The organism is Alteromonas antoniana (assembly GCF_019249295.1).
GTDB classification, from domain to species: Bacteria; Pseudomonadota; Gammaproteobacteria; order Enterobacterales; family Alteromonadaceae; genus Alteromonas; species Alteromonas antoniana.
Map to the genome: position 1 here is coordinate 1 of NZ_JAESDH010000029.1, position 51,884 is coordinate 51,884.

A 51,884-nucleotide genomic window follows, 5' to 3' on the forward strand; every position below is an offset into this window, starting at 1 on the left:
GGTCGTTAGCTCAGTTGGTAGAGCAGTTGACTTTTAATCAATTGGTCGCTGGTTCGAATCCAGCACGACCCACCATCAAGCCTCTTTCCTAAGTATTAAAATAAACTTCCAAAAAAGAAATTAAGCCCGCGCAGGATTCCAACCAGCGAAGCGGTTCGACACCCGAGCATCGCGAAGAGCCTTTACGCTGCAAAGGTTCGGTACTTTCCTAATTATCCTGTGTAATGCCTTCAAACCCGACAATGCCTGATATTACCTCTCTGCAGTAATTTGCTGTGGCCGCTACGTTGCGTTTTCAGAAAGTACATTAAAAACTCAATGCAGGTAATCGCATTGCCAGCAGATACGTAGCAACGCCTATTACGGTAAAAGTAACGAACACCCTGTCTGAATGCATGAACAGGAAGGTTGAAAAGCGTGCAAACGTTATTACGTTTGTAGTATGTAATTTTTATGACAGTCGGGTATAATCCTCGGCCTTGTCGCAATACAGATGCAGGTTTCACGATGTCAGCAGTGTTTCGGGTGGATCAGGTAGAGTATCCATTTCCAAGCAAACCAGAACCACTCAGTGCCGATCGCAAAGCTACCCTTAAAGAAGAAATCAAATCACTTCTCAAGGCGCGCAATGCGGTAATGGTCGCTCATTATTATACCGATCCGGAAATTCAGGCGTTAGCTGAAGAAACCGGTGGTTGCGTAGCCGACTCCCTTGAAATGGCGCGTTTTGGGCGAGATGCAAAAGAGCAAACCCTGATCGTAGCCGGGGTTCGCTTCATGGGTGAAACTGCAAAAATCCTCAGTCCTGAAAAAACCGTTTTGATGCCAACATTAGAGGCTACCTGTTCGCTGGATATTGGCTGTCCGGTAAAAGAGTTCAGTGAGTTCTGCGACCAGCATCCCGATCATACCGTTGTGGTTTACGCAAACACTTCTGCAGCGGTAAAAGCGCGGGCTGACTGGGTAGTGACATCCAGTATCGCGCTGGAGATTGTTGAGCATCTGGACTCGCAGGGCAAAAAGATAATCTGGGGGCCGGACCGCCACCTGGGCTCTTACATTGCCAAGCAGACAGGTGCCGATATGTTGATGTGGCAGGGTGAGTGTATTGTGCATGACGAGTTCTCTGCACAGAAGCTTCAGGACATGAAAGTGCTTTACCCGGATGCGGCAGTGCTTGTGCACCCTGAGTCGCCTGCCAGTGTGGTAGAGATGGCCGATGCGGTAGGCTCTACCAGCCAACTGATTAAAGCCTCTCAAACCATGGATAACGATACGTTTATTGTGGCAACAGACAAAGGCATCTTTTACAAGATGCAGCAACTGACACCAGGAAAGACGTTTATCGAGGCCCCAACGGCCGGTAACGGCGCAACTTGCAAAAGCTGCGCTCACTGCCCGTGGATGGCAATGAATGGCCTGGAGGCGATTAAGCGCTCTCTGAGTGGTTCAAACGAAGGCCATGAGATCTTTGTTGATGACATGTTGCGAACCAAAGCATTGATCCCACTGGACCGGATGCTGGAGTTTTCAGCGCAACTTAAATTAAAAGTAGCAGGAAACGCTTAATATCTGCTCAGTTGGTTAGTTTTTCCTGACTTTATCTTGATTCAGCGCGCGAGTTTACCTACTATACGCGCGCTTAATCTGTTCACGGGCGTTTAGCCTGGAACAAAGCAACAATTTGGAGAGATGGCTGAGTGGCTGAAGGCGCACGCCTGGAAAGTGTGTATACGTTTGTAGCGTATCGAGGGTTCGAATCCCTCTCTCTCCGCCAGATACAAAAGAACCGCCCTTGTGGCGGTTTTTTTATATGTGATGGAAGGGTGAGTAAATCCCTCTGCGCAGGCTATCAACGCTTGCGTCCGTGTGATGACTTTATCTATTTTTTTGTCCTGAGTGATGTCTGACGCTGGAGTAATTCAGTACGCACACAAGTAGTAATCAAAAGCGATTTCATCTTAAATTATTTACGAATTCTCAGCATATCCTGAATTGCACAATGTGACTTTTGGCACATGGGAGCGACGAGCGAAGCCATTATCATCATGATCACTAATTAAAAAAGTGATGACATTGATGAACAAAATATTTTTGCTGCTGAGTATGTTCTTAACGGGCACCGCTATTGCCGCCAGTGATGTAGCCTATTCAGAGGTTGACTTTATCAACCCCGATACACAGCAACCGGTTAAACTATCTGTCTGGTATCCCGCAGGAGAACAATGTGCTGATGCAAAACTTTGTTTGTCCAAAACCGTTCGACCTGATGAGACTATTCTTTTATCGCACGGGGCGATGGGTTCTGCCAGAGAACTCAATTGGATTGGTTATGCCACAGCATCGCAGGGTTTTGTCACCGTCGGGATAAATCACTTCGGTGAGTCCTGGGCATATGGCCCGGAAAGCATTCAACCAGATGCTGCACTAAAGATATGGCGCCGGGCCACTGAAGTCTCGGCGGTGTTAGACTTGCTTCAGCTCAATCGGGCAGACAGCGATGGTCACATTGATTTACTGAATCGCCCTGTCAGTTGGCAAAACGTCACGGCAATTGGCTTTTCTTCCGGTGGTTCAACAGTCATTGCCCTAGCCGGTGGAAGATATGCACCTTCTCAAGCGCGAATATATTGCGCATCAGCACGGGCGCAGGGCGATTTGGGCTGCAACTATGTTAAGCGCTCCTCTAAACAAACTATCTCAATGGAAGAGGCAACTGGCAATTATCGCGATCAACGAGTGACTAAAGTGATAGCGCTCGATCCAGCAGCAGGGCCGATGACGACAGAAAAGAGTCTCAAGAACATTACGATCCCGGTTATGATCTTCGGAGCCAGACAAAACAATTTTTTACCTTTTGCTAATCACGCCGGTTTCTATGCATCTACAATTCCCAATGCCGCATTGTATTCGTTGAATAATGATGCGGGACATTTTGTGTTTATCGATAAATGCCAGCACACTCACCAAGCCATGGGGATTTCATTATGTGAAGATCGAAGAGGCGTTGATCGGGATAAAATTCATCAGCAACTGTACCCCAGACTGTTCCGGTTTATTTACTCAGGAACCCAGTCTCTGGCGGGAGCCGGGTGAACGGGGGGTGTTCGCGGACAATAAAAAGCCACGTCACAGCGTGGCTTTTTACTACGTAAACGTCGCTTGAAGGGGATACTCAACTCGCCAGAGTACCCCAGTAGCCGTTTGTAGAGGACTCGTTAACCGCGCGCCGCCCACAATGCATATTCAAAAGGTGTACGCACTGAGTATGCTACGTAACGCTGCCAGTTTTCAGCAGGTACACTTGAACAGCTGAATACGTCATCACAGTCGCGACCACGAATGCGGGTACCGGTTGATTTCTTATGAATATCTCTCGGTAGTGCCTTAAATAACGCCAGGCCATGGTCAAGGATTTCGCGCAGATTCGGGCCATTAACTTCAATCACCTCAAAGCGGGAATCTTCTGGCGGTAAACGCATCGCGGACAGTTCTTTACTCTCATTACCTGGGAATAAAGAATCCGGGGCACGTTCAACGGCAGCAACGGTTAATGGCATCTGTTCTGCGTTAAGTACGCCTTCTTCGTTCAGTCGCGACAGCACGTAAATAACGTTGCGGTTTTGTGATTTGATTGAAGCGGCAATCCAGTCATCTGCAACTTCAAGGTTTTTAAAACCATAGCGGTCATTTGAAAGCACTTCGCCCATAAAATAAATGGCGTTAGGGTGACCACGCTTAGCCGCATCAGACAAATAGGTGAGACCTTTATCACGATCGTCTTCATCTTCGCTGGTCAGCAATAAAAGACCGGCTTTGTATCTTCCGAGAACTGATCCCCATCTTGCCGCTTTCATGTAAGCATCCAGGGCTTCTTCTTTATCTATCTCGGTACCATAGCCATTCAGGTACATATCACCAAGCATCGCTGCTGCGTCAATATGTGATTTCGCATAACGCTTATAATCGTTGAAGTATTCTTTACACTGGCTGGTATCGCACTTTCCGATTTTTACTTCTTCGGCGAGCGCAGAGAACGTGCTGAGGGTCGCTGCAAGTAGCAAAATTCTTTTTATCATTTTCACATCCTTGATAGTAATGGCATTGTGACGAAATATAAGGAGGAGGCGAATAAGTCTATAACCACTCAGCTACTTGTGCAGAGCATAAATTTATTCGTCTCTACCTTAACCATAACCCAAACTTTTTAAGATGCACAAGGTTTGTGCATGGGAATATGCCGATATCCCATTACCACTGTGAGTAAACTTTTTTCTCCGATGCGCGTGGTCTGATTGCAACAAAATCGGTCAAAACGTCGTCAACCGCTTACGGTTACTGGTTTTCGTGAAGATCCTTAAATTCCTGAAGTTACGTATACTTACGACGACTTCGAATGAAAAATGTAAATGTAAAAAAATGTTATCAGCAACAGATAAGGGGCAACCGTTATGAAAGTGATGCGAATCGACAACCCAGATGCAGGGCTGGACGGAATGACGATGACCGAGGAAGCAGAGCCCGGTAAGCCAGGAGAAGGACAAATAAAGGTAAGGCTGTTAGCAAGCTCGCTTAACTTTCACGATTATGGTGTAGCCAGTGGTCGTATGCCGCCTGAAAAAGGACGGATCCCATTATCGGACGGGGCCGGTGTAGTTGAAGCAGTTGGCGACAATGTCACGGCGCTGAAACCCGGTGACCGCGTGGTTTCTGTTTTTTTCCCTGACTGGGAAACGGGTGGCCCAACCATAGATAACTTCAGTCGTACACCCGGAGACGGTATCGATGGCTACGCCCGTGACTGCGTAATTACGCCGGCGAATTGGTTTACCCGTTCTCCGGCTGGTTGGTCGCACCAGGAGTCAGCAACGATTACTACAGCAGGATTGACCGCCTGGCGGGCACTGGCGGTTGAAGCAAAGATAAAGCCGGGAGATACCGTGTTATTACTGGGTACCGGCGGCGTTTCTATTTACGCACTGCAAATTGCCAAAGCCTGTGGAGCACGCGTTGCCATTACTTCTTCCAGCGACGAGAAACTGGAGAAAGCCGTAGCCATGGGGGCGGATTACACCATAAATTACCGCGAGCATGACAACTGGGGAGAAAAGGTTCGTGAGTGGACCGGCGGGGAAGGCGTCGACCACGTAGTGGAAGTGGGAGGCCCGGTTACACTGGCCAATAGCATAGACGCCTGTCGGGTCGGCGGTAATATCGTATTAATCGGTGTGTTGACAGGACTTGGCGGGGAAGTCCCTACTGCTGATTTGATGCGCAAGCAGATTACCCTGACTGGTATTATCGTGGGCAGCCATCAGCATCAGCGCGACTTTGTTAAAGCGCTGGAAACCATGAAATTTAAACCGGTAATTGATAAGTCGTTTACCCTGGATAATCTGGCCGATGCCTTTCGGTACGAAGAATCCGGTGCGCATTTTGGAAAAATCTGCATCACAATATAGTTTTTATCCCTACCTGTAACGTCGCTCTGTCGGTTGTAGTTTCTCAATATGCAAGTCTCCGGCATGGCTCAACTCACACTGTCAGTGGTCCTTGCTGCTGGCAGTTGTCTCGACATGCTGCTATAGGGTAGTGTAATGAAAGCGCTATCATGAAAAGGAAAGGGATGTGTTCAAGCGAACAGTGTTAAGTCTGTCGGCTGTGGTCTGGTTGTTGGCAGGCTGTCAGAGCGGCGATGGCCGTTATGACAAGGCGACGAGCGAGACCGAAGATACTGCATCAACGGCCATACCGGTATCGCTGACTCAGCAGGAAGGTAAGTGGTTATTGCTGCGCGATGGTGAACCCTACTTTATTAAAGGGGCGGGGGGGAGTGCAGATTTTGCCTACCTTGCCGCTGTTGGCGGAAATTCGGTACGAACCTGGAGCACAGAAAACGCTAGCCGCGTTCTGGACAGCGCACAACAACAAGGGCTGACGGTGATGCTCGGGTTAAGCCTCGGGAAAGAGCGCCATGGTTTCGATTACGATGACGCCGATGCTGTTGCGCAACAAAAAGAACGCATTCGGAAAACCGTGCTGAAATACAAAGATCATCCCGCGCTGCTGGCGTGGGGAATTGGTAACGAGGTTGATCTTTTCTATACCAATACAAATGTCTGGTATGCAGTGCAGGATATCGCAGCCATGATCCAAAAGTTGGATCCGAATCATCTGGTCACTACGGTCGTGGCGGGTATCAATGAAGAAAAAGCCGGTTTAATTGCCGAGCGGGTGCCCGATATTGATTATCTGAGCATTAACATTTACGGCGGTCTGGAGGATTTGCCCCAGACCCTAAAAAGTATCGGTTACCAGGACGCGTATGTGGTGACGGAGTGGGGGCCTACCGGACACTGGGAAATTCAGAAAACCGACTGGGGGGCACCCATCGAGCAGACCAGCACGGAAAAAGCGGCGATTTATCAAAAGCGATATCAGCGCGGTATTGCTGCCGCTCCAAAGCAGGCGCTTGGCTCCTACGCGTTTCTCTGGGGACAGAAGCAGGAAACAACCCCCACGTGGTACGGTGTTTTTACCGATTCCGGCAAACCCAACGAAGTGGTCGATGCGCTTGAGTTTTTATGGACGGGAGAGTGGCCTTCAGTACGCGCTCCCTCCATTAATCAGTTCACCTTAAATGACGCTGTGGCATCTGACAGTATTCGTGTAGAGGCGAACAGCACGGTGAATGCCTACGTTGACCTCAATATTGATGATGGACAAACCGTAAGTTTCCGCTGGGAAATTCTGCCGGAAAGTACCGATATTAAATCCGGCGGGGATCCTGAGTCGAGACCGTCAGCGGTGACCGGACGTATTATATCCCATGATAATAATGGCAAAATGCAGTTTGCTGCCCCTGATGATCCCGGTGCTTACCGTTTATTCGTTTACGCGGAAAATCAGGCGGGAAAAGTGGCCACTGCTAATATCCCATTCTGGGTAAACGAAGGCGGATAAGCAAAGGTGGGTAAACAAAGCCCGCTAAAAAGTGGCGGAGATCTCAGTATTGCGCGGCATCAAGCTTTGGCGTGACCTTAGTCGCTCAGCTATGATTTAGCAGGTCAGATTATTGGCTATTTTCGCCGGCTGCTTTACTATGATTACACCGTATTTTCACGACCAAGCATCATGAGTCTGGCACAAATAATGACGACCCGGGTGGTTAGCGTTCATATGGACGACCCACTTTCTACATTACAGTCGTTGTTCAACGCGACCGGTTTTCACCACCTTATGGTTGTCCACAACGATGAACTGATGGGCATTATTTCTGATCGCGATATGCTTAAAGCGATTAGTCCGTTTATCGACACTATCAGCGAACGCGAGAAAGACAGGGCAACATTGGAGCGTAAGGCGCATCAGATAATGACCCGTGATGTGATCACCGCGCGCCCGAATGACACCATCGTTAAAGCTGTCGGTATATTTAACCGCCATAAAATCTCATGCCTGCCGGTAGTCGATAAATTCAACCGGCCGGTTGGGGTGGTCTCCTGGCGGGACATCTTGCGCTATATTGAGGACATGGTAAATGTGAAAAAGCAGCGCTAGGAAAGGTGCGAACACAGACGTATTCGCACCTTTCCTGGATTAGGCCAGCGCCAGCACTGCCGTAGATGTCACTTCAGGCTCTGGTAAGGCCGTCTGCTTCCCCTGTTTTGTTGGCGCCTCGGTAACTGACTCTGAACAATAAGCTGTACAACACCGGTACGGCAATTAATGTCAGTACCGTCGCGAATGCCAGCCCACCCATTATGGTTACTGCCATATCGGCAAAAAAGGCATCAAACAACAGGGGGGCCATTCCCAAGATCGTGGTAACGGCAGCCAGCGCCACCGGGCGCAAGCGGCTAAGGGTGGCATCGACAATGGCATTTCTGATTGCACTGCCTTCTTCTATCTGAAGGTCAATCTCTTCAATCAGCACGATGGCGTTCTTGATCAGCATACCAAACAGGCTCAGGAAGCCCAGTAGCGACATGAAGCCAAATGGCATGTCGGTGGCCAGTAGCCCGGTAACCACACCGACAATTGCCATCGGTACGACAAGCCAGATGATTAACGGCTGTCGTACATGACCAAACAGCAAGACCGAAATGATGAACATGACTAAAAAGCCTGCGGGTAGTCCGGCGCCCAAGGCTTTTTGCGCGTCTGAAGCGCTCTCGAACTCGCCTCCCCATTTCAGCGCATAACCAGGCGGAAGCGCAATGGCTTCAATTTGCGGGCGGATCCGGGACAGCGCATCAGCAGCAGTTTCATTCTCAGCAGGCTCTGCCATGACGGTTAGCGTTCGGATCCGTTCGCGGCGGTGGATACGTAATTCTTCAGATGTCGTATCAAGGCCGCCAGAAACCTGTGCAAAAGGTACATACTGGCGCTGCTGCGTGCTCCACACCTGACTGTTTCTGACTGCCTGCAACACGTCATCTTCAGGCTGCGCCATCTTGGCCAGAATGCCATAGGTGTAGTCGCCATCCTGAACTTCCCCCAATTCAAGACCTGAGCTGGCGTATTGGATTGTCTGGCTGAAGTCTGCATGCGTGACACCCGCAATCCCCGCATTGTAATTGTCGTACTGGGTATTGATGGCAATGCCTTTTTCCCGCCAGTTGTGACGGATGTCCTTTACCTTATTGTCTGCATGCATGACGGCAATGGCCTGGTTTGCCAGCGTTCTTAACGTAGTGGTATCAGGGCCTGAGAAGCGCGCCTCCAGCTTTGCTCCTGAACCCGGTCCAAACTGCATTCGCTCAATATAGAAGTTCGCATCAAGATCGATGCCTTCAAGTTCTGATGGCAGCACGTCGGTAAGTGCAGGAATATCTGATTTTTCGGCCACGCGCACCATCAGAAAGCCGTAATTTTCATTCGCACTTTTTGGTGCATAAGTCAGGGTAAAGCGATCGGCGCCCTGACCGATAAATGTGGTGACAGAGGTGACGCTCTTGTGATTAAGAATACGTTTTTCGGCCTCTTTGACAATGTTTTCCGTGGCCCTGATATCACGATCCTGTGGTCCCCAGTAGTGCACAAAAAACAGTGGCGCATTGGATGGCGGGAAGAAGCCTTGTTTCACCAAACCAAAGCTGCCGTAAGCAACAATAGTAATCAGCAACAACAGCCCGATGGTAAGCCAGCGAAAACGCAAAGCCTGATAAAGCAGTCCGACAAAGCGCTGCTGAAACCGCGACCTTTCAGCAGACGATGATGGCTTTATGCCGCGACGGTAGAAGTAAGCTCCAAGCACTGGCACCAGTGTAACGGCCAGGATCCAGCTTAGCAGCAACGATACCAGCACAACGGCAAACAGCGAGTAAAGAAACTCGCCGGTGGCATCATCCGACAGCCCAATTCCTGAAAATGCCGCAATGCCAATTACCGTAGCCCCTAACAACGGCCATTGTGTGCGTCTTACAATAAAGCTGGCAGATTCCTTCGCGGTAGCGCCGGTGGCCATTCGTAACATCATGCCCTCGGCGACCACAATGGCATTGTCTACCAGCATCCCCATTGCAATGACCATTGCGCCCAGCGAGATACGCTGAAGCTGGATCCCCATCAGCCACATAATTAACACGGTGCCCATTACGGTAATAAGCAACACACTGCCCACAACCACACCGGATCGCCATCCCATAAATACGCAAAGCGTCAGTGTTACCACTGCCACTGACATCACCAGGTTCAGAATAAACCCGTCTACAGACTCATCGACAATGCTGGCCTGATCGTAAATGGGGGTGAGGGTGATACCGACCGGTAGTTCCTGCAACAGTTGATCGACTTTGGCGTCAACCTTGTGGCCGACATCAACGATATTAACGTCTGACAGCGCAGAAACGGCCAGTGTGATAGCCTCGTGACCGTTATAGCGGATCCGCACAGGCTGAATATCGGCGGGCTCAAGTTTTAACGTTGCAATGTCTGCAATGCGCATTGAACGGTTGGTACCGGGCACCACCACTGAAATATTCGCGATTTCCTCAAGTTTATCCGGAGCTCGTTCCACGATCAGACGCACGCGCTTGTCATCAATACGTACGCGTCCACCGTTGAAGGGGCGCAGGTTGTCTTTAAACAGGTTAATGAGGTCGGGAAACGACAGTCCCAGGCCTGCAAGTTGATACGGATCGATATACGCGACTATCTGCTCTTCCTGCACACCGGTGACATTCACTTTCGCCACACCTTCGGTGGTCAGTAGCTCGCGGCGGATGATCCGGGCAAATTCACGCATTTCCCGTGGCGTAAAATCGGGGGCACTTAAGGCATAATACAGACCATAAACGTCACCGAAATCGTCGTAAACGCGCGGATTACCAGCGCCGGCCGGCAGCGACGGGGATACGTCACGCAAACGTTTGCGCAGCTCATCCCAGATTTGAGGAAGCTGTGAACCATCAAAATGACGTTTCACTTCTACCGTAATTTCAGAGCGACCGGGAGAGGAGACGGAAGAGAGCTTGTAAAGCTGGGGCATTTGCTGGATGGCAATTTCCAGTCTTTCGGTCACTTCGTGTTCCACTTTTTCAGCGCTGGCACCAGGAAATCCGGTATACACTTTTACCTGTTTAATGGTGAAGGCGGGATCTTCAAGGCGACCAATTTCTGTCAGCGCGATAACGCCACCGAAAAGCAAAATAAAAACCAGCAGCCAAACATTCACCGGCTTGGCAATAGCCTGACGAGCTATATCCATGATTACTCTCCCCGGTACGGCAGTACGACCATATCTTCCCGCATCTGCGAGGCGCCGGCGGCAACAACCTGCTGACCTGCAGCAAGATTGCTATGGATAACGGCCAGTTCATCCTGAACATGCACAACAGACACTGTCGCCGGGGTGACCTGATTGGTGGTGTCGTTGTAGACCCATACGGTAAAGCCGGCTTCTTTTGAGCCTATTAACGCTTTTACCGGCAGCACCAACGCATCGGAATAGGGCGTTCCGGCTAACTCCACTTTTACTACTGCCCGTGCTCCCGGCGTAACGTTCATACCCGGCTGGGGTTCCATGGCAAAAATAACTTCATAGGTTTGTGACACCGGATCCGGCTGGGTGCGATGCTCGACGTATTCAACGGTGTACCACTGGTCTCTGGTGCTAGCCAGACTCGCGCGGGCACGTTTGATACCGCGGCCAATATTGGCTGTGAGTAATCGCTCAGGCACATTAATATTAAAATATACTTTCGATACATCCTGTAGCCTGGCGATAGGCTGACCGGCATTGACCACACTGTTGTTCTCGACAAGCCGTTCAGAAATCTGGGCATCGAATGGGGCGGTTAACTCGGTATAGCTGAGATCCTGCTGCGCGTTTTGTAGCTCAATTTCCGCCAGTTCAAATGCGGTTTTGGCGCTGTCCAGAGCGCTTTGCGAGACTAAATCCTGATTAAACATACGTTGTATCCGGTCAAGTTCGCGGCGGGCCTGATCGCGACGCGTCTGCTGTTGTTCCACCGCACGCACGAAAGGCTGTCGATCGATGGTGGCCAGCAGATGGCCTTTGCTCACATCACTACCTGGCACAATGTCCATCTGTACAAGTCGGCCTGACACTTCAAAGCTGAGATCCACGGTTTTGACCGCGCTTACCATTGCCGGAAACGTAAATTCATCGAATGCAGGCACGGGGGCAACCGTGGCCAGTTTCACATAGCGGGGGGCAGGCTGACTGGCAGCGTTTTCTTCAGGCTTTTCGGAGCAACCGGTTATCAAAAGTGAAGTGAGCAGCATACCGATAATGGGCAATTTACAGACAGGGGACATGAATACTCTCTTTCCGGGTTAGTGCTGACAATGAGTATAGCGACATCTCATCAGACAAGATCAAAGTAAACTATGCAGTGCATTTTAGTGACGCGTCGTTGAAAAGTAAACTGCTGAGTGTAAAATAAGGGTTTTGACATCACACAGGATTTCATCCTCTATGAAAGCGGCAACGCGTACGCGCAGCGATGTAAAGCGGGCAGCCATCATTCAGGCAGCGAAAGACGCCTTTCAGGAATATGGGGTTAATGCCACCAGTATGGACAAGCTGGCTGAGCTGGCTAAGGTGTCAAAAAGAACGGTATATAATCACTTTAATGCCAAAGAAGAGCTGGTAATGCATCTGATCAAGGAACTGTGGCATAAAACCATGACCAGTATTGACGTGCGCTACGACGCTGACAGAGCGTTACATCCACAACTGGCAACGCTGCTTCGTACCGAGGTGGAACTGATTACCGGAAACGAATATCTCGAACTGGCGCGTGTGGCCTTTGGCTACTTCTTCTATAACCCAGATAAATTGAAAGACGAAATATCCCAACTCACTGCGCAGGAAACGGTGCTACACCGCTGGTTGGTTGCAGCTCAGAAAGACGGGCGTCTGCAGTTTGACGATCTCGATTTTGTAGTGAAAGAGATATCCAGCCTCCTGAAAGGGCATTGTTTTTGGCCACAATTACTAAAAATTGAGCCGCCACTGAGCAATAGCATGAAACAAAAGGTCGTGGAAAATACTGCGGCGATGTGTCTGAGTCGTTACGCCGTGTAGATAAGGCGGCCAGAGTCGGCAGGGGGCAAGTCGGTTTATAGACGTCTTAGGCGTTATGGTTGGTTAAACAGGGCACTGGCATCAGCGTTGACTGAAACCTGTATTGCCCTGTGGTTTTTATAGCGAAGGAAGTGGGCCGCCTCAGGAAGACGCAAACTGAGTGAGGGCCTCACCGTCCAGCCGGTAACCCACCCATTCGCTTTTCGGCTTAGCACCCAGCGACTCGTAAAATTCAATCGCTGGTGTATTCCAGTCCAGCACACTCCACTCAAAACGCCCGCAGTCGTTATCTACCGCGTGACGGGCCAGCGCTTTCAGAAGTGCTTTACCCAGACCTTTGCCACGGTAATCCGGAGAAACATACAAATCTTCAAGATAAAGACCGTTTTTACCCTGCCAGGTTGAGTAATTATAAAAGTACACCGCAAACCCGGCAGGAGCGCCGTCATGCTCACACATCAGGCAATGCGCCGTCGCGCCCTCGCCGAATAAGGTGCGGGCAATATCTGCTTCCGTAGACTCTACCTCGTGCTCGGCTTTTTCGTAAATTGCCAGTTCTGTGATAAAGGCGAGGATCTGAGCGCAGTCATCAATGGTTGCGGGACGAATAGTTGTAGATTGTGTCATTGGGTATGCTCCTGAAATTGGGGTGCGGTATGTTTTGGTACTTTTGTTGTATCCGCAGCGTGGGGTAGTCAGGGTATTTGCCTGTTAACTACCAGACTGATTGTTATATTACCTGCGAGTTTGTGTATAACCTTTTGTCAAATTGCCCAGGTCTTGCGCAGACACGCCGCGATGACGGCGCTTTTTGAGGCTGTCTTTCACGCCTTTTTTCTCTGCCATAGACGTCTGGCAGACTAAAAATATGCCGGGTATATAAGGGAAAGCATAACAAAAAAGACCGGCTGATGCCGGTCTGGTAAGAGGAAGTGATTGGGAAATCCGATAACCTGTTGTTGTAACGGCTGACACCGTGCTTGGTAAGGTTCATTTACCTGCCACGCTCAGCGTGGCAGGTAAATGGCTTATTTCTGTGGCGGCGATGATAACGGGTCGTTTTCCGGTAATGGCTGGTTGCGCTCACGACGCTGGCGAATTTTACCGCCCATCCAGCGAAACGGTGCCCCCATGTCTATCAGTATCAGATAGAGGCACGGTACCAGGATAAGCGTTACCAGCGTGGCATAAAGTACAGCGAAGCCCAGCGCTACAGCCATCGGGATAACAAACGCTGCCTGTAAGCTGGTCTCAAACATAATTGGCAGCACGCCTGCAAATGTCGTGATGGAGGTCAACGTAATTGCCCTGAAGCGCGCAGCTCCGGCCTCTGAAACCGCCTCACGAATAGAGTATCCCTGCGCGCGACGCTGATTGACATAATCCGTCATTACCAGCGAGTCGTTAATCACCACCCCTGCTGCTGCAATCAGACCGAATGTCGACATCATGCTTAAATCCAGATCCATCAGGAAATGGCCCCAGATAGCGCCGGTCAGACTGAAAGGGATAACCGACATAATAATCAGCGGTTGTCCGTAGCTTTTCAGCGGCACAGCCAGCAGGATATACACCATGATCATCGCTGCCAGGAAGAACAGCATTTGCTCATTTTGCTGCGCCTGTTGCTCTTCAATGTCACCGCCCAGCTCGGTCATTACCGACGGGAACTCTTCTTTTAACTGAGGAAGCAGCTTTTCGCGTATCTGAGATACCACTTCATTCGGCTCTACGACTTCTTCGTCAATGTTGCCCCATACGTAAACACTGCGGTAGCCACCCTCACGACGGATATAGCTGATACCCGGGCGCTCTTCCAGCTGCACCACGTCACCCAGCATGACCTCCCGGCCGGAAGGCGTAGTGATCACGGTATATTTAAGGTCAGCGAAGCGCTCGCGGGTCAGTTCCGGATAACGCACCATCACTTTGACCTCTTCGCCGTTACGGATCACACGCTGCGCTTCACCACCATAGAAGCTGGCGCCTACCTGACCGGCAATGTTTGACAGCGTGAGGTCAAGATCATATGCCACCGGTAACAGCGTCATCTGCACTTCTTTGCTGGCCGGATCAATGGTAGAGCTGATATCAAACAGGCCATCCTGCTGCTGAAGCATCTCGATGAACTTCAGGCCAGCAGCATTCAGGGTATCGATATCGGGACCAAATAAGAGGTAACCAAACTCACCGCCGTCACCACCACCGTTGACGTCATCCTGAACGGTGAAAGACTTCATTCCCGGAATTTCAGGAATGGCTTCACGCCAGCGACGGGCAAGTTCGAAGGTGTTAAACGGACGCTCGTCTTCGTGGATCAGAGGGGTCATGATACGACCTTCAGTGCGGCTTTCATTGAAGGCCAGCAGATCCCGCACCATGCCTGTACCGTGCTCGCGTTCAATTTCCTTATCTACCTGCATTATCGTTTGTTCGATGATCTGCAGCGCGCGGATTGTCGCCATATCTGAGACGTTTTCATTCATCTCAATATTGACACTGGGGAAGTCATGCGGAACTTTTGGGTTCGGCACCATGCGTACGTAATTGGCTGAGATAAGTCCCCAACTAATCATCAGCATCGCTACGAACATGATCAGCACTGCCCAGCGCCATTCCAGCGCCTTTTCTACGGTACGTTGATAAGGGCCTTTAATAAAACCCTGAAACTTATTATTAAACTTGGCGCGCCAGCTATTCGGTTTTACGGGTGAAAACCGGGTATGTGCGATGTGTGCCGGGAGGATCAGTTTTGACTCAATTAGTGAGAAAAACAGACACAAAATAACCACGACAGCGATGTTGTAGAAGAAAGCACCATCCGGACCGCTACTTAGCGTGAAAGGCGCGAAAACAGCAATCGTCGTAAGTACGCCGAACGTCGCCGGGGTGGCTACCCGTTTCGCGCCGCGGATGACATTGTCTACGCCACCGCCTTTACTCTCTATTTCGGTGTAGGCGCTTTCTCCTATGACGATGGCATCGTCCACCACAATACCCAGTACCATGATAAAGGCGAACAGCGAGAGAATATTAATACTGATCCCAAACAGGGGCATCATCATCACCGCACCAAGGAAACAAATTGGCAGGCCCAGCATTACCCAGAAAGCCAGCCTGAAGCGCAGGAACAGCGTTAGCATCAACGCCACCAGAATGGAGCCCTGAAACAGGTTGGATAACATCATGTTCAGTCTCGCATCGAGGTAGTAGGTCATATCGACCAGGATCTCAAGGCTGACCCCTTCAGGAAGTTCCTTGTTCTTCTGTTCGATATAGGCTTTTACCGTCTCGGCAACCGGCATGATATTCTGATGCTTGGTGCCTTTTACCGCGATAAACATGGCATTTTTGCCGCTGTACTTGAAGTATCGTTCGCCTTCAACAAAGCCGTCGCGGATATCAGCAACATCAGACAGCAACACACGCGAGCCATTTTCGCCTATCTTCACGGGTATACTGGCAAACTCGCGACCATCGTAATACTGGTTCTCAACACGCACTGAGATAATGCCGGATTCAGTACGTAACTGACCTGCAGACATATTTGCAGAGTAGGAACGGATAGCGCTGGCAACATCGTTGATGCTAAGACCATAACGTCGCAACATTTCCGGCTTTATTTCAATCGCAATTTCATCATCTGGCACGGCCAGCTGCACCAGCGAAATATTGCCCAGATGAAGCAGTTCATCTTCCACTTCTTTTGCCAGTACTTTTAGCTCACTCAGAGGCAGATCGCCCACAATCGGCATTTCGATAATCTGTTGCTGGAATTCCGCCTGTGAGATGTTTACCGGCTCCATACCGGCAGGGAAGGTGGCAATGCCGTCAACCCGCAGTTTTACTTTGTCGAGGACATCGGTCAGCTCTTCACCCTGTTCGATTTCCAGGCTGATGCGACCATAGTTGCGAAATGCCCGGGAAACACTCTGCTTAATTTCAGAAACGTCTTTAAGGGACTCTTCGATTTTTATCAGGATACTTTCTTCAATCTCCTGGGGGGATGCGCCAGGATATTGGGCTGAAATATTGATGTAGTTGAACTCGATGTTTGGGAACATCTGGCGCTGAATCGTGTTGTAACCAGCAATACCCATAATGATGACAAAAATCATCAGCAGGTTAGCAGCAACAGAATTCCGCGCAAACCAGGCAATTATGCCTTTGTGCGTGTCATAAGATTCCTTCATGGGAACTCCTGTTAGCTGTCAGTGTTGGGACGTTGGGCAGTCAGATCACGTTTATCTTCGATCACTTTAACCGCCATACCGTTTTGCGGATACTCAGGCAGCGTCATCACTACACGCTCGCTGTCGAACTGACCCTGAATCAGGAAGTAACCGCCATCTTCGCGCACAACGGATATTTGTTGCGACACCAGCTTCTCTTCGTTATTCAATGTCCACAGACGGTTATTAGTGATGAGTTCCTGAGGGACTTTGTAAACGTCATCCAGCGTTCTGCCATCAAAGGTTACGGTGGCGTAGCTGCCGAATTTCATCACCGGTTTATCAGATCGTAAGGCGTAAGGGTCGTCTATCCGGGCTACAAAATGCATCATTCGCGTATCCTGATCGACAATACCGGTGTCGCGATGAATCGTACCCTGGCGTTCAGAGTTGTTATAACCGTCAATGCTGATAACAGCGCGTTTACCGGCTAAATCACCCGGTAAGAACGAGCGGTCAAAACCCGCAATTGGGAAGGTGATTTCTGCGGTTTCGATATTGTTCAGTACCGCAGCGACTTTCCCTGTAGTGACAAAATCGCCTTTGCCGACATCCCGGGACACGATAAGTGCGTCATAGGGCGCTCTGACTTCGGTATTCTGCAAATCACGCTTGGCGATACGAAGCTGTGCCTCCGCTGATTTTACAGCCGCCTGCGCACTCATTACCTGCGGCTTACGCAGGTAAAGATCGGTTACACGGCTATCCGGGAGGGTTTTGGCTTCTCTGGCCGCCACTTCGGCTTGCGCTTTTTCCTGGATTAGCTGCGCCTGTGCACTGGATAAGTTTGCTTCTGCCTGCAACAGTGCGGCTTCGTAGCTGTCTTTTTCGATGGTAAACAGCAAGTCGCCACGTTTTACCACGCCACCGGCAATAAAATTCGGGTTCCAGGACTCGACTTCACCTGCAACCTGCGCTGCCAGGTTGGTTGATTCCAGCGGCGTTATCTCGCCGTAGGAGGTCAGTTGCACGGTAAAATTAATCGGCTCCACTTTTTCTACAGTGACTGTCGGACGTGTATCGACCTGGTCGGTGATAACATCGTCAGAGGCAGTGGCTTCAATGCCTTTCATCGCCATATAACCCACTGCGAAAATCGCAATCGGCAATACAATTTTGGTCCATTTCATGGTGAATACTTCTCTTATAAAAAAAGTCTGATTAATAGTAACGCGTATCGTGTTAACAAACAGCGGCCAATTGTAACGAACTATGAGTAAGTGGTGTGTAAATTTTTCGGTTTTATTTTTTATTTGTAATGTGAGCTGGTGCGTGGCCATCGTAGGGAAGGGCGGCGCTCAAAGTGCAATGGGAAGCACTAGGGAATCTGCCACACTGTTCGTAGTTGCTCCCGGGGCTTACAGCCCGGTATTTGCTCGTTGTTTGTCTCTTTCAACTTATCGTGTCAGGCCTGCGGAATTCTGACGCGGATAGTTACTTTTCAGTATATCTGAGCGACCTCGGACATAGCTGCGTCTTCCCGGAACTAATCGCTTAGCTGGGTGGCTGCCACTACACAGTTGCGGCCCATGGATTTTGCTTTGTAAAGGGCTTTGTCGGCGAGGGATAAGGCGCGGTCCAGTTCCACATCTGCGTTGACTTCGCATACGCCAAAACTGGCGGAGATGTCGATGCGTTTGCCATCGAGCAAAATCGGATTCTGCGCTAACGTTTGACGAATTTTGTCTGCCAGCATCACGGCATTATTTTCCGGTGTCTCAGGCAGGACAAATAAAAACTCCTCGCCACCCCAGCGTGCCACCTGGTCCTGCCTTCGCAATCTCTGTACAAACAGTTTTGAGATCCGGGTTAATACATTATCGCCATTGTCATGACCGTAGGTATCATTAATTGACTTGAAATGGTCGATATCTGCCAATACCACAGAAAAGGGGCGACCATTGCGATCTATCCGGGCGAGCTCAAAACTCAGGTGTTGCTGAATTCCCCGGCGATTCGGCAAACGCGTTAATGGGTCATGTAACGCCTGTTGTTCAAACTGCTCACTCAGCCTTTGCAAAGTTTCGAAAGTGCGTTGACGGCTGTATTCATAAAACGCTGACAGGAAGGTTACTGTCATAAACGAGTAGATAAGACGGGTTTTGAACTCAAAGGTGTAATTTGTCATCAGCAGGCGGCCATCAGGGAAAAACAACAATACACTGATTAACAGCGTAAACCCGAAGATTGACATGAGTCCGCGGCGGAATCCCCCAAAAAACATCGCCACAGGCGGAACGATATATATCCACAACGGGCCAGTACCGCTTTCTCCACCGGTTACAATCAAAATTGCCATCAGGCCCATCAGGCAGGTCAACAGCAAGTTCATTGATAGAATGCGGCCTACTGCACCGTCGATACGCAAATGTAATTGCTGTGAAACACCAAAAAGTGTGGTGGCGAAGAGTAATGTCAGTGAGAGCGGGTAGTCGTTTGCAGTAAGCGCACGCAAACCCAAAACCAGCGTGATAGAAACCCCGACAAACGCAAACAGGTTGATAACCACAATTTTGCGGTTGGTTTCCTCATTAAACTGGTCACTGCAGCCCTGTTTAACCAGTCTGCGCAGGATCTCAAAAATCATAGCGCTCCTGAATCAAGACGTCACTTGCCCGGCAATATCCGTGCTTAATCTGGTTATCGCTTCACGCATTGTTTCAACGGCATGGGGGAATCCATCCTGTTGTAAATTGATACGATAATCGAAATGCTGACTCAAGCCGTCTGACGACGCCCCGTCTACCCAAAACCGGCCTTTTAACACTACTTCACCCTGCCAGGTGGAAATCATATCTTCTATCTGGATACTCACCGTTGCCACACTGTCGTTAAGCGACCGCCTGCTGGCCGGGATCACGTTGATTCCCTGCGCTGAGAGCGCGGTCGACAGTGCCTGAACGAAACTATTGGAAATCGGCTCTGCCCATACGTGTTTCGGTGAGAAATGTAGCGTGGCTGGCCCGGTCTGAATCGCCAGGCTGCGTTGTTTCAGATATTCCGGTAGCAACAATTGATCAAGTGTGACCTTTACAGCAGCGTCATGCTGTGGATATGACGCGGCAGGCGAGTGCAGTAAATAATACTGCAAGTGAGTGGACTGACTGGCGCAGCCAGATAACATCATCATGGCCGCGCAGAGTATTGCTACTACTTTCATATTTTCTCTACTCCCGGTTTTTAACGGCCTTTGGCTGAATGTCACTGTTCTGATTGTCTGAGAATATCAGACTGTTAGGTGATTTGTTTAACTGTAACAACAACGGCTGAATATTGCGCAATGTTTCCTGCATGGTGTCTACCGTTTCTTTAATTTCGCTTTGACTCAGCCCGCCTTCTGAATAATTTTTCAGCAAGGCTTCCATGCTGACAAGCACATTATTCAGGTTGTCGTTAATTGCCTCTGCATCAATACTGGTAACCAGTTCATCAAAATCATCGCTGGTGGCTTCAACCGAGGCAGCAGCCTCTTTCATATCGAGCAGCGCAGTGCGCACATCATGCACCATACCTTCAAGAGGCAAGGCATTGATTTTGTCCAGAATGGCATCGGCTTTTTGCGTGATTTGGGTAAACTCGTTCGAGACGGTAGGAATGACATCATAACCATTGATGGTTCGTAATGATGCCGTTTCTGCATTCTTCACATGTTGTAAGTCGATATACAGGCCGCCGGTTAACAGGTTACCCATACGCAATGTCGCGCGTAAGTCCTGCTGTAGCCACCGGCGCATGGTTTCTTTCACAAATGCGAGCCCTTCCTGAGTATCCTGACGACGGACTTTGCCCGGATAAATGTTGATAAGTACGGGGATAGGGTAGTTCTCTTCCAGAATATTGCCTTCCACTGCTGAAACAACATTGATCGCCAGGACTTCGCCAATTTCGATGCCACGGTACTCGACCGGTGCGCCTACGGTGAGCCCCCGTACGCTTTCATCAATCAGCAACAGGTATTCAGCAGCCAGTTTATAACGTGCATTTGAGGCTGCTTCCCGATCCGGGTAAATGGTAAAAAAGGCATTTTCCACCACCAATTCGCCGGGTTGAACCCCTTCCGGGATCCCAAACGTAATACCGTTTGCAAGCAGGGTTTCCAGGCTGCCGGTTTCGACTTTAAGGCCACTGGACGCCAGTTGAAACCGTACCCCGCTGACATTCCAGAAGCGCGTGTTTTGTGTGATCAGCTTATGATAGGGGGCTTCGATAAAGGCATCGTAGTACACCACGCGCTCTTCAATGTTGAAATAAGCATCTTCAAACTCGCCCACTTTAAAGCCCTTATAAATGATAGGGTCGCCCGGCTTATAGGCGAATTCATCATCGCTGTTGAGCGTCAGATGCACGCCGGGGGTGCCGGGAGGCGTCACCGGCGGGCGATCAAGTGCAATAAAATTGTACTGTTCTTTACCGGTATCATCAGCGCTCATCGCGATGTAGCTGCCGGACAGTAACGTGTTTAGCCCGGATACTTCAGAGAAACTAATACGCGGGCTGACCATCCAGAATTCGGTATTTTCTGTTAACAGGTGTTCGGCGCTGGCATCAATCCGCGCGGTCACAAGCACACCGTCAAGATCCGGCTTAAGCTCGATTTTCTTTACAATTCCAACATCCAGGTCGCGGGCTTTAACCGGTGTTTTGTTCACCTCAATGCCTGTTGCTGACGGCATTTCTATGGTGATAAGTGGGCCCTGATTCTGCCATTGATAAAACACCATCCAGGCCCCCACAATAATGGCAACAATGGGGATGAGCCACACTTTGGAGATGCGGGAGGTCGGTTTTACTTGGGCTTCATTGTTCATTCGAAACGTCCTGCTGATGCTGGCTGCCTTGCCAAATCAGGCGTGAGTCAAAAGTCATCGCGGCTACCATGGTGATAAACACAACCGCACAAAATGCCAGTGCTGCCGGTCCCGGGAAAATGGAAAGGGTATTACCCAGTTGTATCAGTGCGACCAGCACCGCCACCACAAATACATCGATCATCGACCAGCGGCCAATACCCTCGGTAAACCGGTAGTAACGGATACGCCTTGATTTGCGCTTTATCTGCCCGGTCTGAACACTGTAATTCAGCCATCCGAGGATCGCGATTTTCACTACGGGAACCACCACACTGGCAATAAGAATAATTAATGCTACAGGATAAGAGCCTGATTCCCAAAGTGATATTACGCCACCTACTATCGTACTGGGCTCGGTCTTGCCAAACAATTCAGTTTGCATGATAGGCAGTATATTGGCAGGAATATATAGCAATGAAGCGGTAATAAGCAGCGCCCATGTGCGCTGAACGCTGTGGGAGGCTTCCAGTTCTGTGAGTGGTTTCGGTGCCGGTAGTGCGCCGTCATTCAGCCATAATGCGTACTGATTTTTGTCAAAATACACCATCGATAAGGTCATGCACAGGGTGAAACCGATAAAGGCATAAAAGGATAAGCCAATACTGACATCGGCAAGCTCAGTGATTTTTATCAGGCTCACCAGCGTTCCGACCAAAAAGATTTCGGCCATGCTCCATGGCATTAACCAGCAGACGGCCCGGTAAACCCGCTTCAGATAATTGGGGCGCTGATTGTTAATTCGGGCCAGACTCAACACCACAAAGCCAAGCAATACCATGCCGGGTAACAACAATGTTGCCAGTCCTGTGATGAGTGCAAGCGAGACATAATCATTTTCGATTAGCACGGCCAGACCGCCTGGTAAGTCGATGCTGTGCTTCTGGCCGCTCGCCCGGAACGACAGAAAATTGAAAGGCAGAGACAGGATAAGAAATACCAGAGCACTAAATGCAAAGGCCGCAAGGCTTTGTGCCTCATTTCGCCGATATGTCAGTAAGGTGTGACCACAGCGTGGACAAACTGCTCGTTGACGATGGGCCAACTCGGGCAGCGAAACCGTGTAGTCGCATTGTTCGCAGGTTATCTGCTTGGGAACCAATCCTGAAGTCATCTCAACCAGACATCACACCTTATCCAAAGTCAGTTCGAGAATACCGCATTCTCTGGCGTGCGCCAAACCCCACTGATGACAGAAAAGCGAAACTGAAAATGAAAAACAATGAATACAACCGATAGCGGCGTATTGATCATTTGGCTGGATAACCCATCAGTCTGTAGTTGCGGTGCGTGCCGGATAGCAATGATATTGTTTGAGGTATTTGTGCTGGAGTTAAGGAGCGGAGGATTTATCTCACACTCATTAATTTCACAACCGCTAATAACAAAAAAAGCGTGTACAACGACGTTGTACACGCTTCGAAACTTTCCTGACGGCAAGCGCCGGCGGGTAACGTCATCAGAAGCTGGCGTTACCCGGTGTTCTTGGGAACGGGATCACGTCTCGCACGTTCTGCATTCCGGTGACATACGCCACTAAACGCTCGAAACCCAGTCCAAAACCAGCATGCGGCACGGTGCCATAGCGGCGCAGGTCGCGATACCAGCCGTAATCTTCTTTTGATAGCCCCATGGCTTCCAGACGCTCATCAAACACATCAAGACGCTCTTCACGCTGTGAACCACCGATGATCTCGCCAATACCTGGTGCCAGTACGTCCATGGCCGCCACGGTTTTACCATCATCATTAAGGCGCATGTAAAACGCTTTAATATCCTTCGGATAGTTTTGCATGATGATAGGCGCACCCACGTGCTCTTCAGCCAGATAGCGCTCATGCTCAGAAGACAGGTCCACGCCCCACTCAACCGGGAATTCAAACTGCTTGCCACTGTTTTGCAGAATGTCGATGGCATCGGTGTAATCCATGCGTACGAAATCTGAGTCAATCAGCGCCTGCAGACGTTTAACCACATCTTTATTGATTCGTTGCTCAAAGAATGCCATGTCATCAGCCCGCTCTTCCAGAACGGCTTTACAGACATATTTGAGCATATCTTCAGAAAGCTGCGCGATATCGCTTAAATCAGCAAAAGCGACTTCCGGTTCGATCATCCAGAACTCAGCCAGGTGGCGACTGGTGTTCGAGTTTTCCGCACGGAATGTCGGACCAAAGGTATAGATCTTGGACATTGCGCAGGCGTAGGTTTCGCCATTTAGCTGACCGGAAACCGTAAGGTAGGTTTCTTTACCAAAGAAGTCTTCAGAAAAGTCGACCTGACCTTTGTCATCCATGGGTAAATTCATCATATCCAACGTCGAGACGCGGAACATCTCACCAGCACCTTCGGTATCTGATGCTGTCAGAATGGGCGTGCTTATCCATACGTAGCCATTCTCATGAAAGAAGCGGTGAATGGCCTGAGATAAACAGTTGCGAACGCGGGTAACTGCACCAATCACGTTAGTTCGCGGGCGCAGATGAGCATACTCACGCAGATATTCGATGCTGTGGCGTTTTGCCGCCATAGGGTAGGTGTCCGGATTCTCAACCAAACCGACAATCTCGATAGATTGTGCTTCCAGTTCCAGTGCTTGTCCCTGTCCCTGTGACGCTTTGACGGTGCCCGTCACAGCCAGTGAACAACCTGCAGTCAGACGCTGCACATCGGTATAATTCTCAAGGGTATTCAAGGCGACAACCTGAATTGGGTCAAAACAGCTGCCATCGTGCAGGGCAATAAAAGACAGCCCGGCTTTTGAATCCCGGCGGGTACGTACCCAGCCTTTCACCGTTACCGTTTCGCCTTCCGCGTACTGACCTTTCAGTACGTCGACAACGGGCGCATGCGTCATGTTGTGTTCTCCGTAAAATCGTTGTTGCTTTGCGACATCTTCGCATACAACGTGATGTCGTGCATCTGCACACCCGGCTTATCGCTATGCCGGATATGGGTAAATCGTGTTTGCACTGGACGTTGCTGACGGGCCATTGCGAGCAAAATATGAACGCAATACCTGATGTTGGTCGTATACAGGTCATCTGCGAAGCTGGCTTGTGCCGTGCTGCTTATCTGCTGTACCAGCCATACCAGCAAAGGGAGCAACCTGTGACAGGCAGGCATCCCGCTTTCCAGTAAGGCAGGTAGTATACTCAACCTGTCTTTTGTTACCAGACATAAGGATGACAAATGGGCAAGAAAAATACCGTAGGAGAGTCGCCTGAACGCCGTCAGATACCCAGAACGAAGGATGGATTTTATCGCGCTGTGCTGGTGGCGAACGCGCTGGCGTGGCTGATACTAATTATCGCACTGATATTATTTCATTTCGCAAGACCGGATTTTGTTTCTGGTGTGCAGCAATATTGGGGGGTGGAAGGTGATACTCAGTGGTCGCAGCGGTACGTGGATGCAATGACAGCAATGCTGCAGATATGTCTGGGCGTAAGTTTACTGACGATGATTATGCGTGCCCGGCGCAACCGGCGCCGGGACGATAATTATGGGGTCAACCTGTTTATTCTGGCAGGCATTTCGCTGGTAAGCCTGTTAACCCTCACTATAAAGATAACTTAGCTGATAAATGCTGAGTTAATCAGTACATAGGTGTAAATGATATAAGCGAGAAGAAAGGATCCCCCCTCCAGCCGGTTTAGTCGACCCTGTCGCTTAATGCCAATGCAGAAAATGAACAAGGCTACAGTCGCTGCCAGCATTACCACAATATCCCGATACAGGAAGGATGCATCAATGGTCATTGGCTGGATCATGCCCGCAATCCCTACCACGGCCAGCGTATTAAACATGTTTGAACCAATCACATTACCCAGGGCCAGATCGTGCTCGCCTTTTTTGACTGCGACCAGCGAGGATGCCAGCTCTGGCAGTGAAGTACCAATTGCGATAATGGTCAGGCCAATAATGGTGTCGCTTACCCCGAAGAAGGTAGCGACTTCCACTGCGCCCCACACCAGAATACGCGAGCTCGCAATTAATAGTAACAAGCCGGCGAGAAGCCACATGACATGGGTTTTGACGGTCCCCTGAGAAGAATTAATTTCCTCTGAATATTCATCTGCCAGCGCGTCTTTGTCGCCTTTTATCGCCGTCCAGATACTCCAGGAGATCAGCAAAATAAACAGCCCGATGAGCGAGAACGCATCGTCTTTTGATAAATTCTTATCAATCAACAGCCACGCGGCAAAGAATGTAAGCCCCAGCATTACCGGAATTTCCTTGCGGATAATTTCCGATTTGACTGCAATCGGACTAATGAGTGCAGTAAGTCCGAGGATCAGCAGGATATTGGCAATGTTAGAGCCAAACGCATTACCCAATGCAATACCAGAGTTTCCCTGTACCGCGGCAAAAACAGACACGATGATTTCAGGCGCTGATGTGCCGAAACCGATAATCAGCATACCGATTAAAAGGGGTGATACACCGAAGTGATTCGCCACCGCTGCGGAACCGCCAACAAATTTACCGGCACTCCACAACAACACCGGTAATCCCACGATAATGGCGAGACTCGCTAATAACATACATTCTCCTTTAAACACTTTTTGTCGCACTTGGCGGTGCGAAGTGCCGAACCGTAAACATCAATTTATTGCATCGTAACGATGAAAAAATTACGTGCGTAAAACACTATGCAAATTATGCGCATGCCGTACACTCGCGCTCAATAACGAGTATATAACCGCAAACTGTGGCACCGTTAGAGTTTACCTTAGCTATGTTTTTTTAGAAGCGTTAACCATGCACAACACTTTAATTGTTGTAGACGATGTTGCTCCCTTTGCTTCCTCGCCACTACACGTCATCACCTTTGATGCCTACCTGGCGGATTTTCCTAAGCTCAATGAGCCGAAAACCCGCGTCATCAATTTATGTGATACGTCCCGTTATCTGAGCCAGGGCTACTATTGCTCATTGCTGGCACAGGCACGTAATCACCTGGTATTACCTACGGTAAAAACCATTAACGATCTGCGATTGGCAGAAAGTGGTGAATCACGCCGTCTGTCTTTGCCTGCGAACCTGAAAATCGAAGCGGGTGAAACGCTGCCACAGTCTTTCTTTGTACTTTTCGGAGAAACAGAAGATCAGCGACTGTCCGTGTTAGCGCGTAAGGCCTTTGACGCGTTTCCATTCCCGGTACTCAGTGTAACGCTTCATTTGCCCGATGTTGCGGCTGCTGATGACAGTTCGCGAGTACGGCAGGTGAACGGTTTTTTGACCTGTGAAGCGGCAGGATTTGCGGATCTGGAAGAAGAGGGGCAGGCGCGTTGTATTGCGAGCCTGGAGTCTTACACGCAACGTCAGTGGCGACAGTCCCGTCAGGGTAAGCAAATGCGCTGGGATATGGCCATTCTGGTAGACCCTGATGAATCGACTCCGCCCAGCAATGCGAAAGCCATAAAATACTTTGTAAAAGCGGCGGAAAAATGCGGATTTCAGGTTGATGTGGTATCAGAACTGTCCGAGCAGGAAGTGGGGCACTATGATGCGCTGTTTATCCGGGAAACGACGGCAATCGATCATCGCACGTACCGCCTGTCGAGAGCCGCTGAGCGTGAAGGTGTTGTGGTAATGGATGACACGCAGTCTATTCTGCGTTGCTGCAATAAAGTGTATCTACAGGATGCATTTACCTACCAGCAGGTGCCTGCGCCTAAAGCCCGTTTTGTGTCCTCGCTGGATGCCAAAACCTGTGATGAGCTGGAAAAAACGTTCGGTTATCCGATGGTGCTGAAATTGCCGGAAAGTGCATTTTCCCGTGGCGTGACCAAGGCCGAGAACCGTAAGGCGCTGGAGCAGAAGTTAGGCGATATGCTGGCAGCGTCGGCATTGGTGCTGGTGCAGGAATATATCTATACTGAGTACGACTGGCGTATTGGTATGCTGGGTGGCAAGCCTATTTATGCCTGTCAGTACTTCATGGCGCGTAATCACTGGCAAATCTACAACCATAAAGGCGACCGATTCAGCTCAGGAGGTTTTACCACGATGCCGACGTTCGAAGTACCCAAGCCGGTATTACAGGCTGCAGTAAAAGCAGCAAAAGTGGTGGGTGACGGGCTTTACGGCGTGGATCTGAAGCAAACGGAGAAAGGGGTGTTTGTGATTGAAGTGAATGACAACCCCAGTATTGATGCCGGCGTTGAAGACAAGTATCTGGGGAAAACGCTGTACGAACAGGTTATGCAGTCGTTCGCCGATAAGCTGGAGCAACGAGGCCGATGAGCGCGCTAGCCCGTGTGAGTTGTGAACCGGTGTCGTTACGAGAAGCAATCTACAACGATTTGCCGTTGCTTTTGAAAATTGAGCAACAGTGCTTTGCTACGGACAGATTAAGCCGTCGACGTATGCGATTTTATATTGATGCGCCCCATGCGGTGTTCGTGGTCGCAGAAAAAGGAACAGAGTTGGTGGGTTACGGGTTATTACTAATGCGCAGAGGCACGCAGCTAACCCGCCTGTATTCTTTAGCGGTGCTGCCAGAGGCCCGCGGGCTGGGCATTGCGGAGTCGGTAATAGGGCGCCTGGAGGAATGTGCCTTAGCACGGGGAAAGCGTTTTATGCGCCTGGAAGTCTCTGAGCAGAATCTGGGCGCAATCCGGCTCTATGAGCGACTAGGCTTCGAGCAGTTTGGCGTATACAGTCATTACTACGAAGACAGTTCGGATGCGCTGAGAATGCAAAAGGTACTCAGTAGTCCTGACATTTCCCACAAGGGGGATGTATTTCCCTGGTACCAGCAAACGACAGAATTTACCTGTGGTCCGGCATCACTCATGATGGCGATGCATCACTTGGAACCAGATTATGAAATGAGCCAGACTAATGAACTGGCTATCTGGCGCCGCGCGACCACGATATTTATGACATCGGGACACGGCGGTTGTCATCCTGTCGGCCTTGCCCTGGCGGCTATGGATGCCGGCTTCGATGTCAAAGTCTGGTGCAATAGAGAGTTTCCACTGTTTGTTGATGGCGTCAGAAGCCAGCATAAAAAAGAAATTATTCAGGCGGTGGAAGCCGAGTTTTTAAGCGAGGCGAAGGCGCGCTCACTGGATATCGAATACAGCGACTGGTCACTGGCATCACTGGCTGCAGAGGTACAAAGCGGGGCGCAGGTAATTTGTCTTATCAGCACCTATTCGTTTGATAAGCGTAAAGCACCGCACTGGGTGGCATTAACAGATGCAGACGAACACTGTTTCTACCTTCATGATCCGGACGCTGAAGACGAACCGCCCATGGAATTCCAGCACATACCGGTAGCCCGGGATGACTTTAACCGACTGGCAAGTTACGGTACCCGAAAGGTTCGCACCGTGGTGTTGCTACGTCAGGAATCCTGACTCACTGACGGGTAAGCCAGTATGACAACGCGCATCCTGGCTTAATGTCGGATATTACCGCTAATCCGCAGGTTGAAATCGTTCAGGCGACTTACCAAACGCGTTAACTCGGTGGCGCTGCCCTCAAATGTGGTTGGCTTTTTCGCCGGTCTGCCTTTAACACAATGACTTAATGTCTGAGATGCGTCAAAGCAGGCCGTGTTATCAATCAGTTTTTGCCATTCACTTTGCAAATCACTGGGGATTGAATGGCGTTTCGCAACAAGTTTGTCTCTTATTTGCAACACCTGGCCGATTAATTTTGTATTTTCATTCAACATGGTAACTACCTTTTTTACCGCTAAACCTGGCTCGGCTCCGCCTTATTGGAGGATTATTGAACAGATTAGTGCAAAATCTCCTGCTAATACGTGCCTGTCTTACCTATTAGGTAGCAAAAACGATACCTAATTGCCGGGACACGTATAATTTTTGGGGTGTATCGGGCAATGTTGCTGCTAAAACCGCCAGGGGAAACAGCAGCGCGTTTTCAGCTAAAGGGCAGCAGAAAGGGGGATAGGAAGCGGTTACCGACAGCGATTGAGCAGCGTTAATGAAAGCGGAATAACGATGATAATGGGTAAGCCAGGTCATCGCAGCGTGTTAAGCGTCACGTTGTCAGATCATAAGCACGTAATGAGCGCGCAAGTACAGTGCAATAAATGCACTGTCTGTAAATCATTCACAAACCGATGTTCGAACAGTCTTTAAAAATTTGGGGGACTTCCTGTTCACACATATCAGGTGACGGAAACCGCGCATCAGTTGCTATGTTGACGATTAATGGTAAAGACGGACAACGCCGTCGCTTATTCGAACTTCGGCAGAAGACAACCTGAATTCCATCCCGCAAATTTAGCGAAAAAGAAAGCCGCTCAGTCTGTATATCAGGCCGGGTGATGATGGCGGTGATGATGCCAGTGACGAACTTTTCCTACGCACCAGAAGGGAGCCCACAGGAGCATATTCAACACAATTGCTGTGATTAAACTAAATAACACTGCCATTGGATCAAGCGGGACGGAAGGGGAAAAGTTATCGATAACCCTGGCTAGCGTAGCATTTTGTTCAGGATGAAACATGTACCAGGCTTTTTCGTAATAGTGGCCGTTTGAGAGCGTCTGAATGCCAGTTTGTAAGTCATCCAACGTAGATACTGTCTGTGCTTTATTGGCGGCATCCTGCTTTACCACCGGGTCCGGATTCTGACGCAAAGTGTCGATAAGGGCATCAACAGACTCATAACCAAACTGATCCGCCAACGCCTGATATTGCTCTACCTGTTGCTCAGTAGCATCAAAAAAGCCACTTAAATACTGACGATAATGGTCGGCCAGAATAGGCACCTGCAGCGCGGTTAAAAACAGCGCTGTAAAAACTATTTTATCCAGAACCCTTACCATCAGTCCCATAACTTCTCCGTTAGGTTTTTCCCCACATCATTTTTATAGCTGACGTTTATGACAGCGCCGAGTGAATGGCATCAGTGAGTGTAGTCAGCTGTGCTTCACTAATGATATAGGGAGGCATGATATATACCAGTTTTCCAAATGGTCGGATCCATACGCCGTTGGCGACAAAATGTTTCTGAATTCTGGCCACATCCACAGGTTGTTTTGCCTCGACTACACCAATCGCTCCCAACACCCGTACGTCGGCAACGGCCGGTAACGACATCAGGGCTGGCAAGGTGGCTTTTAACTGCGCTTCAATCTTTGCCACCTGCGTTTGCCAGTGCCCTTCATTGATAATAGACAAACTGGCGCCTGCGACTGCGCAGGCGAGAGGGTTGCCCATATAGGTCGGGCCATGCATGAACACACCGGGTTCACCCTGACATACACCCTGAGCCACATCTTCGGTGCACAGGGTTGCCGCAAGCGTCATGTATCCCCCGGTGAGTGCTTTTCCTAAGCACAGAATATCGGGACTGATATCTGCATGTTCACAGGCGAACAGCTTACCTGTACGACCAAAGCCAGTAGCAATTTCATCGCAAATCAAAAGCACATCGTAGTTGTCACAAAGCTGTCGGCACCGGCGAAGGTATTCGGGGTGATAAATGCGCATGCCGCCTGCACCCTGAACAATGGGCTCAAGAATGAGTGCCGCCATCTCGTGATGATGTTTTTCGAATAACTCTTCGAGTGGCAGAATATCGTCTTCGCTGAATGTTTGTTCAAACCGGGTTTGTGGTGCAGGCGCGAAAATTTGTTTGGATAAAACGCTGGAGAAGAGACTGTGCATGCCGTTTACCGGATCGCATACCGACATCGCCGCAAAGGTATCGCCGTGATATCCGTTGCGGGGAGAAACGATACGGTGTTTTTCCGCTCGTCCCTGACAGGCCCAGTACTGAATTGCCATTTTAATGGCCACTTCTACAGAGACAGATCCTGAGTCCGCCAGAAACACCCGTTCAAGCCCGGCAGGTACCATATCCAGTAATTGCCTGCATAAGTCGATGGCAGGCTGGTGGGTAATACCACCAAACATCACATGCGAGAAGGCGTCGATCTGCTTATGCGCAGCGGCATTAAGTTGTGGGTGATTATAGCCGTGAATGGCCGCCCACCAACTCGACATACCGTCAATAACGGTTTCGCCGCTTGCAAGTGTGAGCTCTGCGCCTTCGGCCCCCACAACTTCGTAGCACGGCAATGGATTCAGCGCCGAAGTATAAGGATGCCAGATATGCTGTTTATCAAATTCTATGTTGTTCAAAATATAACCACTGGTAAAGGTTTTCAATTGGTCAGAGTTGACAAGTCGGTTGACGCGCATAGACTAAGCCAGCATTCAGAATTAGTAAAGGACAGGCTATGACCGCCGCGCCCATGCACTCAGCATTATCATCTTCTATTCGCCACGACTGGACCAAACAGGAAGTCGAGGCATTATACGCGCTGCCATTTAACGATTTATTATTCAAAGCGCAGACGATTCATCGCGAAAACTTTGATCCGAACGAAGTTCAGGTAAGCACGTTGTTATCAATTAAAACCGGCGCGTGTCCGGAAGACTGTAAGTATTGCCCGCAGAGTGCGCGCTACGACACGGGTCTTGAAAAAGAGCGTCTGCTTGAAATTGAAAAGGTAATCGAGCGGGCCAAAGACGCCAAACGAACTGGCTCAACCCGTTTTTGTATGGGCGCCGCGTGGCGTAACCCAAAAGAACGCGACATGCCTTACGTGCTGAAAATGGTTCAGGAAGTGAAGAAACTGGGGCTGGAAACCTGCATGACACTAGGTATGCTGACCCGCGATCAGGCTATCGCACTGAAACAGGCCGGACTGGATTACTACAACCACAACCTGGATACGTCGCCGGAATACTATGGCGACATCATCACTACCCGCACTTATGAAGACCGGCTGAATACGCTGGAAAACGTGCGTGAGGCCGGCATGAATGTGTGTTCCGGCGGCATTGTGGGAATGGGCGAAAGTGCCGGAGATCGGGCCAGCTTATTGATTCAGCTGGCGAATCTGCCAGAGCAACCCCAAAGTGTTCCTATCAATATGCTGGTAAAAGTAAAAGGCACGCCACTGGATAGCGTAGAAGATTTGGATCCGTTTGAGTTTATCCGCACAATTGCAGTAGCACGGATCATGATGCCAGCGTCTCATGTGCGCTTATCGGCGGGACGCGAAGCGATGAACGAGCAAATGCAGGCACTGTGTTTTATGGCCGGCGCAAACTCGATTTTCTATGGCTGCAAGCTGCTGACAACGTCTAACCCGGACACCCATGAAGACGTGTTGTTATTTAAAAAGCTGGGTATCAATACCGAGCGTACCAGAGAATACTCTGATGAAGCGCACGAGCAGGCACTGAGCGAAGAAATCGCGGTGAAATCTACGGATAACCTGTTTTACGATGCGACAAGCAGAAAGTCACAGACTGAAGCGGAGGCCTGATGGCCTTTGACTGGCTTGATACAGCGTTAGCGCAGCGCTACGAAGACGGGTATTTGCGTACCCGGCACTGCCAGCAGTATGAGAAAGACGCGGTTGTGAATATCAACGGCGAGCACTATCTTAATTTTGCCAGCAACGATTATCTGGGTATGCGTCAGCATCAGGGCGTACTGCAGGCGTGGGTTGAAGGGTTAGCGCATTTTGGCGGTGGCAGCGGCGCTTCACCTTTGGTCACTGGTTACAGTCAGGCCCATCTGGCGCTTGAGGCGTATCTGGCAGACAAGTTACAGCGTGAGGCCGTGCTGTTGTTTAACTCCGGGTTTGCTGCCAATCAGGCCATCTGTCAGGCACTGTTTGCCGATGGCGGTCATATCGTGGCTGACAAACTCATGCATGCCTCATTTATCGATGGTGCGATGGCATCAAACGCCACGCTGTCCCGGTTTAAGCATAACGACGTGTCGCATGCAGAAACCTTACTCAGTAAGAGTGAGGTTACCGATAAATTGCTGGTATCGGAAGGGGTCTTCAGCATGGACGGCGACAGCGCACCGGTGTCTGAACTGACGTCGCTGGCAACAGCGCATAACGCCTGGCTGATGCTGGATGACGCTCACGCATTTGGTGTGACTGGTGAGCACGGCCTGGGATCCGCAGACGCTTACGGGTTATCTCAGGCCAGTTTACCTGTTCTGATGGCTACTTTCGGTAAGGCAATCGGCACCGGCGGTGCGTTTATCGCCGGCAGTCAGTTGCTCATTGACTATCTGATTAACCATGCCCGGCACTACATTTATTCTACAGCGATGCCTCCGGCACAGGCGGTAGCGACGTTGCAATCGCTGACGTATTGTGAAGAAGGTGAGGCCAGAGCGGCGCTGCACGACAACATCGCGTACTTCCGGGATATTGCTGCGCAAAATGGCATTGATGTGATGTCGTCGCAAAGTGCAATCCAACCTGTTCTGATAGGCGATCCGCAACGCGCCGTTGCGATCAGTGAGGCTATGCGCTCGCGGGGTATCTGGGTTACTGCTATGCGCCATCCAACCGTTCCTAAAGGTACCGATCGCCTGCGTATCACGCTGAGCGCGCTGCATCAGAAAAAAGACATCGATGTCATGTGCGACGCGTTAATGCTGAGTCTGAATGAGGTGTCACAGTGAAGGCAGTAGAATCCGATTTTTTGAACACCGTACCGGTGCCTGAAAGGCAACGGGTGGCAGCCTCGTTCAGCCGGTGTGCGTCATCTTATGACTCCCACGCTGGCGTGCAGCAGCGCGTGGCTGAAGATTTGCTCAGTAAAATCACGTTATCGCCCCGCGAGTCTTTACTGGATATCGGCTGTGGTACAGGACGCCACACATACGCGCTGGCGCGCAGCGGTGCTACTGTGCACGGGCTGGATATTGCGCCGGGGATGATCGCTTATGCCGCTCAGCGCTACCCTGATCTCACGTTTCATCAGGGACAGGCTGAGGCATTGCCTTTCGCATCGCAGTCATTTGACCAGCTGTTTTCCTCTATGGCGCTGCAGTGGTGCCAGTCACCACAAACCGTTATGCATGAGATGCAGCGCGTGCTGAAAAAAGGCGGTCGGGCATCGCTGGCTATTATGGTCGATGGCTCTTTTGAGGAGCTGGACCGTGCCCGCCGTGTGGCGGGTATGGCAGTCACCACAAATCCTCAGGCCAGTTATTCCCAATGGTGTGACGCTGCAGCTACGGCAGGGTTTACACTCACAGAGGCGAAGTTAGTTGCCTATGTCGACGCTCATCCTGATTTGTTGTCATTGCTGCGGTCAATAAAACATACCGGGGCAGGGGTCACTACGGCAGAAGGGGCGAGGCTGTCACGTCAGGATCTGAAAAAGCTGTCTATGACATACCAGTCGTTGCACGGGGAAAATAATTCCCTTCCGCTAACCTACAATATTGCTCAGCTCATTGTAGAGAAATGATTAACCCAGACTAGCAGGTTACCTATGCCATCTTATTTTGTTACTGGCACCGATACTGATGTCGGTAAAACGTATGTCTCTGCGATTCTACTGAAGGCCGCCTCTGAGGCGGGCAAAAAAACCGTGGGTTATAAGCCGGTTTCCGCCGGATGTGAAGTCATTAACGGTCGGCTGGTGAATGAAGATGCCTCGCAACTGCTGGCAAACAGTTCGTTACCGGTAAGTCAGGATGAAGTGAACCCTATTGCTTTTGTACCACCAATAGCGCCTCACATTGCAGCGCAGGACGCTGGTGTCGCTATCAGCGCAGAAACGATTAAAGCGGGATATATGCACCTCAAAGCGATGTCTCCGGATTTGCTGATTATGGAAGGGGCCGGTGGCTGGCGTTTGCCCCTGGGAGACAAGCGCTACCTGTCAGATATCGTTCAACAGTTAAAGTTGGATGTCATTATTGTGGTGGGTATGCGACTGGGGTGTCTGAATCATGCGTTGCTTACCGCCGAAGCCGTGCAGCGTGACGGGCTAACCATAAAGGGCTGGATAGCTAATCAGTTACACCCGGATATGCCGCGCTATGCTGAAAATCTGGATACGCTTAAAGCAGAAATGCCGGCACCATTTCTGGGAGAAATCCCCTATGCGAAGATACCGGCAAATCATGAGCTGGCGGCATTAACCCAGCAGTTGTGTGAGTGATTCACCGGCTGCAACAGGGCGTTTCTCCTCACCGGTAAAAACAAAGCCGCCTTTCTCGCCCCGTAATGTCAGTGTGTTGTCCGTTAACAACAAGGCTGTGCCTTCCCGAATGGCGACAACCGGCGTTTTGGGGTTGAGCACGGTAAACTCGGCAAGCCGTTGATCGCGGGTTTCGCCGTTGTGGCCGGGTGGCTGGTAATCGGTGTAATGAGGGTTTAACTGGAAAGGCAAAATATTCAGTGCATTAAACGATGGTGGTTCAATAATGGGCATGTCATTGGTGGTACGAATGCTCATGCCGCAAATGTTAGAGCCCGCACTCCAGCCGATATAGGGCGTGCCATCAGCAATCGCATTTTGCAGCGGTGCAATGAGTTTCTGCTCGTAAAGCGTGTAGAGCAAATGGAAAGTATTTCCGCCCCCGGTAACAATGGCCTGATGGTTCTCTTTCGCCTGGGTGACGGCCTTGACCGGATCTGAGGCACGGTGTAAGCCTACTACAGCACACTCAGGCAGCGCTTTCTGAACTGCCTCGACATAGGCGTCGTAGGTTTGGGTTACTGCCGCATAAGGGACAAATAGCAACTCGCGCCGTTCTCCCAAGTGTGCAAGAATATGCGCCCTGGCATGTTCGAGGTAGGCTTCGTCACCTTGCCGGGAGCTGCTTAACAATAAAGCATGTGCAGTCATAATGGCTCCATGTAATAAATGTCGCAGTATCATACGTGAAAGCTGCGCTGAAGTTTAGCAACTCAGGTAATGCCGGTTTTTTTGTGGTTATCGATTGTCTTCAAAGGTTTGAGTTTTATGTCCCAAGCGCCCTCTGTTTTATTCGTCTGTCTGGGCAATATTTGTCGTTCACCCACGGCCGAAGCCGTGTTTCGTCATAAAGCGGCAGAAGCCGGGCTGAATGTGAAAATTGATTCAGCCGGTACACATGGCTATCACATTGGTAAACAGCCAGATAAACGTTCGCAGGCGGCAGGAACCGCCAGAGGTTATTCATTCAAAGGCCTTAAATGTCGTCGTGTGGAAGAGTCGGACTTTGAGACATTCGATTACATTCTGGCGATGGATGAGAGCAATCTGAGTAACCTTCGGAAAGTATCGCCGGAAGAGTACCACGACAAAATTCACTTGTTTTTGTCTTTCGCCGACAGCGACCATCAAGAGGTGCCCGATCCGTATTATGGCGGCAAACAAGGCTTTGAACTGGTGCTGGATCTGATTGAAGCGGCGTCTGATGGCCTCATCAACACGCTGAAGCGGTGATGTAAGGGTGCCCCGTTTTCTGCTTGCAGGACTGACATGTAGCTGCCTTATTGTGATTGCAGCCATTGCCGCAGTTACCTGGTCAATGGAAGCCGACGGGGCAGTAAAAAGTCATATTTTCTTTTCCCTTCAGGTACCACTGATGGTGACGGCAGTGCTGACCGGCGCCGTGCTGACGGTGAGTGCCGGAACGCTGCAGGTGGTGCTGCGAAATCCGCTGGCAGACCCGGGAATCATCGGCATTACCAGCGGTGCCAGCCTGGTAGCGGCAGTGCTTATTTTATCCGCTCCGGCGATTGCCCAAACCCATTTTCATTACATATTGCCACTGGGATGTTTTATTGGCGCGATAGCCAGTACCGTGTTGATTTACCGGTTAGCAAGGCGTCTGCAGCAAGCCAGCATGGCAGTTATTCTAGCCGGTATCGCGGTGTCGACCTTATCCGGCGCGGTGATTGCCTGGCTTTATCTGTTTACCGACGCGCAGTCCATGCGCAACCTGACCTTCTGGCTAATGGGAAGTTTATATCAGGCTGACGGTACGCTTTTGTGGGTAGCTGCGCCTATCATGTTTCTGAGTTGTGCGTATCAGCTTGCTCAGGCTAAAAAGCTGAACTGGCTTTATGCTGGCGAGAAGGCGGCCGCGGTGGCTGGTGTCAGCCCGCAGCAGTTGATCAGACGGGTATTACTTGCCGCTTCAATTGGCGTAGGCGCTGCTGTATCGGTGGCCGGTTCGATCGCGTTTTTAGGCTTACTGGTGCCGCATTTGCTGAGGCTTCTGGTGGGCTTTGACAACCGCATTATTCTGCCGGCTTCGGCATTGACTGGCGCGCTGTTTTTATTGCTCGTCGCACTGGCGACAGAGTTAATGGGAACGGTAACGTTTCCGGTGTCGATGATCACCGCGACCCTGGGAGGCCCGCTGTTACTTTGGGCGATCTACAAGGGACAATGGCGATGACTCTGGCTGTTGAACTGCATGCGGTTTCTCTGGATAAGCGGCTTACTGATGTGACATGCCAGTGCCTGAAAGGGCAAAGCATCCACCTTTTGGGAGAAAACGGCGCGGGAAAATCGAGTTTGCTGGAAGTGATTGCCGGACTCACTGACGCGGATAACGGGCATTGTCGTATTGATGATACGCCGGTAAACGCCCTCACGTTGCCCGAGCTTGCGCGCTTTCGCGCCTTCCACGCACAGTCATCTGCGGCCTCGTTCGCACTTAGCGTAAACGACTATCTGCATTTTTACGCCTCATCTCAGGTCTCCCCGTTGCCGACATTGCTGGAATTTACGATGGAAGTGTCGCATTTGCTGACGCGCCGCATTACCACCTTGTCAGGCGGGGAAAAGCAAAGGGTAGAGCTTTGCCGGGCATTATTGCAGGTGTGGCCCGCCATTGAAGCCGGAGACGCACTGGTTCTGCTTGATGAGCCCCTGCAAGGGCTGGACATCAGGCACCAATATGCGTTGATGGCGCTGACAAAAGCACTTACCGGGAAAGGCAATACCGTTATTCTGACTTCCCACGATATCGGATTGAGTGCAAATAATGCAGACCAAATCTGGTTATTAAAAAATGGTTCTTTAGTCGCAAATGGAACACCGACTGAGGTTGTGAATGAATTTAACTTAAATGCAACATTTGGTTGTCATTTTGCGGTAAAAAAGTTGGAAAACTTTCTACAAATTCAAGTCTGCGACCCTATTGTCATGCCTTAGTTGTGGTAAAGTGAGAATTGGCCTCTCGCCACTGCTGTCACACTTTTCTACATCAAGGAGATCCCCCCGTGAATAACTGGCAACCTGACAGCTGGAGATCAAAGCCGATCCTTCAGCAACCAGAATACGAAGACAAAAGCCAGCTGAAACAGGCTGAACAAACGTTAAGTAAATATCCTCCTCTTGTCTTTGCTGAAGAAACCCGCGAACTTCGTCGTCAGTTAGGCGATGTGAGTCTGGGTAAGGGATTTTTATTGCAGGGCGGTGACTGCGCAGAGTCATTTGATGAATTTAATGCACCTAAAATTCGTGACACGTTTAAGGTGATCCTGCAAATGGCAATTGTACTGACCTTCGCGGGTCGGTGTCCGGTGACGAAAGTGGCGAGAATGGCAGGCCAGTATGCTAAACCTCGTTCTTCAGATTATGAAAGTGTTGATGGGGTTTCACTACCCAGTTATCGCGGGGATATCATCAACAGCTTTGAGTTTACGCCTGAAGCACGCCGTCCGGATCCAAACCGTATGTTAGATGCATATCACCGCAGTGCGGCAACGCTGAATTTACTGCGTGCGTTTGCTCAGGGTGGTCTGGCAGATTTGCACCAGGTGAATCGCTGGAATATGGCATTTGTTGAAAACAATCCACTGAAAGAGCGTTATCAGGATATGTCTCGTCGCATTCAGGATACGCTTGAGTTTATGGATGTCATCGGTATTAATGCCTCAAACAGTGGAACACTTCACGAGACCGCGTTGTTTACGTCTCACGAAGCGTTGCTGCTTAATTACGAGCAGGCGTTAACACGAATCGATACCCTCACCGGCAAGCCTTATAACTGTTCTGCGCACATGGTGTGGATTGGCGAACGTACCCGTCAGCTGGACCATGCACACATTGAGTTTTTCCGTGGTATCCATAACCCGGTTGGGGTGAAAGTGGGGCCGGGCATTGACGAAGATGAGTTAATTAAGCTGATTGACGCGTTAAATCCGGAAAATGATCCTGGCCGGTTAACTCTGATTACCCGCATGGGCGCAGACAAGTTAGAACAGAATCTGCCACGTCTGCTGCGTCGAGTGAAAGCGGAAGGTCGCAATGTGGTATGGAGCTCAGATCCCATGCACGGGAATACCTTCAAAGCATCCAGTGGCTACAAAACCCGCAACTTTGACGCGATTCTCAGTGAAATTCGCCAGTTCTTCCAGGCGCATGAATCAGAAGGCACGCATGCAGGAGGGATTCATCTGGAAATGACCGGTCAGCACGTAACCGAATGTACCGGCGGCGCTTACCAAATTAGCGATGACGATCTGGCGCAGGCTTACAAAACCCAGTGCGATCCACGACTGAATGCGGATCAGGTACTGGAAATGGCTTTTCTGGTTGCGGATCATCTTAAAAAGGGATAAAGCGAAAAGCGGGTCCGGTAGCGGATTTATTTCTGAATTGTTACCGGACTAACACGTACTGAGTACCGCTTCTCGTTCTTCTTCTGTCAACACGCCGGTAAAAATAGTAGCGCGACGCAAACTGGCCGTGCGAAGATCCTCGGCCAGCAATAAGTCTTGAAACGTATCTGGCTCGCTCGCGTGGTCCAGAATACTCTCCCAAAGCAAATAGCTTCCATATCGCATCATGCCACTCTTATATCGCTCTGTAAGTACAGAGCGGGCTCTTTCAATGTAATGCGGCTCGCATAATACTTTGTCTGCGATGGCTTTGTGAATTGCCAGTATTCGCTGATCGATTAACGCCTGCTTCTGACGTTTCGGGCGGCTGAACATCATACTCCCCAGTGTGAAAACACGTTTCTGAAATCTAAACAGGCTTCATGAATAGTTGCGAAGTTTTCTGTATAAGTATACAGTTATTTTTTATCACGTAACACCCTCAACGTTTTCTTCCCGCGTCTTCCGGGGGCAGGGCAAAATCAGGAGCATTTATGTTTATAACAGGTACGTTTACCGTTGATTTGAATCCGCAGCAGGATGCAATGAAAGGGAAGGAAGGCATAGAGCTGAACCGACTGGCTATCAGTAAAACGTATTCCGGTGAGCTTGATGCTACCAGTACAGGTGAAATGTTAAGTGCTGTCACGCCAGTGAAAGGCTCTGCGGGGTACGTCGCGCTGGAGCAGGTAAGCGGTAAGCTCAATGGCAGAGTCGGGACATTTGTTCTGCAGCATTACGGCGTGATGGATAACGGTGACCAGGCCCTGCAAATACAAGTGGTACCTGACTCAGGCACCGGTGAGCTTGAAGGTCTCACAGGCACCATGGCAATCATTATTGAAGACGGTGTGCATCGTTACGAGTTTAACTTCGGTATGAAAGAAACGGCAGGCTGGACGTAAGGCGTTAGCGCTTCACGTCCTCGCGGATAACACACAAACCACACCTTGCTGACTGGCAATAATGTAAAAGATTTATCGGTATACTGCTTCCAAGTCACCTGTTTATTGTCAGTGCCAGTAGTCGGATCTCGCGTGAAAGGCACGCTTTGTCAGTCTGCATGTAAATCCAGAGTTTGGTCGCTATCTGAACCTGTAGGCTGGCGATAACACACACGCCCCAGAACAGTTCCTGATCCGGACTGGCCGTAAAAAAACGGTATCCACAGTAAACCAGCAGCCCTGAGAAGATAAATGCAAGTACATAGCCTGCTTTCATTACCCAGCCGAGGTTAGACGATAGTCCGGTTTTTAAATACTCAGTTAGTGACAGTTTATCCTCCATCATTGCATCAAGTTCTTTTGTTTGCGCTTTCAGGGTTTGTTCTATGTTGTCATCCAGTTTCATGATCCACTTCCTCATTCAGTATGGCTCGTAATTTCGCACGAGCCCGGTAAAGTCTTGATTTAACTGTGCCTGCCGGAATATTGATAACCAGCGCAGCTTGTTCAATGCAAAGTCCATTCAGGTATATCAGCTCAACCACCTCTCTTTCTGATTCCGGTAATGCGGCGAGCAGGGGCGGCAGGCTGGTCATTTGCAGGCTGTTGTCCGGTTGGTTGTCCTGTTCGTTGCCGACCTGACTTTTCGCGCTTTTAGCCCAGTCCAGTATTTCCCATTTTAGAGCACGGTACAGCCAGCTTTGAAAGAGCGTCAGATCGTTAAGCCGGTGCAGGCGCTTCTCTATTTTCAGCCAGACATTCTGGACCAGGTCCTCCGCTATCATAGGATCGTTGACTCGTGTAATAGCAAAACGTCTCATCGGCCATGCATAGTGGCGATACAACGCATCCAGTGCTTCTTTGTCCCCCCGCTTTGCCTGGGTAACGAACAGCATTATTACTTCTGGCGGGAGTGTGGTTTGCTGTTTCACAAAAACTCCAGCAGGGCATTAAGTAGCGCAAGTAAATGCAACAGCAAAAAACGAATCGGTTCGCTTGCCTCAATCTCAGGTATTAACAGCCAGGTTACCTCTGATAGTGAAGCAATGGTGTCTTCCGGGTTCATAAACAAATCTTCTCCGTGCTTTTCTATAAAGACGATAGCAGCCATCCTGAGGTTCGCGTACGGGGAAAAGTTTTTGCGAGTCAGCAATCACCGTTTTGCTACACCGTATTATTGCCCGAAGTGTGCTGGTCACGCGAACGCGACGTACCGGCGTGTGTGATTAAAACGCGCCTTTATTTTCGGCTTCTTTTGGTTTCTGACAAGCGTACTGGCCTGGGTATTTATTGTTTGCATTGAACCTCCTCGCAGCAAAGCGGTAGTAATAGTGTTCATCTCTCACAAACGGGGTCTCTTATGACGCGACGTTTTCTTCTGGCTACGCTCATGCTTGCCATTTTTATTCCCTGCGCCGCACAGGCCACTGAATCCTCTCATCGTTTCGATAAACGGTTGACGGGATACACCTACCCATTTCCTGTAAAGTCATTTGAAGTAAGCACACAGGGGCAGACGCTAACGATGGCATATATGTACCTTGCGCCCAAAGGTGAGATGCCTGTTGTTACCCTGTTGCACGGGAAGAATTTCAACGGGGCTTATTTTGACGCTATCGCTACTACCCTGCATAAGGCGGGGTATGGTGTGCTGATGCCAGATCAGATTGGCTTTGGAAAATCTGCCAAACCGGTTAACTATCAGTATTCGTTTGCTGCGCTTGCCAGCCATACCCGCGAATTGATGTCATCGCTGAACATCGAAAGATCCATTATTTTTGGGCACTCAATGGGTGGCATGCTCGCCAGCAGGTTTGCGCTGCTGTATCCGGATGTGACGACGCAGTTGATACTGGTAAACCCTATAGGTCTGGAAAACTACCTTCAGTATGTGCAGTACAAAGATGTGGATTTCTTTTATCAGAACGAGCTGAATAAAACGCCCGAAAGCATTGTGTCTTACCAGCGAGAGCATTATTACGATGGTGACTGGAATGACAGTTATGAGGCGCTTACTGTGCCCCTGCAAGGATGGGTGAGAGGTGATGACTGGGAGGTTTTGGCGAAAGTCAGCGCGCTGACCTACGATATGATTTTTACACAGCCCGTTATTGACGAGTTCGATGACTTCACGATGCCGGTAACCCTGATTATTGGGACTCGCGATACCACCGGACCCGGCAGAAACTGGAAAAAAGAGGGGGTAGATTACACCCTCGGTGAATACGATAAACTGGGCAACCGGGTGAAAGCGCGAAATCGACAGATTGATGTGAAACCGTTGCCGGGGTTGGGGCACTTGCCGTTTATTGAAGATTACTCACAATTTAAGCCGGTTTTACTGGACGTACTGGGCGAGAAACGCGATTAAAGCCTTGCCTCTGCAAAGGCCTGAAAGGTTTACCGGTTTATTCATCGAGAAGGGGAGCGACCACGCTCTCCAGCCCGTTTAGTTTAATTTCATACATCAGCGCCAGCTGCTCCCCCAGTTTTCCAGACGGAAACCCGTTGGCGTGAAACCACACCAGGTATGGCTCTGGCAGGTGGAGAAGTTTTCGGCCTGCGTATTTGCCAAATGGCATTGTCTGATTTACTGCGGCCTTTACCTGTGTCGCATCCATATTACAACTCTGTCTGTTGTTTTTGTTGAGCATACCACAAGTCCGCATAGCGTCCGCCTGCACTTAACAGCGCTGCGTGTGAGCCTGATTCTACAATTTCTCCCTGATGCATAACCAAGATAACGTCGGCATCGATCACGGTGGACAGGCGGTGGGCAATAACCAGGCTGGTGTGATTTTTCGCGGCCTCACGCAAAGCCTGCAAAATAGCCTGCTCTGACTGGCTGTCTAAAGAGGATGTGGCCTCATCGAAAACCAGAATTTGCGGACCTTTGAGCAGGGCGCGGGCAATCGCTACGCGCTGTTTTTCACCTCCGGATAGCTTAAGCCCGCGCTCACCAACCTGAGTCTGAAGGCCTTCAGGTAACGAGTCGATAAAGTGAGAGAGGTGGGCCATCGATATTACCTGGCTTACGTCTTCGTCGGTGGCGTCGGGGCGTCCATAGCGAATATTTTCAATCAGTGTGTCGTTAAATAGCACGGTATCCTGTGGCACTATCCCGATATGCTTGCGCAGCGAGTCCTGAGTGACTGTACGGATATCTTGCCCGTCAATGCTGACATTGCCAGAGTTGGGATCGTAAAACCGGAACAGTAATTTCATCAGGGTGGATTTCCCGGCACCGCTCTCGCCAACGATGGCGACTTTCTGGCCTGGTTCAACGTCAAAGGACACACCTTTGAGGATCGGGCGCTTGGCGTCGTAGTGAAAATGCACGTTGTCAAACTTAATAGCTGCGCGCGTGATATTGAGTTCACCGGCATTTTCCTGGTCTGAGACTTTGGGTTTTTTATCCAGCAGCTGAAATAAATTGTCGATATTTGCCAGTGAACCACGGATCTCCCGGTAGACGAATCCAAGAAAGTTCAGCGGCATAAATATTTGCATTGTGAAGGCGTTGATCAAAACAAAGTCGCCAATCGTCATTTCACCACGTGCGACGCCCAGCGCTGCATTTCCCATCATTGAAGTCATAGCGATGGCAATAATAAAGGCCTGACCACCATTTAGCGCGAACAGCGACAAGCGGTTTTTACGACGGGCATGCTCCCAGTTCGCCAGGTCCTTATCATATCGGTTTGCTTCAAAATTCTCGTTATTGAAATACTTCACCGTTTCGAAGTTCAGCAAGCTGTCAACCGCACGGGAGTTTGTAGTGGAGTCGGCCTGGTTCATCATGGTGACGTAACGTGTGCGCCAGTGTGTGGCCTTCATGGTATACGCCACATAGATGATGACCGATAGTAAAATAATAAGCGCAAACGAGGGGCCGTATTGTGTAAGCATCAACACCACGACCACGGCGATTTCAAACAGGGTTGGGCCAATATTAAAAACCATAAAGCGCATAAGGAAGCTGATGCCGCTGGTGCCGCGTTCGATGTCGCGTGACAGCCCGCCAGTTTGACGTGAAAGGTGGAAACCGAGGTCCAGCTGATGCAAATGCCGGAACACTGTCAGCCCTAACCGGCGCATCGCACGCTCTGTTACGCGTCCAAAAAGCGTGTCGCGCACTTCGCCCAATAACACGTTAAGCAATCGCAACACACCATACGCGATAACCAGTGATAAGGGGACGGCCAGCACCAGCGCAGTTTTATTTTCCTGATTTAAACTGTCTACGGCATATTTGAGTACATAAGGTAAGCCGATACTCGCAAGCTTTGCACCAACGAGGCACAGCATCGCCAGGATAACCCGTTGTCTGAATTCCATCAGATAGGGCCAGAGTTGTTTGAATACGTCCCAGCGAATAGGGGCGTCAGTGTTTTCAGCAAAGCGGGAGCGGCGCATAATGATTCTTATTATTGAACGGTGTGGCGGTGAAAACCGGTCTGTTAGCGATTATCAGTGATGAACGCGTTTGTCTGTTAACAGATTTTCTGTTCACGGCATTGGCGTCATCAGGCGTTGTCAGTGTAACCTGATAGCGCATAAGATAAAATACGTTGCTGGGTCAGTTGCTCAAGACACTTCGTATTTAACCGGTATCATTTTTATGGCATGGTAGATTGCCATTTCACTCTTTTTTACTTTTTACGTTTCCAGCGAGGACGCATTGCTTCAGGATAATCACGGCAGACAGTTTTATTACCTGCGCCTTTCCATTACGGAGGCGTGCAATTTTCGTTGTCAGTACTGTTTACCTGATGGTTATCAGGGCCCTTCAGCAGATTCTTTTCTTTCCAAAAGCGAAATACAGACAGTACTCTCTGCATTCGCCGGGCTTGGCACCTCGAAAGTGCGAATCACTGGCGGAGAGCCTTCACTGAGACGTGATCTCACCGAGATTATTTCTGTCGCGGCCAGTACACCCGGTATCCAGCGGGTGGCAATGACTACCCATGGTGGGCGTCTGGCGCAAAAAGCGCGTGAGTGGAAAGCGGCGGGACTGGACCAGGTTAATGTCAGCATTGATAGCCTGGATCCAAGACAATTTGCTGCAATTACCGGTCAGGACAAGCTGAAAGAGGTACTGGCTGGGATCGATAATGCCGCTGAATCCGGGCTCGATGTGAAAGTCAATACCGTCATGCTGAGTCAGTTTGATGGGAAGCGTCTCACGCGGTTTTTAGATTGGATCAAAGACAAGCCTGTTACATTACGGTTTATTGAGCTGATGCAGACCGGCGATCATGAAGGCTTTTTTAATCACCAGCATCAAAGCGGGCAGCCGGTGAAAGAGTGGTTGCTGTCGCAGGGATGGTCACCGTTGATCCGTCGTAAAGATGCGGGCCCGGCCCAGGAGTTTTATCATCCCGACTACCAGGGCAAAATTGGTCTAATTCTTCCGTACAGTAAAGACTTCTGCCAGAGCTGCAACCGTTTGAGAGTGGCAGCAAATGGTAACCTTCACCTTTGCCTTTTCAGTGAACAGGGGTTAACCCTGCAGCCGTATCTTAAAGAAAATGATGTTCAGGGATTACAGCAGTATCTGCAAAAGGTGCTAGTATCAAAAGAAGCCACGCACCATTTACATGAAGGACAAACGGGTGCGACCAAGCATCTTGCCATGCTGGGTGGATAATTTTGAGGTAATCACTGATGTACATTCCTGACAGCGAACGTCTCGCTTACGAACTGGTGTCTGATAAACACTCGGAGTTTTTGTGGTCTATCGATCAGGATGAGCAGGTGATGAAATTCATCAATGGGGGAGAGAAAACCTCCCGGGAAGACATTGAAGGTATTTTCATTCCCAGAATTAAAGCATTCAGTAATCCAGCATTGGGCTGGGGGGTTTGGAAAGTCACCGAGAAAGCATCTACAGAAGATATTGGCTGGATCCTGGTTCGACCTATGCTGTTTTTCACGGCGACGCCACAAAGCGATAACCTTGAGCTTGGTTGGCGATTCAAAAGAGATACCTGGGGAAAGGGGTATGCGACAGAGGCCGCCAGGACTGTACGTGATAGCCTTTTCGATATGGGAGTGGAGCAATTCTCAGCTATTGCGCTACCCGAGAACGAAGCGTCAATTGCTGTAATGAAAAAGCTTGGGATGGAGTTCAGCCACAAAATGCATTATCAGGATGAGGTATTCAATGGCGAGGTCGTAGTTTACCAGCAGGATCTCAGTAAAATTCTCAGCTTTTAAGAGCCTGTGCGCCTGGCGTTGGATGTTTAGCCAGACGCTTTCGCCATACTTATTTCTTCAAACCATTTAACCTGATTTTTGCCCTCGGATTTAGCCTGATAAAGCGCGTCATCTGCTTGCTTCATATAAATATCAAAGTGGGTTGTGTCTGGGCCATTTACTGGCGCTGTTATGGTTACACCAATACTCGCAGTAATGGTATTCAGTTCGCCGCTGTCTGTGGTGATACTAATATTTCGTACGGCATCGCATATCGCTTCCAGCACTTTGCTGATGACTGCGGTCTCTGCACTGTCAATGAAAACACCGAACTCTTCGCCGCCCAGTCTGGCAACGACATCGCCATCCCGAAGACAGCTCTTTGCTGCACGCGCCAGGGCAATGAGTACTTCATCACCTACCGGGTGGCCGTATGTGTCATTTAGCTGTTTAAAATTATCAACATCAAGAATTGCAAGCCCATAGCGCTTACCCTCGCTTGCTGCCATCTGTTCGATGTGGGTGAAGTAAGCGCGCCGATTCATTAATGCGGTGAGTGGATCGGTTGAAGCAAGTTTTTGCAATTGTTGCTCTGCTTCGTAACGGGCCTGCTCTACCTCAACAGCCTTAAACAACTGCGACAACGTATCGAGCAGGGGCTGAAGAAAATAAACATCGGCTTCGCTGTAATCTTCCGCTTTGTTAGCCAGGCCAATCATGCCAATGGCCTCGCCATGGCGACTGATGGGTAGCCCCAGAAATCTGCCCAGAGGCGGGTGACCCTCAGGCGTTCCCTTAGAGGCGTGATGTTTCGGCGGTTTATTCGCGATCACAGGGGCATTCGAGGTAATAACATGACCAAATAAATTGCCCAGATTGGTAAATGCTAATTCGCCTCGCTCAAAAGCTTCGTAAGCAGCTCGGCTTGATGATGACCAGCTGACGTCCGAAATCGCGTAAATATGCAGGCTAGGTTTCCCTTCTTTTTCCTGCATGCGACCGATAAAGCCATATTCGCTTTCAGCAAGCTCTAAAAGCTCATCGAAAATTAGTCCGCATGCGGTTTTCAGATCTTTTTCGGCAACAAAACTGTTTTGCGCGTTGGTAATAAACCGCAGCAGGCGCTGATTCCTGCCAGTTTCCAATTCAATGTGCTTCTTATCAGTAATATCCCGGTGGGTACCGGTGAGCCGGATTGGATCGCCGTTTTCATCTCGTGCTACTACGCGAGCATAGGTTTCTATCCATAGCCAGTGACCTTCTGCATGCTGCATGCGGTATTCGTTAACAAACGCGGAAGTCTGACCGGCAAAATGTTGTTTCAGGCTTGCTTCATATATTTTTCTATCTGCCGGATGTATCAGCCGTTGCCAGAACATGCCGCTGGTATCTGTATCGTCCGGATCTAACCCCAGAATTTTGCACCAGCGGGTGTTTACCCGGTGAATGTCATTTAAAATATCCCAGTCCCAGGTACCAAGCCCGGAAGACTCCAGTAATAAGCGCATTCTTTCATTGGTCTTCGCCATCCTGGCTTCGAGGTATTTCTGCTCGTCATTCTTAAACAGCATCGCATGAATACTGCTAAGCTTATTTCGTTCATCAAAACTGGCACGGGATATTTGTTTCACCCACCGCTCTTGTTTGTCGCGGGTAATGATCCGGTAATCGGTTTCCAGCACTTCAGTACCGAATTTATGATTCTGAATGGCCTCATAGAAAACCGGTAGATCCTCTTTATGAATAAACTCAGAAAGCTGAAAGTCAGTAAGGTGTTCAGGAATGGCTTTTAACCCAAATAATGAAGGCAGATTTTCAGAGACAAAGGAGACTTTTTTAGCCGGGTTGAAAACCCACCTAATCATTGCTGCTGGAGACGCATTGAGTAACTGGTGTTCCTCATCGGTCTTGAGATTGGTAATAATCAGCTTTACGCACTGGCTGAAATGCTCGCTTAATTCGAATAACTGTTTAAGCTCGTTTTGTTTGAATCGTCTGGGTTTATCGTCCAGCAGACAAAGAGACCCAACCAGTGTTCCATTAAGATAAAAGGGCACACCGGCGTAGAACTGAAAGTTACTCTCGCCGGCGACGGAAGGAAGCTGGCAGGTATTTGCATTATCCAGTGCATTTTCGACGATATAGTGGCTTTCTTCTTTCCACACACGTTCGCAAAACGTGTCTGAAATAGGCATTGGTGGGGGAGGCGTGTCTGCAGCAGCTTTTACCCAAACGATGTCGTCTTCAATAAATGTCAGGTAGGCTGTTTTCGCTGAAAACAAAGACGCAATCGTACACATGAAATCATTTAAAATATGATCATACGTGTGCGTGTGAAGCATATATTGAGATACTACAGACTTTTTTTCAGCCATTTGCCGGTTTAGATATTACGACGCCATCATTTTATTTTAGCTAAAGAAGACACAATAACAATTTGCCTAAAGTCGTAATTTTACGTCAAATCCCGCAATATCGATTTCACCCGCTGATAACGCTTTTCCTGTTCCTGATTTAAATGTGCAGACTCTATGGTGCGCATACAGTTAAGGATGAGTGCCTGCGCATTTTCATCTTCATGGCGATTTTCACGAAGATCAATCGCTGTTGCCTGTAGCAGGTTAAGCGCTATAGAGGCGTTTTTAGGCATAATAGTGAATGCTTGTCTGAATGTTCTGAGCGCTGCCGTCAAATCGCCTTGCTGATACTGTACCACTGCGGAGTTATTAAGCTCTTTCGGGCTCATTGGTATTTCAGCTTTCTCTGAGCGCTCTTGACGTATGTAGTGCAAAAACAGATCGCTTTGCGCCGGATCGCTGACGCAGCGACGCTCTATCACATCCAGAATGCTTAATGCGTGATCCTGAAGTCCCACTTCATGAAACGCTTTGGCTTTATCTAACAGCGCCTCAATACTTTCTGTTTCCCAGGTGTCATCACTTAACTGGCCTAACAAGTTTTTGGCATTGTCACTTTCATCCTGTAGATACAGCAGGCGTGCATCAATGACCTTGATTTGCTCATCAAAATCGGCTTTGGGGAAAGAGGCTTTAAGCTGTCGTAAATATTCATTGGATTGCTTGATAAGCTTGGACGTCTGGTCGTCGTCGGCGGTCATGGCAAAATCGATTCCTGCACGCGCAACGTTCAGGTAAATCTCCGGCTTATCGTGAATGGAGTTCTTGGCAAACTTTACAACTTTTTTGGCCGCTTCAAACTGGGATTCGTAGTCGTGAGTAATACGTGACAGGTCCAGTGCCTGGCGGTGGCGATGGATATTCCGGGGGGAAATTTCACCGGCCAGTGACACGCACTCCAGCGCATCTTCAAATTCCTGCAACTTAATTTGCAGGGCAGTAAGCAGGTCATACGCAGCCAGCATGGAATCTTTTTCAAATGCCAGCTCTAAAATAAGCTTTTCTGCTTCATCGTCTTCATTCAGTCGTATATGACACCGAACCAGTCCCAACTGTGCCCAGGTAAAGTTCTGGACGTTAAGAATCGCCTGGTAAAACTCCTTGGCTTGGTCAATGTAGTTGCAGGCCTGCAACAACTCACCCTTGGTTTTCAGCGCGAGTGGAAAAAACTCAGCGTTTTTTGGCTCTGTGAGGAATTGCTCAATTTCGTTCAGCGCCTGGTCTGGCTGGTTGCGTTCAATGAGATCATAAACGGCTTTCAGTGCCTGCTTGCGATTTAGTACCCGGGTCAGGCGTTTATCCAGCTCTCTTACCGTGAAAGGCTTAGCCAGGAATTCGTCGGGTTGCAATTCCACAATAGAGTGGACGATATCGGCAGTGGTATCTGCGCTGATAAAAACAAATGCTGTACTGGGAGGGAGTTCCCTATGTTCTTTCAGCTGGTCGTAAAGGAAATAGCCTTCCTGTTCCTGCTTTAAGTCATAGGCGCAAATAATGAGATCATACTTTTCACGCCGAATCGCTGACAACGCCAGGTTGGCTTTATCTACATATTCTATGTCCTGAAAGCCTAACTCTTCCATGGAGTATTTAAGGTAACCTTTAGCCAATACCTGATCATCAACAATCAGGACCTTCATTTGGCGAGCCAGCTTGATGTTCATAGACTTCCCATCACCGCGAGATAATAAAACACACTTGCACTTATATTGGTTTATCGTCAGAAGTGCGTAAAAACTTATTAAAACCTGAAACTGATAGGTTTGTCACGATTTGTCGACAGGGGAACTAATTCTCTTTTGTCATAGGTGGGTAAGGTGACAGGAAGGAGAGGGCAGTGTTAAGGACTCTTTTGCTGTGGCTCGCAACGACTGTTGTTGAACCAGTGTCGCCAGTAAAACAGTGATTTAAAAGAAATAGAAGAGGTGGTGGACGTCTGCTGTGGCTCGCAACGAATGTTGTTGAACCAGTGTCGCTAGTAAAACAGTGATTTAAAAGAAATAGAAGAGGTGGTGGACGTCTGCCGTGGCTCGCAACGAATGTAGTTGAACCAGTGTCATTAGTGGAACAGTGATTTACAGGAAATAGAAGAGGTGGCGGACGTCTGCTGCGGCTCGCAACGAATGTTGTTGAACCAGTGTCGTTAGTAAAACAGTGATTTAAAAGAAATAGAAGAGGTGGTGGACGCTACTGGGCTTGAACCAGTGACCCTCGCCTTGTAAGGGCGATGCTCTCCCAACTGAGCTAAGCGTCC

Annotated in this window: 46 protein-coding genes and 2 tRNA genes; 22 read left to right on the forward strand and 26 right to left on the reverse strand. The window is 49.7% G+C overall.

Going from position 1 to position 51,884, the window contains the following annotated elements; translation table 11 throughout:
- Positions 1–507 precede the first annotated feature (507 nt).
- The 3 genes from nadA (at position 508) to JKP77_RS18805 (ending at position 3,096) form a co-directional block, all read left to right on the forward strand.
- Entirely contained in the window at positions 508–1,569 is a 1,062-nt protein-coding gene (gene nadA, locus JKP77_RS18795; protein WP_218312710.1) for a quinolinate synthase NadA, read from the forward strand.
- A gap of 117 nt (positions 1,570–1,686) precedes the next feature.
- A tRNA-Ser gene (locus JKP77_RS18800) sits at positions 1,687–1,777 on the forward strand.
- A 302-nt stretch (positions 1,778–2,079) separates the two neighbouring features.
- Positions 2,080–3,096 (forward strand): alpha/beta hydrolase family protein, encoded by a 1,017-nt coding sequence (locus tag JKP77_RS18805; RefSeq protein ID WP_218312711.1) that lies wholly within the window; start codon positions 2,080–2,082, stop codon positions 3,094–3,096.
- 122 nt (positions 3,097–3,218) lie between these two features.
- On the opposite strand, the gene JKP77_RS18810 is transcribed toward JKP77_RS18805, so the two are convergent.
- Complete coding sequence (locus JKP77_RS18810) at positions 3,219–4,079, reverse strand: tetratricopeptide repeat protein (RefSeq protein ID WP_218312712.1); 861 nt, start codon at positions 4,077–4,079, stop codon at positions 3,219–3,221.
- A 372-nt stretch (positions 4,080–4,451) separates the two neighbouring features.
- Between JKP77_RS18810 and JKP77_RS18815 the strand changes: the two genes are divergently transcribed.
- The 3 genes from JKP77_RS18815 (at position 4,452) to JKP77_RS18825 (ending at position 7,560) form a co-directional block, all read left to right on the forward strand.
- Positions 4,452–5,462 (forward strand): zinc-dependent alcohol dehydrogenase family protein, encoded by a 1,011-nt coding sequence (locus tag JKP77_RS18815; protein WP_218312713.1) that lies wholly within the window; start codon positions 4,452–4,454, stop codon positions 5,460–5,462.
- 166 nt (positions 5,463–5,628) lie between these two features.
- Positions 5,629–6,963 (forward strand): glycoside hydrolase family 2 TIM barrel-domain containing protein, encoded by a 1,335-nt coding sequence (locus JKP77_RS18820; protein ID WP_218312714.1) that lies wholly within the window; start codon positions 5,629–5,631, stop codon positions 6,961–6,963.
- A gap of 171 nt (positions 6,964–7,134) precedes the next feature.
- Entirely contained in the window at positions 7,135–7,560 is a 426-nt protein-coding gene (locus tag JKP77_RS18825) for a CBS domain-containing protein (protein WP_218312715.1), read from the forward strand.
- 73 nt (positions 7,561–7,633) lie between these two features.
- On the opposite strand, the gene JKP77_RS18830 is transcribed toward JKP77_RS18825, so the two are convergent.
- A complete protein-coding gene (locus tag JKP77_RS18830; RefSeq protein ID WP_218312716.1) occupies positions 7,634–10,711 on the reverse strand; it encodes an efflux RND transporter permease subunit in 3,078 nt (1,025 codons plus the stop codon).
- 2 nt (positions 10,712–10,713) lie between these two features.
- Positions 10,714–11,784 (reverse strand): efflux RND transporter periplasmic adaptor subunit, encoded by a 1,071-nt coding sequence (locus tag JKP77_RS18835; RefSeq protein WP_218312717.1) that lies wholly within the window; start codon positions 11,782–11,784, stop codon positions 10,714–10,716.
- Between the two features lie 160 nt (positions 11,785–11,944).
- Here JKP77_RS18835 and JKP77_RS18840 point away from each other — a divergent pair, with 160 nt between their 5' ends.
- A complete protein-coding gene (locus tag JKP77_RS18840) occupies positions 11,945–12,556 on the forward strand; it encodes a TetR/AcrR family transcriptional regulator (protein ID WP_218312718.1) in 612 nt (203 codons plus the stop codon).
- Between the two features lie 141 nt (positions 12,557–12,697).
- Here the strand turns inward: JKP77_RS18840 and JKP77_RS18845 are convergent, their stop codons facing one another.
- The 9 genes from JKP77_RS18845 to JKP77_RS18885 all read right to left on the reverse strand — a co-directional run bounded on the left by JKP77_RS18845 (position 12,698) and on the right by JKP77_RS18885 (position 24,794).
- Positions 12,698–13,183, reverse strand: coding sequence for a GNAT family N-acetyltransferase (locus JKP77_RS18845; protein ID WP_218312719.1), 486 nt, complete (start codon positions 13,181–13,183; stop codon positions 12,698–12,700).
- A 401-nt stretch (positions 13,184–13,584) separates the two neighbouring features.
- Positions 13,585–16,749, reverse strand: coding sequence for an efflux RND transporter permease subunit (locus JKP77_RS18850; RefSeq protein WP_218312720.1), 3,165 nt, complete (start codon positions 16,747–16,749; stop codon positions 13,585–13,587).
- Positions 16,750–16,760: 11 nt separating this feature from the next.
- On the reverse strand, positions 16,761–17,918 hold the full coding sequence (locus JKP77_RS18855) for an efflux RND transporter periplasmic adaptor subunit (RefSeq protein ID WP_218312721.1): 1,158 nt from the start codon (positions 17,916–17,918) through the stop codon (positions 16,761–16,763).
- 356 nt (positions 17,919–18,274) lie between these two features.
- Positions 18,275–19,375, reverse strand: coding sequence for a GGDEF domain-containing protein (locus tag JKP77_RS18860; protein ID WP_220100209.1), 1,101 nt, complete (start codon positions 19,373–19,375; stop codon positions 18,275–18,277).
- A gap of 12 nt (positions 19,376–19,387) precedes the next feature.
- Complete coding sequence (locus JKP77_RS18865) at positions 19,388–19,948, reverse strand: PqiC family protein (RefSeq protein ID WP_218312722.1); 561 nt, start codon at positions 19,946–19,948, stop codon at positions 19,388–19,390.
- A gap of 7 nt (positions 19,949–19,955) precedes the next feature.
- Positions 19,956–21,596, reverse strand: a complete 1,641-nt coding sequence (gene pqiB, locus JKP77_RS18870) for an intermembrane transport protein PqiB (protein WP_218312723.1) — start codon at positions 21,594–21,596, stop codon at positions 19,956–19,958.
- Positions 21,586–22,749, reverse strand: a complete 1,164-nt coding sequence (locus JKP77_RS18875) for a paraquat-inducible protein A (RefSeq protein ID WP_218312724.1) — start codon at positions 22,747–22,749, stop codon at positions 21,586–21,588. The genes pqiB and JKP77_RS18875 overlap by 11 nt, the downstream gene beginning before the upstream one ends.
- 345 nt (positions 22,750–23,094) lie before the next feature.
- On the reverse strand, positions 23,095–24,492 hold the full coding sequence (gene asnS, locus JKP77_RS18880; RefSeq protein WP_218312725.1) for an asparagine--tRNA ligase: 1,398 nt from the start codon (positions 24,490–24,492) through the stop codon (positions 23,095–23,097).
- The gene (locus JKP77_RS18885; RefSeq protein ID WP_218312726.1) at positions 24,489–24,794 is read right to left on the reverse strand and encodes a hypothetical protein; all 306 of its coding nucleotides are present in this window, start codon (positions 24,792–24,794) and stop codon (positions 24,489–24,491) included. Before JKP77_RS18885 ends, asnS begins: the two co-directional genes overlap by 4 nt.
- A gap of 33 nt (positions 24,795–24,827) precedes the next feature.
- Here JKP77_RS18885 and JKP77_RS18890 point away from each other — a divergent pair, with 33 nt between their 5' ends.
- Positions 24,828–25,214 (forward strand): hypothetical protein, encoded by a 387-nt coding sequence (locus JKP77_RS18890; protein ID WP_218312727.1) that lies wholly within the window; start codon positions 24,828–24,830, stop codon positions 25,212–25,214.
- Here JKP77_RS18890 and JKP77_RS18895 read toward each other — a convergent pair.
- A complete protein-coding gene (locus tag JKP77_RS18895; RefSeq protein WP_218312728.1) occupies positions 25,211–26,182 on the reverse strand; it encodes a calcium/sodium antiporter in 972 nt (323 codons plus the stop codon). The genes JKP77_RS18890 and JKP77_RS18895 overlap by 4 nt on opposite strands.
- Before the next feature lie 217 nt (positions 26,183–26,399).
- Between JKP77_RS18895 and JKP77_RS18900 the strand changes: the two genes are divergently transcribed.
- The gene (locus JKP77_RS18900; RefSeq protein ID WP_218312729.1) at positions 26,400–27,887 is read left to right on the forward strand and encodes a RimK family protein; all 1,488 of its coding nucleotides are present in this window, start codon (positions 26,400–26,402) and stop codon (positions 27,885–27,887) included.
- Positions 27,884–29,008, forward strand: a complete 1,125-nt coding sequence (locus JKP77_RS18905; protein ID WP_218312730.1) for a GNAT family N-acetyltransferase/peptidase C39 family protein — start codon at positions 27,884–27,886, stop codon at positions 29,006–29,008. The genes JKP77_RS18900 and JKP77_RS18905 overlap by 4 nt, the downstream gene beginning before the upstream one ends.
- 41 nt (positions 29,009–29,049) lie before the next feature.
- On the opposite strand, the gene JKP77_RS18910 is transcribed toward JKP77_RS18905, so the two are convergent.
- From JKP77_RS18910 to bioA, 3 genes are all read right to left on the reverse strand, one after another.
- A complete protein-coding gene (locus JKP77_RS18910; RefSeq protein ID WP_218312731.1) occupies positions 29,050–29,328 on the reverse strand; it encodes a hypothetical protein in 279 nt (92 codons plus the stop codon).
- 606 nt (positions 29,329–29,934) lie between these two features.
- Entirely contained in the window at positions 29,935–30,459 is a 525-nt protein-coding gene (locus tag JKP77_RS18915; protein WP_246601285.1) for a DUF2937 family protein, read from the reverse strand.
- A 46-nt stretch (positions 30,460–30,505) separates the two neighbouring features.
- A complete protein-coding gene (gene bioA / locus JKP77_RS18920) occupies positions 30,506–31,771 on the reverse strand; it encodes an adenosylmethionine--8-amino-7-oxononanoate transaminase (RefSeq protein ID WP_420840079.1) in 1,266 nt (421 codons plus the stop codon).
- A 98-nt stretch (positions 31,772–31,869) separates the two neighbouring features.
- Between bioA and bioB the strand changes: the two genes are divergently transcribed.
- From bioB to bioD, 4 genes are read left to right on the forward strand one after another with little or no spacing between them, the layout of a single operon-like run.
- On the forward strand, positions 31,870–32,967 hold the full coding sequence (gene bioB / locus JKP77_RS18925) for a biotin synthase BioB (RefSeq protein ID WP_218312733.1): 1,098 nt from the start codon (positions 31,870–31,872) through the stop codon (positions 32,965–32,967).
- Positions 32,967–34,133: an 8-amino-7-oxononanoate synthase gene (gene bioF / locus JKP77_RS18930; RefSeq protein WP_218312734.1), complete on the forward strand. Its 1,167-nt coding sequence runs from the start codon at positions 32,967–32,969 to the stop codon at positions 34,131–34,133. Before bioB ends, bioF begins: the two co-directional genes overlap by 1 nt.
- Entirely contained in the window at positions 34,130–34,927 is a 798-nt protein-coding gene (locus JKP77_RS18935) for a methyltransferase domain-containing protein (protein WP_218312735.1), read from the forward strand. Before bioF ends, JKP77_RS18935 begins: the two co-directional genes overlap by 4 nt.
- A gap of 24 nt (positions 34,928–34,951) precedes the next feature.
- The gene (gene bioD, locus JKP77_RS18940) at positions 34,952–35,626 is read left to right on the forward strand and encodes a dethiobiotin synthase (protein WP_218312736.1); all 675 of its coding nucleotides are present in this window, start codon (positions 34,952–34,954) and stop codon (positions 35,624–35,626) included.
- Here bioD and pepE read toward each other — a convergent pair.
- Positions 35,603–36,316 (reverse strand): dipeptidase PepE, encoded by a 714-nt coding sequence (gene pepE / locus JKP77_RS18945; protein ID WP_218312737.1) that lies wholly within the window; start codon positions 36,314–36,316, stop codon positions 35,603–35,605. The genes bioD and pepE overlap by 24 nt on opposite strands.
- A gap of 117 nt (positions 36,317–36,433) precedes the next feature.
- Between pepE and JKP77_RS18950 the strand changes: the two genes are divergently transcribed.
- The 4 genes from JKP77_RS18950 (at position 36,434) to JKP77_RS18965 (ending at position 40,032) form a co-directional block, all read left to right on the forward strand.
- Positions 36,434–36,898 (forward strand): low molecular weight protein-tyrosine-phosphatase, encoded by a 465-nt coding sequence (locus tag JKP77_RS18950; RefSeq protein ID WP_218312738.1) that lies wholly within the window; start codon positions 36,434–36,436, stop codon positions 36,896–36,898.
- A 7-nt stretch (positions 36,899–36,905) separates the two neighbouring features.
- Positions 36,906–37,859: a FecCD family ABC transporter permease gene (locus JKP77_RS18955; RefSeq protein WP_338024899.1), complete on the forward strand. Its 954-nt coding sequence runs from the start codon at positions 36,906–36,908 to the stop codon at positions 37,857–37,859.
- Positions 37,856–38,620 (forward strand): ATP-binding cassette domain-containing protein, encoded by a 765-nt coding sequence (locus JKP77_RS18960; protein WP_218312739.1) that lies wholly within the window; start codon positions 37,856–37,858, stop codon positions 38,618–38,620. Before JKP77_RS18955 ends, JKP77_RS18960 begins: the two co-directional genes overlap by 4 nt.
- A gap of 68 nt (positions 38,621–38,688) precedes the next feature.
- Positions 38,689–40,032 carry a class II 3-deoxy-7-phosphoheptulonate synthase gene (locus JKP77_RS18965; protein ID WP_218312740.1) on the forward strand — a complete coding sequence of 448 codons (1,344 nt, stop codon included), beginning with the start codon at positions 38,689–38,691 and terminating at the stop codon, positions 40,030–40,032.
- A 48-nt stretch (positions 40,033–40,080) separates the two neighbouring features.
- On the opposite strand, the gene JKP77_RS18970 is transcribed toward JKP77_RS18965, so the two are convergent.
- On the reverse strand, positions 40,081–40,410 hold the full coding sequence (locus JKP77_RS18970; RefSeq protein ID WP_246601286.1) for a hypothetical protein: 330 nt from the start codon (positions 40,408–40,410) through the stop codon (positions 40,081–40,083).
- A 155-nt stretch (positions 40,411–40,565) separates the two neighbouring features.
- Here JKP77_RS18970 and JKP77_RS18975 point away from each other — a divergent pair, with 155 nt between their 5' ends.
- Positions 40,566–40,976, forward strand: coding sequence for a DUF3224 domain-containing protein (locus tag JKP77_RS18975; RefSeq protein WP_218312741.1), 411 nt, complete (start codon positions 40,566–40,568; stop codon positions 40,974–40,976).
- A 94-nt stretch (positions 40,977–41,070) separates the two neighbouring features.
- On the opposite strand, the gene JKP77_RS18980 is transcribed toward JKP77_RS18975, so the two are convergent.
- Genes JKP77_RS18980 through JKP77_RS18990 form a run of 3 tightly spaced genes read right to left on the reverse strand, consistent with a single transcriptional unit; the run spans position 41,071 to position 42,126 of the window.
- Positions 41,071–41,421, reverse strand: a complete 351-nt coding sequence (locus JKP77_RS18980) for a DUF6768 family protein (RefSeq protein WP_218312742.1) — start codon at positions 41,419–41,421, stop codon at positions 41,071–41,073.
- Positions 41,408–41,947, reverse strand: a complete 540-nt coding sequence (locus JKP77_RS18985) for an RNA polymerase sigma factor (protein ID WP_218312743.1) — start codon at positions 41,945–41,947, stop codon at positions 41,408–41,410. The genes JKP77_RS18980 and JKP77_RS18985 overlap by 14 nt, the downstream gene beginning before the upstream one ends.
- On the reverse strand, positions 41,944–42,126 hold the full coding sequence (locus tag JKP77_RS18990; RefSeq protein ID WP_218312744.1) for a hypothetical protein: 183 nt from the start codon (positions 42,124–42,126) through the stop codon (positions 41,944–41,946). Before JKP77_RS18990 ends, JKP77_RS18985 begins: the two co-directional genes overlap by 4 nt.
- A 249-nt stretch (positions 42,127–42,375) precedes the next feature.
- On the opposite strand from JKP77_RS18990, the gene JKP77_RS18995 reads away from it, so the two are divergent.
- Positions 42,376–43,386: an alpha/beta fold hydrolase gene (locus JKP77_RS18995; RefSeq protein ID WP_218312745.1), complete on the forward strand. Its 1,011-nt coding sequence runs from the start codon at positions 42,376–42,378 to the stop codon at positions 43,384–43,386.
- Between the two features lie 37 nt (positions 43,387–43,423).
- On the opposite strand, the gene JKP77_RS19000 is transcribed toward JKP77_RS18995, so the two are convergent.
- Positions 43,424–43,636, reverse strand: a complete 213-nt coding sequence (locus JKP77_RS19000; RefSeq protein ID WP_218312746.1) for a DUF3820 family protein — start codon at positions 43,634–43,636, stop codon at positions 43,424–43,426.
- Position 43,637: 1 nt separating this feature from the next.
- Positions 43,638–45,431, reverse strand: a complete 1,794-nt coding sequence (locus tag JKP77_RS19005; RefSeq protein ID WP_218312747.1) for an ABCB family ABC transporter ATP-binding protein/permease — start codon at positions 45,429–45,431, stop codon at positions 43,638–43,640.
- Between the two features lie 265 nt (positions 45,432–45,696).
- On the opposite strand from JKP77_RS19005, the gene moaA reads away from it, so the two are divergent.
- Both moaA and JKP77_RS19015 read left to right on the forward strand, forming a co-directional pair.
- A complete protein-coding gene (gene moaA, locus JKP77_RS19010) occupies positions 45,697–46,665 on the forward strand; it encodes a GTP 3',8-cyclase MoaA (protein WP_218312748.1) in 969 nt (322 codons plus the stop codon).
- A 17-nt stretch (positions 46,666–46,682) separates the two neighbouring features.
- Complete coding sequence (locus JKP77_RS19015; RefSeq protein WP_218312749.1) at positions 46,683–47,234, forward strand: GNAT family N-acetyltransferase; 552 nt, start codon at positions 46,683–46,685, stop codon at positions 47,232–47,234.
- 26 nt (positions 47,235–47,260) lie between these two features.
- Here the strand turns inward: JKP77_RS19015 and JKP77_RS19020 are convergent, their stop codons facing one another.
- The 3 genes from JKP77_RS19020 to JKP77_RS19030 all read right to left on the reverse strand — a co-directional run bounded on the left by JKP77_RS19020 (position 47,261) and on the right by JKP77_RS19030 (position 51,884).
- Complete coding sequence (locus tag JKP77_RS19020; protein ID WP_338024900.1) at positions 47,261–49,588, reverse strand: diguanylate cyclase domain-containing protein; 2,328 nt, start codon at positions 49,586–49,588, stop codon at positions 47,261–47,263.
- Between the two features lie 80 nt (positions 49,589–49,668).
- Positions 49,669–51,294, reverse strand: a complete 1,626-nt coding sequence (locus tag JKP77_RS19025) for a response regulator (protein WP_218312751.1) — start codon at positions 51,292–51,294, stop codon at positions 49,669–49,671.
- A gap of 514 nt (positions 51,295–51,808) precedes the next feature.
- Positions 51,809–51,884: transfer RNA gene (locus tag JKP77_RS19030), tRNA-Val, on the reverse strand.

What these genes read in the sequence shown, in the direction of transcription:
- nadA (WP_218312710.1), top strand. Translation starts at nt 508, where the DNA reads ATGTCAGCAGTGTTTCGGGTGGATCAGGTAGAGTATCCATTTCCAAGC.
- JKP77_RS18805 (WP_218312711.1), top strand. Translation starts at nt 2,080, where the DNA reads ATGAACAAAATATTTTTGCTGCTGAGTATGTTCTTAACGGGCACCGCT.
- JKP77_RS18810 (WP_218312712.1), bottom strand. Translation starts at nt 4,079, where the DNA reads ATGATAAAAAGAATTTTGCTACTTGCAGCGACCCTCAGCACGTTCTCT.
- JKP77_RS18815 (WP_218312713.1), top strand. Translation starts at nt 4,452, where the DNA reads ATGAAAGTGATGCGAATCGACAACCCAGATGCAGGGCTGGACGGAATG.
- JKP77_RS18825 (WP_218312715.1), top strand. Translation starts at nt 7,135, where the DNA reads ATGAGTCTGGCACAAATAATGACGACCCGGGTGGTTAGCGTTCATATG.
- JKP77_RS18830 (WP_218312716.1), bottom strand. Translation starts at nt 10,711, where the DNA reads ATGGATATAGCTCGTCAGGCTATTGCCAAGCCGGTGAATGTTTGGCTG.
- JKP77_RS18835 (WP_218312717.1), bottom strand. Translation starts at nt 11,784, where the DNA reads ATGTCCCCTGTCTGTAAATTGCCCATTATCGGTATGCTGCTCACTTCA.
- JKP77_RS18840 (WP_218312718.1), top strand. Translation starts at nt 11,945, where the DNA reads ATGAAAGCGGCAACGCGTACGCGCAGCGATGTAAAGCGGGCAGCCATC.
- JKP77_RS18845 (WP_218312719.1), bottom strand. Translation starts at nt 13,183, where the DNA reads ATGACACAATCTACAACTATTCGTCCCGCAACCATTGATGACTGCGCT.
- JKP77_RS18850 (WP_218312720.1), bottom strand. Translation starts at nt 16,749, where the DNA reads ATGAAGGAATCTTATGACACGCACAAAGGCATAATTGCCTGGTTTGCG.
- JKP77_RS18855 (WP_218312721.1), bottom strand. Translation starts at nt 17,918, where the DNA reads ATGAAATGGACCAAAATTGTATTGCCGATTGCGATTTTCGCAGTGGGT.
- JKP77_RS18860 (WP_220100209.1), bottom strand. Translation starts at nt 19,375, where the DNA reads ATGATTTTTGAGATCCTGCGCAGACTGGTTAAACAGGGCTGCAGTGAC.
- JKP77_RS18865 (WP_218312722.1), bottom strand. Translation starts at nt 19,948, where the DNA reads ATGAAAGTAGTAGCAATACTCTGCGCGGCCATGATGATGTTATCTGGC.
- pqiB (WP_218312723.1), bottom strand. Translation starts at nt 21,596, where the DNA reads ATGAACAATGAAGCCCAAGTAAAACCGACCTCCCGCATCTCCAAAGTG.
- JKP77_RS18875 (WP_218312724.1), bottom strand. Translation starts at nt 22,749, where the DNA reads ATGACTTCAGGATTGGTTCCCAAGCAGATAACCTGCGAACAATGCGAC.
- asnS (WP_218312725.1), bottom strand. Translation starts at nt 24,492, where the DNA reads ATGACGCATGCGCCCGTTGTCGACGTACTGAAAGGTCAGTACGCGGAA.
- JKP77_RS18890 (WP_218312727.1), top strand. Translation starts at nt 24,828, where the DNA reads ATGGGCAAGAAAAATACCGTAGGAGAGTCGCCTGAACGCCGTCAGATA.
- JKP77_RS18895 (WP_218312728.1), bottom strand. Translation starts at nt 26,182, where the DNA reads ATGTTATTAGCGAGTCTCGCCATTATCGTGGGATTACCGGTGTTGTTG.
- JKP77_RS18900 (WP_218312729.1), top strand. Translation starts at nt 26,400, where the DNA reads ATGCACAACACTTTAATTGTTGTAGACGATGTTGCTCCCTTTGCTTCC.
- JKP77_RS18905 (WP_218312730.1), top strand. Translation starts at nt 27,884, where the DNA reads ATGAGCGCGCTAGCCCGTGTGAGTTGTGAACCGGTGTCGTTACGAGAA.
- JKP77_RS18910 (WP_218312731.1), bottom strand. Translation starts at nt 29,328, where the DNA reads ATGTTGAATGAAAATACAAAATTAATCGGCCAGGTGTTGCAAATAAGA.
- JKP77_RS18915 (WP_246601285.1), bottom strand. Translation starts at nt 30,459, where the DNA reads ATGGGACTGATGGTAAGGGTTCTGGATAAAATAGTTTTTACAGCGCTG.
- bioB (WP_218312733.1), top strand. Translation starts at nt 31,870, where the DNA reads ATGACCGCCGCGCCCATGCACTCAGCATTATCATCTTCTATTCGCCAC.
- bioF (WP_218312734.1), top strand. Translation starts at nt 32,967, where the DNA reads ATGGCCTTTGACTGGCTTGATACAGCGTTAGCGCAGCGCTACGAAGAC.
- bioD (WP_218312736.1), top strand. Translation starts at nt 34,952, where the DNA reads ATGCCATCTTATTTTGTTACTGGCACCGATACTGATGTCGGTAAAACG.
- pepE (WP_218312737.1), bottom strand. Translation starts at nt 36,316, where the DNA reads ATGACTGCACATGCTTTATTGTTAAGCAGCTCCCGGCAAGGTGACGAA.
- JKP77_RS18950 (WP_218312738.1), top strand. Translation starts at nt 36,434, where the DNA reads ATGTCCCAAGCGCCCTCTGTTTTATTCGTCTGTCTGGGCAATATTTGT.
- JKP77_RS18960 (WP_218312739.1), top strand. Translation starts at nt 37,856, where the DNA reads ATGACTCTGGCTGTTGAACTGCATGCGGTTTCTCTGGATAAGCGGCTT.
- JKP77_RS18970 (WP_246601286.1), bottom strand. Translation starts at nt 40,410, where the DNA reads ATGATGTTCAGCCGCCCGAAACGTCAGAAGCAGGCGTTAATCGATCAG.
- JKP77_RS18975 (WP_218312741.1), top strand. Translation starts at nt 40,566, where the DNA reads ATGTTTATAACAGGTACGTTTACCGTTGATTTGAATCCGCAGCAGGAT.
- JKP77_RS18980 (WP_218312742.1), bottom strand. Translation starts at nt 41,421, where the DNA reads ATGAAACTGGATGACAACATAGAACAAACCCTGAAAGCGCAAACAAAA.
- JKP77_RS18990 (WP_218312744.1), bottom strand. Translation starts at nt 42,126, where the DNA reads ATGGCTGCTATCGTCTTTATAGAAAAGCACGGAGAAGATTTGTTTATG.
- JKP77_RS18995 (WP_218312745.1), top strand. Translation starts at nt 42,376, where the DNA reads ATGACGCGACGTTTTCTTCTGGCTACGCTCATGCTTGCCATTTTTATT.
- JKP77_RS19000 (WP_218312746.1), bottom strand. Translation starts at nt 43,636, where the DNA reads ATGGATGCGACACAGGTAAAGGCCGCAGTAAATCAGACAATGCCATTT.
- JKP77_RS19005 (WP_218312747.1), bottom strand. Translation starts at nt 45,431, where the DNA reads ATGCGCCGCTCCCGCTTTGCTGAAAACACTGACGCCCCTATTCGCTGG.
- JKP77_RS19015 (WP_218312749.1), top strand. Translation starts at nt 46,683, where the DNA reads ATGTACATTCCTGACAGCGAACGTCTCGCTTACGAACTGGTGTCTGAT.
- JKP77_RS19020 (WP_338024900.1), bottom strand. Translation starts at nt 49,588, where the DNA reads ATGGCTGAAAAAAAGTCTGTAGTATCTCAATATATGCTTCACACGCAC.
- JKP77_RS19025 (WP_218312751.1), bottom strand. Translation starts at nt 51,294, where the DNA reads ATGAACATCAAGCTGGCTCGCCAAATGAAGGTCCTGATTGTTGATGAT.